The 57,124-nt window shown below is 70.1% G+C and carries 47 protein-coding genes and 2 pseudogenes (2 of these 49 only partly in view); 15 read left to right on the plus strand and 34 right to left on the minus strand.

Annotation, left to right across the window (positions count from 1 at the left end; all coding sequences use genetic code 11):
• The 3 genes from ABH935_RS00445 to ABH935_RS00455 all read right to left on the minus strand — a co-directional run.
• Window positions 1-36, minus strand: partial view of a S8 family serine peptidase gene (locus ABH935_RS00445; RefSeq protein WP_370375720.1) — the start only. Its footprint begins 3,267 nt before the window's first position; only the first 36 of its 3,303 coding nucleotides appear in the window; its start codon is at window positions 34-36; the stop codon falls past the left edge of the window.
• 208 nt (window positions 37-244) lie between these two features.
• Window positions 245-1,459: an arylsulfotransferase family protein gene (locus ABH935_RS00450; protein WP_370375721.1), complete on the minus strand. Its 1,215-nt coding sequence runs from the start codon at window positions 1,457-1,459 to the stop codon at window positions 245-247.
• A 110-nt stretch (window positions 1,460-1,569) separates the two neighbouring features.
• The gene (locus tag ABH935_RS00455; protein WP_370375722.1) at window positions 1,570-2,187 is read right to left on the minus strand and encodes a TetR/AcrR family transcriptional regulator; all 618 of its coding nucleotides are present in this window, start codon (window positions 2,185-2,187) and stop codon (window positions 1,570-1,572) included.
• 173 nt (window positions 2,188-2,360) lie between these two features.
• Between ABH935_RS00455 and ABH935_RS00460 the strand changes: the two genes are divergently transcribed.
• Window positions 2,361-3,782, plus strand: a complete 1,422-nt coding sequence (locus tag ABH935_RS00460; RefSeq protein WP_370375723.1) for an APC family permease — start codon at window positions 2,361-2,363, stop codon at window positions 3,780-3,782.
• Between the two features lie 710 nt (window positions 3,783-4,492).
• Here the strand turns inward: ABH935_RS00460 and ABH935_RS00465 are convergent.
• The 3 genes from ABH935_RS00465 to ABH935_RS00475 all read right to left on the minus strand — a co-directional run bounded on the left by ABH935_RS00465 (window position 4,493) and on the right by ABH935_RS00475 (window position 8,553).
• A complete protein-coding gene (locus ABH935_RS00465) occupies window positions 4,493-5,824 on the minus strand; it encodes an NYN domain-containing protein (protein WP_370375724.1) in 1,332 nt (443 codons plus the stop codon).
• A 143-nt stretch (window positions 5,825-5,967) separates the two neighbouring features.
• A complete protein-coding gene (locus ABH935_RS00470; protein WP_370375725.1) occupies window positions 5,968-7,776 on the minus strand; it encodes a ricin-type beta-trefoil lectin domain protein in 1,809 nt (602 codons plus the stop codon).
• 198 nt (window positions 7,777-7,974) lie between these two features.
• Entirely contained in the window at window positions 7,975-8,553 is a 579-nt protein-coding gene (locus ABH935_RS00475) for a DUF6817 domain-containing protein (protein ID WP_370375726.1), read from the minus strand.
• Window positions 8,554-9,203: 650 nt separating this feature from the next.
• Between ABH935_RS00475 and ABH935_RS00480 the strand changes: the two genes are divergently transcribed.
• Window positions 9,204-10,286: a sugar ABC transporter substrate-binding protein gene (locus tag ABH935_RS00480; protein ID WP_370375727.1), complete on the plus strand. Its 1,083-nt coding sequence runs from the start codon at window positions 9,204-9,206 to the stop codon at window positions 10,284-10,286.
• Between the two features lie 118 nt (window positions 10,287-10,404).
• Here ABH935_RS00480 and ABH935_RS00485 read toward each other — a convergent pair whose 3' ends face one another.
• Window positions 10,405-14,970 carry a glycoside hydrolase family 3 C-terminal domain-containing protein gene (locus tag ABH935_RS00485; protein WP_370375728.1) on the minus strand — a complete coding sequence of 1,522 codons (4,566 nt, stop codon included), beginning with the start codon at window positions 14,968-14,970 and terminating at the stop codon, window positions 10,405-10,407.
• 141 nt (window positions 14,971-15,111) lie between these two features.
• On the opposite strand from ABH935_RS00485, the gene ABH935_RS00490 reads away from it, so the two are divergent.
• Window positions 15,112-16,341 (plus strand): ROK family transcriptional regulator, encoded by a 1,230-nt coding sequence (locus ABH935_RS00490; RefSeq protein WP_370375729.1) that lies wholly within the window; start codon window positions 15,112-15,114, stop codon window positions 16,339-16,341.
• A 31-nt stretch (window positions 16,342-16,372) separates the two neighbouring features.
• The gene (locus ABH935_RS00495) at window positions 16,373-16,612 is read left to right on the plus strand and encodes a DUF664 domain-containing protein (protein ID WP_370375730.1); all 240 of its coding nucleotides are present in this window, start codon (window positions 16,373-16,375) and stop codon (window positions 16,610-16,612) included.
• Window positions 16,613-16,692: 80 nt separating this feature from the next.
• Here the strand turns inward: ABH935_RS00495 and ABH935_RS00500 are convergent, their stop codons facing one another.
• Window positions 16,693-17,208 carry a pyridoxamine 5'-phosphate oxidase family protein gene (locus tag ABH935_RS00500; RefSeq protein ID WP_370375731.1) on the minus strand — a complete coding sequence of 172 codons (516 nt, stop codon included), beginning with the start codon at window positions 17,206-17,208 and terminating at the stop codon, window positions 16,693-16,695.
• A gap of 42 nt (window positions 17,209-17,250) precedes the next feature.
• Here ABH935_RS00500 and ABH935_RS00505 point away from each other — a divergent pair, with 42 nt between their 5' ends.
• Window positions 17,251-18,120 carry a hypothetical protein gene (locus ABH935_RS00505; protein ID WP_370375732.1) on the plus strand — a complete coding sequence of 290 codons (870 nt, stop codon included), beginning with the start codon at window positions 17,251-17,253 and terminating at the stop codon, window positions 18,118-18,120.
• On the opposite strand, the gene ABH935_RS00510 is transcribed toward ABH935_RS00505, so the two are convergent.
• From ABH935_RS00510 to ABH935_RS00535, 6 genes are all read right to left on the minus strand, one after another.
• A complete protein-coding gene (locus tag ABH935_RS00510; RefSeq protein WP_370375733.1) occupies window positions 18,083-19,540 on the minus strand; it encodes an MFS transporter in 1,458 nt (485 codons plus the stop codon). The genes ABH935_RS00505 and ABH935_RS00510 overlap by 38 nt on opposite strands.
• 119 nt (window positions 19,541-19,659) lie before the next feature.
• Window positions 19,660-20,307, minus strand: coding sequence for a TetR/AcrR family transcriptional regulator (locus ABH935_RS00515; protein WP_370375734.1), 648 nt, complete (start codon window positions 20,305-20,307; stop codon window positions 19,660-19,662).
• Window positions 20,308-20,424: 117 nt separating this feature from the next.
• Window positions 20,425-21,288, minus strand: a complete 864-nt coding sequence (locus ABH935_RS00520) for a helix-turn-helix domain-containing protein (protein ID WP_370375735.1) — start codon at window positions 21,286-21,288, stop codon at window positions 20,425-20,427.
• A gap of 89 nt (window positions 21,289-21,377) precedes the next feature.
• Window positions 21,378-22,079 (minus strand): hypothetical protein, encoded by a 702-nt coding sequence (locus ABH935_RS00525; RefSeq protein WP_370375736.1) that lies wholly within the window; start codon window positions 22,077-22,079, stop codon window positions 21,378-21,380.
• Window positions 22,080-22,162: 83 nt separating this feature from the next.
• Window positions 22,163-22,873 (minus strand): SDR family oxidoreductase, encoded by a 711-nt coding sequence (locus ABH935_RS00530; RefSeq protein ID WP_370375737.1) that lies wholly within the window; start codon window positions 22,871-22,873, stop codon window positions 22,163-22,165.
• Between the two features lie 73 nt (window positions 22,874-22,946).
• On the minus strand, window positions 22,947-23,261 hold the full coding sequence (locus tag ABH935_RS00535; RefSeq protein ID WP_370375738.1) for a hypothetical protein: 315 nt from the start codon (window positions 23,259-23,261) through the stop codon (window positions 22,947-22,949).
• A gap of 190 nt (window positions 23,262-23,451) precedes the next feature.
• Between ABH935_RS00535 and ABH935_RS00540 the strand changes: the two are divergent.
• Window positions 23,452-23,712: pseudogene (locus tag ABH935_RS00540) on the plus strand (hypothetical protein); the annotation flags it as partial.
• Between the two features lie 21 nt (window positions 23,713-23,733).
• On the opposite strand, the pseudogene kstD reads toward ABH935_RS00540, so the two are convergent.
• The 11 genes and pseudogenes from kstD to ABH935_RS00595 all read right to left on the minus strand — a co-directional run bounded on the left by kstD (window position 23,734) and on the right by ABH935_RS00595 (window position 39,296).
• A pseudogene (gene kstD / locus ABH935_RS00545) lies at window positions 23,734-25,324 on the minus strand (3-oxosteroid 1-dehydrogenase).
• A 271-nt stretch (window positions 25,325-25,595) separates the two neighbouring features.
• Window positions 25,596-27,428, minus strand: a complete 1,833-nt coding sequence (locus ABH935_RS00550; protein WP_370375739.1) for a serine/threonine-protein kinase — start codon at window positions 27,426-27,428, stop codon at window positions 25,596-25,598.
• 153 nt (window positions 27,429-27,581) lie between these two features.
• Entirely contained in the window at window positions 27,582-28,520 is a 939-nt protein-coding gene (locus tag ABH935_RS00555) for an aldo/keto reductase (RefSeq protein ID WP_370375740.1), read from the minus strand.
• Window positions 28,517-29,428 carry a carbohydrate ABC transporter permease gene (locus ABH935_RS00560; RefSeq protein WP_370375741.1) on the minus strand — a complete coding sequence of 304 codons (912 nt, stop codon included), beginning with the start codon at window positions 29,426-29,428 and terminating at the stop codon, window positions 28,517-28,519. Before ABH935_RS00560 ends, ABH935_RS00555 begins: the two co-directional genes overlap by 4 nt.
• Window positions 29,425-30,315, minus strand: a complete 891-nt coding sequence (locus tag ABH935_RS00565; protein WP_370375742.1) for a carbohydrate ABC transporter permease — start codon at window positions 30,313-30,315, stop codon at window positions 29,425-29,427. The genes ABH935_RS00560 and ABH935_RS00565 overlap by 4 nt, the downstream gene beginning before the upstream one ends.
• Before the next feature lie 46 nt (window positions 30,316-30,361).
• Entirely contained in the window at window positions 30,362-31,684 is a 1,323-nt protein-coding gene (locus ABH935_RS00570; protein ID WP_370375743.1) for an ABC transporter substrate-binding protein, read from the minus strand.
• 40 nt (window positions 31,685-31,724) lie between these two features.
• Window positions 31,725-33,176 carry an aldehyde dehydrogenase family protein gene (locus tag ABH935_RS00575; RefSeq protein ID WP_370375744.1) on the minus strand — a complete coding sequence of 484 codons (1,452 nt, stop codon included), beginning with the start codon at window positions 33,174-33,176 and terminating at the stop codon, window positions 31,725-31,727.
• A 166-nt stretch (window positions 33,177-33,342) separates the two neighbouring features.
• Complete coding sequence (locus tag ABH935_RS00580; RefSeq protein ID WP_370375745.1) at window positions 33,343-34,026, minus strand: ThuA domain-containing protein; 684 nt, start codon at window positions 34,024-34,026, stop codon at window positions 33,343-33,345.
• A 158-nt stretch (window positions 34,027-34,184) separates the two neighbouring features.
• Window positions 34,185-35,399 carry an ROK family protein gene (locus ABH935_RS00585; RefSeq protein WP_370375746.1) on the minus strand — a complete coding sequence of 405 codons (1,215 nt, stop codon included), beginning with the start codon at window positions 35,397-35,399 and terminating at the stop codon, window positions 34,185-34,187.
• Window positions 35,400-35,629: 230 nt separating this feature from the next.
• Complete coding sequence (locus tag ABH935_RS00590; protein WP_370375747.1) at window positions 35,630-37,009, minus strand: S8 family serine peptidase; 1,380 nt, start codon at window positions 37,007-37,009, stop codon at window positions 35,630-35,632.
• Window positions 37,010-37,235: 226 nt separating this feature from the next.
• A complete protein-coding gene (locus ABH935_RS00595) occupies window positions 37,236-39,296 on the minus strand; it encodes a phosphocholine-specific phospholipase C (protein ID WP_370375748.1) in 2,061 nt (686 codons plus the stop codon).
• A gap of 273 nt (window positions 39,297-39,569) precedes the next feature.
• On the opposite strand from ABH935_RS00595, the gene ABH935_RS00600 reads away from it, so the two are divergent.
• Complete coding sequence (locus tag ABH935_RS00600) at window positions 39,570-40,262, plus strand: B3/4 domain-containing protein (protein WP_370375749.1); 693 nt, start codon at window positions 39,570-39,572, stop codon at window positions 40,260-40,262.
• An 879-nt stretch (window positions 40,263-41,141) separates the two neighbouring features.
• Here ABH935_RS00600 and ABH935_RS00605 read toward each other — a convergent pair.
• Window positions 41,142-41,981, minus strand: a complete 840-nt coding sequence (locus tag ABH935_RS00605; protein ID WP_370375750.1) for an SAM-dependent methyltransferase — start codon at window positions 41,979-41,981, stop codon at window positions 41,142-41,144.
• A 251-nt stretch (window positions 41,982-42,232) separates the two neighbouring features.
• Here ABH935_RS00605 and ABH935_RS00610 point away from each other — a divergent pair, with 251 nt between their 5' ends.
• From ABH935_RS00610 to ABH935_RS00620, 3 genes are all read left to right on the plus strand, one after another.
• Complete coding sequence (locus ABH935_RS00610; RefSeq protein ID WP_370375751.1) at window positions 42,233-43,285, plus strand: phosphatidylinositol-specific phospholipase C domain-containing protein; 1,053 nt, start codon at window positions 42,233-42,235, stop codon at window positions 43,283-43,285.
• A gap of 101 nt (window positions 43,286-43,386) precedes the next feature.
• The gene (locus ABH935_RS00615; protein WP_370375752.1) at window positions 43,387-44,157 is read left to right on the plus strand and encodes an ArsR/SmtB family transcription factor; all 771 of its coding nucleotides are present in this window, start codon (window positions 43,387-43,389) and stop codon (window positions 44,155-44,157) included.
• 54 nt (window positions 44,158-44,211) lie between these two features.
• Window positions 44,212-44,601, plus strand: a complete 390-nt coding sequence (locus ABH935_RS00620) for a VOC family protein (RefSeq protein WP_370375753.1) — start codon at window positions 44,212-44,214, stop codon at window positions 44,599-44,601.
• Here ABH935_RS00620 and ABH935_RS00625 read toward each other — a convergent pair.
• Complete coding sequence (locus ABH935_RS00625) at window positions 44,598-44,882, minus strand: DUF427 domain-containing protein (protein ID WP_370376102.1); 285 nt, start codon at window positions 44,880-44,882, stop codon at window positions 44,598-44,600. The genes ABH935_RS00620 and ABH935_RS00625 overlap by 4 nt on opposite strands.
• Before the next feature lie 183 nt (window positions 44,883-45,065).
• Between ABH935_RS00625 and ABH935_RS00630 the strand changes: the two genes are divergently transcribed.
• Window positions 45,066-45,593, plus strand: coding sequence for a hypothetical protein (locus ABH935_RS00630; RefSeq protein ID WP_370375754.1), 528 nt, complete (start codon window positions 45,066-45,068; stop codon window positions 45,591-45,593).
• A 33-nt stretch (window positions 45,594-45,626) separates the two neighbouring features.
• Here ABH935_RS00630 and ABH935_RS00635 read toward each other — a convergent pair whose 3' ends face one another.
• From ABH935_RS00635 to ABH935_RS00645, 3 genes are read right to left on the minus strand one after another with little or no spacing between them, the layout of a single operon-like run.
• Window positions 45,627-46,355, minus strand: coding sequence for a hypothetical protein (locus ABH935_RS00635; RefSeq protein ID WP_370375755.1), 729 nt, complete (start codon window positions 46,353-46,355; stop codon window positions 45,627-45,629).
• Window positions 46,352-46,768 (minus strand): hypothetical protein, encoded by a 417-nt coding sequence (locus ABH935_RS00640; protein WP_370375756.1) that lies wholly within the window; start codon window positions 46,766-46,768, stop codon window positions 46,352-46,354. The genes ABH935_RS00635 and ABH935_RS00640 overlap by 4 nt, the downstream gene beginning before the upstream one ends.
• Window positions 46,769-46,824: 56 nt before the next feature.
• Window positions 46,825-47,793 (minus strand): aldo/keto reductase, encoded by a 969-nt coding sequence (locus ABH935_RS00645; RefSeq protein ID WP_370375757.1) that lies wholly within the window; start codon window positions 47,791-47,793, stop codon window positions 46,825-46,827.
• Window positions 47,794-47,888: 95 nt separating this feature from the next.
• On the opposite strand from ABH935_RS00645, the gene ABH935_RS00650 reads away from it, so the two are divergent.
• The gene (locus tag ABH935_RS00650) at window positions 47,889-48,458 is read left to right on the plus strand and encodes a TetR/AcrR family transcriptional regulator (protein ID WP_370375758.1); all 570 of its coding nucleotides are present in this window, start codon (window positions 47,889-47,891) and stop codon (window positions 48,456-48,458) included.
• 464 nt (window positions 48,459-48,922) lie between these two features.
• Here ABH935_RS00650 and ABH935_RS00655 read toward each other — a convergent pair whose 3' ends face one another.
• Window positions 48,923-49,507, minus strand: coding sequence for a DoxX family protein (locus ABH935_RS00655; RefSeq protein WP_370375759.1), 585 nt, complete (start codon window positions 49,505-49,507; stop codon window positions 48,923-48,925).
• 208 nt (window positions 49,508-49,715) lie between these two features.
• Here ABH935_RS00655 and ABH935_RS00660 point away from each other — a divergent pair, with 208 nt between their 5' ends.
• A complete protein-coding gene (locus tag ABH935_RS00660) occupies window positions 49,716-50,456 on the plus strand; it encodes a MerR family transcriptional regulator (RefSeq protein WP_370375760.1) in 741 nt (246 codons plus the stop codon).
• An 80-nt stretch (window positions 50,457-50,536) separates the two neighbouring features.
• Here ABH935_RS00660 and glpD read toward each other — a convergent pair whose 3' ends face one another.
• The 3 genes from glpD to ABH935_RS00675 all read right to left on the minus strand — a co-directional run bounded on the left by glpD (window position 50,537) and on the right by ABH935_RS00675 (window position 54,927).
• A complete protein-coding gene (glpD, locus tag ABH935_RS00665) occupies window positions 50,537-52,276 on the minus strand; it encodes a glycerol-3-phosphate dehydrogenase (protein WP_370376103.1) in 1,740 nt (579 codons plus the stop codon).
• A 167-nt stretch (window positions 52,277-52,443) separates the two neighbouring features.
• Entirely contained in the window at window positions 52,444-53,964 is a 1,521-nt protein-coding gene (gene glpK, locus ABH935_RS00670) for a glycerol kinase GlpK (protein WP_370375761.1), read from the minus strand.
• A 105-nt stretch (window positions 53,965-54,069) separates the two neighbouring features.
• The gene (locus tag ABH935_RS00675) at window positions 54,070-54,927 is read right to left on the minus strand and encodes an MIP/aquaporin family protein (RefSeq protein WP_370375762.1); all 858 of its coding nucleotides are present in this window, start codon (window positions 54,925-54,927) and stop codon (window positions 54,070-54,072) included.
• Window positions 54,928-55,263: 336 nt separating this feature from the next.
• Between ABH935_RS00675 and ABH935_RS00680 the strand changes: the two genes are divergently transcribed.
• Together ABH935_RS00680 and glpK (ABH935_RS00685) are read left to right on the plus strand one after the other, a co-directional pair.
• Complete coding sequence (locus ABH935_RS00680) at window positions 55,264-56,031, plus strand: IclR family transcriptional regulator (protein ID WP_370375763.1); 768 nt, start codon at window positions 55,264-55,266, stop codon at window positions 56,029-56,031.
• A gap of 222 nt (window positions 56,032-56,253) precedes the next feature.
• Window positions 56,254-57,124, plus strand: partial view of a glycerol kinase GlpK gene (gene glpK / locus ABH935_RS00685; protein ID WP_370375764.1) — the 5' portion only. It continues 650 nt past the right edge of the window; the window shows 871 of its 1,521 coding nt (coding positions 1-871); the start codon lies at window positions 56,254-56,256; the stop codon falls past the right edge of the window.

Raw genomic sequence — 57,124 nt, forward strand, 5'->3', positions numbered from 1 at the left:
GGTGGACGGTGCGGCGGAGGCGGACGCGGCGCCCACGGGTACCCCCGTGACAGTGAGCGCCGCCGCGCACAAGCAGGTCAGCACGGCGCTCCGGCGCCGACGAAGGAGGGGCATGTACTCTCCGATTCGGTATCAGGGCACTGTGGCTGGTGGTGCCCGGCCACCGATTCTGGCCCCGGTTCCGACGATCGCGCTAGAACCCCAGGGTGCTGATACTCCTTACTCCGAGCCGAATGACTTCCCGTTACTTCCAGTCGAAGCGGTAGGCCCGGTAGGTGTTCACCCCGGCCGGGAACTCGGCGCTGAAGACCACCGCACCGGTCCGGTCGAACTCCGAGACGTACGGCAGCGAGCCCCAGCCCACGAACACCCGGCCGCCGCGCTCGGGCTGCGCGTCGCCCTGCGAGGACGCGGTGAGCCCGGCGGGCTGGGCTTCGGAGCGGATCAGGGTCGCGACATGCTTACCGGGGTCGAGCTGCACCGTGACGACCCGGCTGTAGGGGTAGTCGGAGACGGCGCCGCCGCCGGTGTTGGCGACGCCGGCGGACTCGTTGTCGAAGAAGCTGTAGCGGCCGCCGCCCAGCGGCTCCGGGTCGTGCTGCCAGGCGAAGAAGGCCCCTGCGGTGTTCAGCTCCTGGCCGGCGGCGGTCCGGAGCTTGAAAGAGCAGGCCTTGCCCCCCAGCTGCCACAGCACCTTGCCGGTCGCGTGCGAGATCTCGTAGGCAGTCCAGGTGTTACGCGCGTCCACGAGCAGGTTGCCGCCGTCCACCTTGACGGCGTTGATGTGGAACCAGTCCCAGGGGGTGTCCGGCGACGCCGGCAGCGGCTGCTCGCTCTGCGCGTAGGGCACGTGGTCGGCGCTGTTCCACTGGAAGAGCACCTTGCCGGTCGCGATGTCGATCTCCTGCACGACGCCGTCGATCACCTTCTGGTGCGCCGAGCCGCCGATCGAGGTGAGGTCGGCGGTCCTCTCCGTGTAGGCGAGGATCAGCGCGGTGTTGCGCGGGGTGATGACGAACTCGTGGCCGTCGGCGGTGTAGCCGTTGCCGGCGTGGACTTCGGCGATCTGGTGGTAGCTCGCGTCGTAGATCACGTCGGTGCCGGACGCGAGCCCGCCGAGTCCGGTCCCCTGCCACCAGGTCAGCACCGGCTTGCCGTGGTAGGTCTGCGCACGGAAGTCAGCCGCGGACAGGCCGGCCGGCACGCGGTGCGACCAGACGGTCTTCCTGCCGTCCGGGCTCAGGATCTCCACGCCGTTGGCGTACTTGGCGTCGGAGGAGGACGGCGCGACGAAGATGTCGCCGCGTCCGGCACCGGACGCGTCGGTCAGGACGGTCCAGGCGGGCAGTTGCGGCGCGGCCGAGGCGGCGGCGGTGGCCGGGACGACGCCGGCGATCAGGGCCGCGGCAGCCGCCGTGGCGAGAGCGGCGGCCCGGACGTTCGTTCGAGGAGTGCGCATTCGGCGACGGTAACGAGCTGACCAGCGGCGCAGACAACGGCAGCCGCAGCGTGAGACGCTCTTTGCCGGAATATGAGAAAGCCCCGGTCAACCCGGGCTGATCAGCCGCATCAGGATCCTTCCACCGCGGTCAGGTCGCAGCCGGCGGCGTCGGCGGCGTAGGCCAGCAGGATCGCCTCGGCGGCGCGCGCGTCCAGCGGCGGCACGGCCTGCGTCAGGTGCAGCCCGAGGCCGTCTTCGAGCAGGACCAGGCTCCGGGCGACGGTGTTCGGGGGGCGGGACAGGGTGAACACTCCGACCGCCGCGCCGGCCTCCAGGATCGCGGCGTATACCGCGACCTGCCGCTCGTAGAGCCGAACGTGCTGCGCCGAATACGCGGGATCGCGGCGGGCGAAGGTACCCAGCTCCAGTAGCAGCCGGACCAACTCGTCGTCGCTCGCGGCCGGCACGCCCGATCGGATCATGCCGATCAGGCGCCGCCGGGGGTCCGGTTCAGCCCGGGCGGCCGTCTCCCGGTCCGCGCAGAACCTTTCGACGGCCTCCCGTTGCACCTCGCGCAGAACGTCGGTCAGCGTCGGGAAGTAGTACTGGACCGCGCCGGGGGTCATCTCGGCCCGGTCGGCGACGTCGCGCAGGCGCAGTCCGGCGACGCCGCGGTCCAGGATCGCCTGACGCGCCACCTCGACGAGTTCGGCACGCTTCTCATGGGCCCTGCTCGGTCTTCCCATGGTCCGGAATTCTCTTGGAGACTCTCAAAGAACGCAAGCCATGATCCTCGATCACCGAGCCACACCCCGCACAGAATAAGGGTTAATCACTCATCACCACCGAAAACATTGACGGAGTCCAGGGCCGACTTCTTTGATAACTCTTCAAAGAAGTCCGCTCGGAAGGACGCTCCATGACTGTCTCGGGCACGTCCCCGTCCCGTTCCACCGACACCGCCGGGCACGACCGTCCCCGTCTACACCGCGGCCTGAAGATGCTCGGGACCCTGTTCATCACGCTGTCGGCCATCACCCCGGCCTCGTCCGTGTTCATCATCAGCCCCGGCGTCATCGGCCAGGCCGGGACCGGCGCCTTCTGGGCGTTCGGCGTGGCCGGGATCGTCGGAGTGTTCATGGCGCTGGTCTACGCCGAGCTCTCCTCCGCGTTCCCACTGGCCGGCGGCGAGTACGCGATCACCGCCCGCGTGCTCGGACGACTGCCGGGATTCGTGGTGCTGGGGCTGATCCTGGTCACACAGCTGCTGGTGGTCGCCGTCATCGCGCTCGGCGTGGGCACGTACCTGGCCGTGCTGTTCCCGCACCTGGACGCGGCGGTCGCGGCAGCGGTGACGACCCTACTGGCCACCGCCCTGGCGGTGTTCGACCTGAAGCTGAACGCCTGGGTGACGGGCATCTTCCTGGCCATCGAGATGACAGCACTCATCGTCGTCAGCGCCCTGGGCTTCTTCCACCCCAAGCGCTCACTCGGCAACCTGATAGCGCACCCGGTGTCCGCAGCGGCCTCCGGCTCAACGGTCACCGCGGTCAGCGTCGGCACCATAGGCGCAGCCACCGCGGTCGCAATCTTCGCCTACAGCGGCTACGGCTCAGCGGTCTACTTCGGCGAGGAGACGAAGGACGCCCCCCGCAACATCGCCAGAACCATCCTGTGGGCCCTGGCCATCACAGTCCTGGCCGAACTGATCCCGACCACCGCAGTCCTGATCGGCGCCCCGAACCTGCCAGCCCTGTTCAGCGCGGACAACATGATGAAGTACTTCATCACCGCCACATCGAACTCGACCGTCAACGACGCAATCAGCCTCGCCATCGCCGTCGCCATCTTCAACGCAGTCCTAGCCATCATCCTGGTGACCGCCCGCATGGTCTTCTCCACCGGCCGCGACACCGCCTGGCCCTCCCCGCTGAGCAAGGCACTGGCCACCATCCACCCCAAGTTCGGCAGCCCCTGGATAGCCACCATCGCCACCGGCATGGTCAGCGCCGCCTTCTGCTTCGCAAACAACACCTTCCTCCTGGTGGTAACCTCCACAACCCTCATCGCGGTCTACGCCACCCTCGCCCTGTCCTCCATAGCCGGCCGCCGCAACGGCACCACCACCCACGCCGCCTACCGAATGCCCGCCTGGCCAGCAGCCCCACTACTGGCACTAGCCGCCATCGCCTACGTGGTCTACGAGAACTTCCAGGACCCAAAGGTCGGCCGCCCAAGCCTATGGACCACCCTCGGCATCGGCGCCGCCTCGGCCGCGTACTACCTGGCGGCGGTCCGCCGCCGCGGCGCCTGGGAGCTGAAGGGCGCTGAGGACGCGTAGAGGCGCTCGCCGCCGTCGGCAGGCGGCTCAGCCGGCCACGGTCGGTGACGGGGCAGCGCTGGCCGACCACGTGGTTCTGGGGTCCGACCGGACCATGCGGGGTGTTGGTTCTGGGTCCCTCGCCGCGTCGGCGGGCGAAGCCAACCTGGCCGGTTTGGTGGTGTCCAGCCGGACGGAGCCGGACCACAGCAGGTGTGATGCGGCTTGACGCCACCGGACCGGGCTGGTTCCGTAAGGCGACGACGTGGCGAGGGGCCCAGAACCTCGGTGACCACAAGCAGCGACCGCCGGCAAGCAGCGCGGCGCACCACGAGCGGACAGAAAGCCGAGCAGTCGCGGGCCGCCGCCGAAGCGCCGGACGCACGGGTCGCCCCCTCGCTGTAGAGCGCCCGCCGGAGGCCTCAAGGTGCCCACCACGCACGACGATTGCCGCCTACGCAACGTGTGCGCAGTGACTCGGACCTGTGCGCGGTCGTGAACACGAAAACCGCCAGCCGCCAGCGCACTGCCGCAGAAGCCTGAACCGCCGCGTGGTCGTGTCAGCGAAAACCGGCGGCCGCCAGTGCGACCGGCGAGGCTCAACCGAACTGCGTCCCCCTGCGAGGTCATCAAACCGTGCGCGAAGCCGTAAAAATGCTTGTAAACCCACAAACCAACCGCGCGACGGAAACCTACCGGACGCCCCACCCGCCACCACCACCCCGCACCCCCTACCCCTCAACCAGCCACCGATCAAGCAAAGCCAAGTTCTCATCAGTCCCCGGAATCCCCATCTGCACGCACCGCGCCAAAGCGCTGTCCCGACTGGCACTAGCAAGCTCCGCCGCCGACGCCCCCTGCGGCCCGCCGCGCCAGTAGCCCGACAGCTCGTAGCCGCGCAGCACGAACTTCACCTGGCTCACCGTGACCGGGATCCCCGCCTCGTAGCAGCGCTGCGCGACTGCTCCCGCCACAGACTCCACCACATACGGCTGCCCCGCCGCGAGCAGGTCCCGGACCTCCGCGTGGATCTGCTCGAACAGTCCCCGGTACGTCGCCGGCGCCAGCTTCGGCATGCCGGTGGTGGAGTGCACCGCCGTGATGAACGCGGCCAGATCCGGATCCAGGCCCTCGGTGGCGTCCGGCGTCGGGACCGGCCGGCTGTGCCGTGCGGGGTCCAACACGTACCCGGGCGTCGCGAAGTCGACCACCAACGGCTGCCCCTCCAGCGTCAGCGTCAACGACCCCAGCACGTCCCCGAACGCCCCGTACCCGAACCACTGCCCCCCGACGGTCTGCCCGCGCCCGAACTTCTTCATGAGCTGGCTGGCAATACTCGCGTGCGACACCGCCTTCGGCGACTTCCGCACCAGGTCCTCGATGAACTCCCCGATCCCCTCCGGCAGCCCGCTGGACTGCGAGAGCTGCGACAGCCCACCGTCGGCAGCCACCCCCACCGTGCTCGCCGAACGCTGCAGCCCCAACAGCTGCCGGGTGAACTCCTCATCGGAAACAACCAGGTCGCACGCCGCACGGTAAGCATGCGCGACCGGACTACTGGACACGCTCACCGTCCGCCGATCATGACTCCTCAGACGCAGCATCACCGCCGTGAAGTCAGCATCCGCACTCATGACGATCACCTCGTCATAGCGAACCGGATGCGCCAAAATATCCAGAATATCCATCACCATATGGATGTCCGCGCTGCTCTTGCCGTGCTGCGTCAGCGAAGGACAGTCCACAACCCGGAACCCGGCACGCGTGAAGAACGCCCGGAAGCCCTTGGTGTCCTGAACCGGGTTCAGGTAGCAGTTGCGAGTCAACAACAAACGCCGGACCGCGCCCTGCGATTCGGGCTCAGAGCCCTCCGTGCCCTCGCCGCCGGGGGCTTGGGCCACCTCGGGAACACGGGTCAACCAGCTCAGCCACGCCTCCGGCGACCGGCTGAACACCTCCGCCGCCCGCGGACTGGAGTCCCGCAGCCCAATAAACACGTTGTCGAAGTCGACGAACAACGCCGACCGCAGAACCCTGCCGTTCGCTTCCCCACCTGTCAGCACGCTTCCCCCTCGGCCGGAAATCCCCATCAGGATTCTGACGGACCGACGGCCTCGCCGGGAACAGGAGAAGTGGGTGCGCTACCCCCTATTCGGGAAAGCGCACCCACCCCAATGGGGCTTAGCCAGAGCTCAACTGGCGCTTGCTACTTGGCGTTCAACGCCGTGTCATCGAGCACGAAGCTGGTCGTACCACCGTTCTTGTCGGTCTCAGTCCCAGTGAACCGCAGCGTGACGCTCTGCCCCGCATACGCCGACACATCACTGCTGTGCTGCACGTACCCACTCGCCTGGTCCAGGTTGCTGAAGCTCGCAAGCGTCGTGAGCACAGTGCCCGACGAGTTCAGCACCTGAACGGTGAACGTGTCCGGCTTAGCACTGGACGTGTTCTCCGTCGTGTCAACGTGCAACCAGTACGACAACGTCGCAGTACACCCAGCCGGAATCGTCACCTTCTGCGAAACGGTGTCAGTGTCACTGCTGCCGTTGCCGTTCAGCCACGCCTCCCACGACCCCGAGTGCGGCGGCTCGCCGCTCGTGCTGTTGGTGATCGGGTTGAAACCGAGCGTAGAGCTGCCGGTCCACCCACTGCTGGTACCGCTCTCGAAGCCCGGGTTGACCACCAACTGAGCCGCAGTACAGCCACCACCCGAAGACGAGGTCACGGTCAGCGTGTACGTAGCAGTGTGCGTGCCAGACGCCGCCGTACCGGTAACCGTGATCGGGTAGGTCCCGGCAGCAGTCGTGGAACTCGTCGCCACGCTCAGTGTCGAGCTCCCGCCGGAGGTTACCGACGTCGGGCTGAACGTGACCGTCGAGCCGGCCGGGCCGCCGCTGGCGCTCAGCGCCACGGACTCAGCGCTGCCAGCCGTGACCGCAGTAGACACGGTCGCGCTCGCGGTGCCACCGGCGGCGACGGAGCCCGAGGACGGCGCAGCCGACACCGAGAAGTCGCTCGACCCAGTCTGCGCCGGAAGGAACGTCCACGTCTTCGTCGTGCTGGAGCTGCTCCCCGCCTTGACCTTGCCCGAAGAGTCGTTGATGTACTTCTTACCGGACTGGATGTCGGTGAACGTCAGGTCGGTGTTGTACGACCACTGCTGACTCGGCCCCGCCGTACACTTCTGCATCGAGATCTGCGATGTCGAGTAGTCCGCGCAGAGGTTGTTGATCTGCAGGAACGTGCCGTCGAACGTGAACTGCTGGCTCGCCGCCGAGCTGTCGCACGCCGAGGTCACCAGCAGCACCCCGGACGAGGAACTGTCGTTCGGGTCGGTCATGCACTTGCCGGTCGAGACGTTCTTGTACTGCCCGACGGTGATCGTCGGCCTCGCGCCGCCGTAGCACGCGCCGGTGCCGGTGTTGAAGATCGGCTCAGAGGTCACCGTCTCGTTCGACGGCGGGTTGACGATCACCGGCTCCATGGACGGCGTACCGTCGGAGTTGTAGTCGGTCAGCGCGTCCTCGCACTCGATCGCCTTGAACGCGTTGCCGCCCTGCCCACCGAGCCACAGGTCGAGGTGCCGCAGGTTGGGGCCGCCGTTGGGCCCGTGGCCGGTCCAGTCCGCGCTGCACTCCTCGCAGCTGTCCTCCATGATGAAGTACTTGCCGACGCGCGGGACGTAGACGATCGTGCCCGGCGGCTGCTCGCTGGAGTCGGTGGCGAAGGTGATCGGGTCGGAGTAGGTGCCGGTGCCGCCGGCGGTCTGGTGGATCTGCGGGTAGGAGATGACGCCGCCCGGAGGCGTGTTGTCCCACCAGCCGTAGAAGGTGAGGAACGTCTGCTCGGTGGTGCCCGAGGCCGCCGCCCGAACCGGGGCGGCCGCCTGGGCCTGGATCGTCGCCTGAGCGTGAGCCGTCGCCTGAGCCGGAGCGGCGATCAGGCCGAGGGCCGCGCCGATGCCCAGGCAGAGGGCTGCGAGCGCCGTGAGCAGGCGCCGTGGGGGTGTCTTCATCGCTGGTTCCCCTTTCGTCGGAAGAGCTGGGGACGCGGCCGCGGTGGGGCGAGAAGGGGGCCGCGGTGGAGCGTGGCGGTGGCGCCGGACGGCGTGACCAGCGGTGATACCGGCACGCCGTTTTCGTTAGTAACCTTTCCTAACCAGAAAGGAGAGTAAGCAGCATCCTGCGGAGCGTCAAGACGCTGGCGTCACCGCTTACCGCCCGGCGCCGTCTCCGAGTTCACGCCGCACCGCGTCCCAAGCGGCGGCAGAAAGCAGGGTGCCGACAGGCTCCAGGAGTCGGTACATCGCCGAGCCGTAGCGAGCGGCCAGATCGGCGTTGTGCGCGAAGACGTCGAGTTCGTTCGCTGCGGTGATCTCCAAGAAGGCGCCGAGATCCTCGGCAGCCGGCTGGAGGTCGGCTTGTGCGAAGCGGTCACGGAAGACCGGACGCTCGCCGCCGCGCAGACGCGGGTAAGTCACCGCGCGGTCGCAGCTGGCATAGAGGTGAACCAAAGCCTCGGGACGCTCGCCGATCAGGTCGACGAGGACGCGTCGCTCGGCCAGGTTAAGCAGAGATGGCGCGAAGCCATCGGTGCCATACGTCGCGTGACATAGGCCTGCCGTCTGAACCTCAGGCGGCGCGCCCCATTCCGCGAGCCGACGGCTGACACGGTTCAAGTGCTGCAGAAGGGTGCCGCCGGGGTGCGGCATGTCCGCGGCGCCGTGTGCACGCAGGAACTCGTCGATGGCCGGGCGGTCGGCGGATGCGGGTTCGTTCAGAATCTCGCTCACGTCACGCGTTCTACTCGCGAGTACAACCGAGCGCAACCAAACATGACCGAGATTGTTAAAGCACGCACCAAATTCCGGGCGGCTCACGGGTGTAAGTCTCGCACCACGCGACTACAGCCCGACAGCACCATCAACCAGTTCACGGCAATCCAGTTCCCCGACAGTCCACGACCAACGCGTTGGCCTGCCTGCGCACTGTCATGAATCCGACAACCGCACCCGACGCCCGTCCGGCCCCGCCGGATCCCGCCGGAATCCCGCCGCGCAAAGCGACATCCCAGGTACTCAGCGTACGAATCCGACCCGCGCGCCCGCCCGCACGCCCCGCACCCGTGCGAGCACAAACCGCACCGAAACGCCGCGCCCCAGGTCATCCAGTCGCCGAATCCCACGTTTCCGAATCGTTACGGCCCGGTGGCGAGATTTGGACCTCACACCCCTGGCGCTCACCGGCTCGCGCCCCATACTTTTTCAATCCTCCAAAAGAGCAATTCGTTGGCCGCCCTGACAAAGACGCGTGAGGGCTGTCCCGCGTCAAAGCCTGTCCGCACCGCCACCTGCCGCCAGGATGCCGCGCGAGAACCGCGGATCCGCCACAGAACAAGCAGACGACGGTGTGCGCCTTCGGCACCCTTTAAGGAAAGCTAACGATGAGAAGCCTGATCATCCGGACCATGACGGCCGGCACCGTCGCGGCACTCGCTCTGGGGGCTTGCAGCAGCAACTCTGGCGGATCGGCGAAGGGGCGCTCGCCCTTCGTCGGAGTGATCCTTCCGGACACCACGTCCTCCGCGCGCTGGGAGACCGAGGACCGGCCGGCGCTCACGGCCGCGTTCAAGGCCAAGGGCGTGCGCTACGACATCCAGAACGCGCAGGGTGACAAGGGCCAGTTCCAGGCGATCGCCGACCGGATGCTCAAAGAGGGCGTCAACGTGCTGGTCATCGTCGACCTGGACGCCACCTCCGGCTCGGCGGTGCTGGCCCAGGCCCGGGCCCAGGGCGTGGCCACCGTCGACTACGACCGCCTCACGCTCGGCGGCGGCGCCGACTACTACGTCAGCTTCGACAACGTCGACGTCGGTGAGCAGCAGGGTCAGGGCCTCACGCAGTGCCTGGCCGGGGAGACCAAGCCGGTCGTGGCCGAGGTGAACGGCGCTCCGACGGACAACAACGCGACGCTGTTCGCGCAGGGCTACAACTCCATCCTGACCCCGCGCTACGCCGACGGCAGCTACATCAAGGGCCCGAACCAGTCCATCGCCGGCTGGGACAACACCCTCGCGGGCAAGACCTTCTCGCAGATGCTCGCCGCGAACCCGAACATCAGCGGCGTCCTGGTCGCCAACGACGGCATGGCCCAGGCGGTCATCGCGGTCCTGAAGGCGCACCACCTCAACGGCAAGATCCCGGTCACCGGCCAGGACGCGACCGTCGCCGGCCTGCAGTCGGTGCTGAACGGCGACCAGTGCATGACGGTCTTCAAGGACCCCTCGAAGGAAGCCGCGGCCGGCGCCGAGCTGGCCATCGACCTGGCCACCGGCGCCCCGGCGAACACGGCCACCGCGATGGTCCCCGACACCGTCACCGGCAAGCTCGTCAAGTCCGTGATGCTGACGCCGGAGGCCATCGTCAAGGCGAACGTGAACGATGTCATCGACGCCGGCGCGGCCACCAAGGCCGAGGTGTGCACCCCGCAGTTCGCGGCGGAGTGCACGGCGGCCGGGGTCCACTGACGGTCATCGGCTGACCGGGGCCTGGTGCACGACCGCGCACCAGGCCCCCAAGGACCCAGACCCACTAAGCACTCAGCCCCACTAAGCACCCAGACCCGCTAAGCGCCTTCCGGCCAGGTCAGCCGATCGCCGCCGCGAACACGTGCAGCGGCGAGGACGTCCCGCCCGGCAACGTCACCGACTGCACCGTCTTGCCGGCCTGAAGCGCCACACTGTCGTAGAACACCGAGGCCTTCCACGGCGACTTGCCGCTGGAGGTGTTGCCGTACGCGGAGGTCACCGCGACCTGGGAACCGGGGAACGGCGAGGTCGAGGCCCAGTCCCCGAACCCGAGCGTGAACTGCTGCGTGCTCCCGTCGGTGTAGGTGATCGTCGCGGTGCCCGAGGACTGCCCGTTGGCCGCGGCGCCCAGGAACCCCAGCGTCGTGCCGCTGCCGGTGATGCTGAACGAGCGTCCGTCGGCCTCGACGTTGTCCGAGGTCCCCGCCGCCGAGCTCGGCCAGGTGAAGGTCAGCCCACTGAAGGTGAACTGTCCCCCGGGGTTCAGCCCCGCAGCGGCCAGCGCCTGCGCGGAGAAGCTGTTCCCGCCGCCGTCGATGTTGCCGGGCCCGTGGTTCGCGTCGTCCGTGATGGACACGTTGTTGAACCCGGCGGTCAGCGACGGATAGGCCACGGTGGTCTGCGTGCCCGAGATCCCGGCCTGCGCGCCGCCGACGGTCTCGGTCACCCCGATCACGTGCGGCCCCGGCTGCTGCGACGCCGGCACCGTCACCGACCACGTGGTCGAGACCGTGGCTCCGGCCGCGACCGTGGCGAAGGTGTCCGGCGTGCTGTTGGCGGCCGTCCAGCCGGCCGGCAGCGTCAGCCCGAGAGCCACGGTGCTCAGCGCCGCCAACGACGGGTTCGCCAGCGTCGTGGTCACGGTGCCCGACGCGCCGGGCTCCAGCGCCGGCGGAGCCGTGATCGCCAGGTGGTCGGACTTGATGGACAGGGCGAACACGTGCATCGCCGGGATCCCGCCGTGCGGCTGCGCGCTGCCGGACGGCAGCGTGATCGACTGCACAGTCTTGCTCGGGTCGAGCGTCACCGGGAAGTAGTCGATCGTCGCCGCCCACCCGGTCTGGTTCCCCGGCTGGTTGCCGTACGGCGCGCGGATCGCGACGTCGCCGCCGGTCGGCGGGGTGCCGTTGGCCCAGTCGCCGAAGGCGATCGTGTAGGGCTGCGTGCTGCCGTCGGTGTAGGTGATGGTGCCGCTGCCGCTGCTGGGTCCCCAGGTGCTGGTCCCCAGCAGGCCCAGCGTGGAGCCGGAGCCGGTGATGTCGATGGTCTGCCCGGCGGCGACCACGTTGTCACTCTGTCCGACCTGCCGGTCCGGCCAGGTGAACGTGAGGCCGTCGTGCACCAGCGGCGCACCGGGCGTCACGCCGACCGAGGCCAGCGCCTGCGCCGAGAAGCTCGCGCCGGCGCCGTCCAGATCGGCGCCGCCCCGGTTGCTGTCGTTGGTGATCGCGTCGTTGTTGAAGGCGGCCGGCAGCGACGTGTACGGCACCGCCAGCTGCTGGAAGCCGGTGCTGTCGTGCTTGCCCCGGACCGTGGCGTCGGCGTTCAGCGTGTAGGTGCCGCCGGCGCCGCTCGGCACCGTCACCGACCAGGTGGTGGTCACCTTCTGGCCGGCCGCGACGTGTGCGAAGCTCGACGGGCTGGTCGCCGTCGCGCTCCAGCCGGCGGGCAGGTCGAGGTTCATCGCGACGTCGCTCACCGCGCCGGACCTACCGGAAGCGGCCGAGGCGGTGTTAGTGAACGTCGTGCTGACCGTCGAGGCCTGACCCGGCTGCGCGAGCGCCGGGGTGGTGACCGACACCGCGTGGCCCACCACGATCGGCGTGGCACCGCTGACACCGTCGACCGTGACGGTGATGTCCGCGGCTCCCGTGCCGACCGCGGTGACCAGTCCCTTGGCGTCGACGGTGGCCACGCGCGGGTCGCTGCTGTGGTAGCTCACGTGCGCCTTGGACAGGTCGGCGAAGCTGCCGTCGGCGTCCGCGGCCTCGACGACGTTGTCGGCGGTGACGCTCATGTTCCGGCCCTGCGGAACGGAGCCGACGCCGGTGGTGTCGTCAGCGATCCACGGGTTCTTGCCGGTGAGGTCCAGCGTCTGGCCGACCTGGAAGTCGACCTGGTCCGGCTGCACGGAAACGGTGCGGACGCGCTGCGTCAGCGTCCCGGTCACCGCGACGTCCACGCTGCCGCGCAGGTCGGTGGCGTCGGCTCCGACCTGGAAGGCGTAGGTCCCGTCGTAGACCACGGAGTTCATGGTGGTCGGGTTCCAGATGCCCAGATCGGGGATCTGCGCGGTGATGGTGAGCCGCTGGCTCTCCCCCGGCTTGAGGACCTTGCTCTTCTGGAATCCGACCAGCTGTTCCTTCGGGAAGGTCTGGCCGGCGACGGTGAACTTCGGTGCGGCGTAGAGCTGCGCGACGGTGCTGCCGGCCGTGGTGCCGGTGTTCTTCACCGTGACGGTGACGCTCTGGCTGCCGTTGGCGTCCGCGCTGTGGTGCTCGGCGTGGATGCCGGAGAAGGCGAACGTCGAGTAGCTCAGGCCATAGCCGAACGGGTAGGTCGGGGCGCCGGTGAAGTACATGTACGTGCGGCCCAGGCCGCCGGTCTCCGCCGGGGTGAGGCCGTAGTTCGACATCGCGGGGAGCTGCGAGTCGTCGGCGTACCAGGTGAAGTCGAGGTGCCCGTCCGGGTTCTGCTTGCCGAAGAGCACGTCGGCCAGCGCGGTGCCCTGGCTCTCGCCGTTGAAGCCGCTGAACACGACCGAGGCGAAGTCCTTCTGGACGTCGTCGATCCGCACCGGGCCGCCGGACTGGATCGCCAGCACCATGCGGGAGTTGCCGACCGCCGCGATCTGGTTGATCAGCGAGTCGTAGTTGCCGGGCATGGCGATGGTCGTGCGGTCCTTGCCCTCGTCGGCGATCTTCTGGTTGGTGCCGACGAAGACGACGACCGCGTCGGCGCCCGCCACATCGCTGAGCGTCTGCGCCGAGCAGGTCGCCGCGGTGGTGGCGTCGGTGGAGGTGCCGCAGGCGTCGAAGGTCACGGTCGCGCCGGGGTTGGCCTTCTGCACCGCGGCGGTGATGCCCTGCACGGCGCTGACCTGGAGCGTGGGATCGCTGGAGTAGTTGCCCAGGGTCACCGCGTTCGCCATGTCGCCGACGATCACGATCTTGTTCGTGGTGGCCGCGGACAGCGGGAGCAGCGGCTTGGTGGCGCCGGCCGCGGGCTGGTTCTTCAGCAGCACCAGCGAGTTGTCGGCGACCTCTGTCGCCAGCGCCTGGTGCGCCGGGCTCTGGATCTGCGCCTTGGTGATGGCCGTGTAAGGGTTCGAACCCGCGGGGTCGAACTCGCCGGTCCTCATGCGCACGGTGAAGATCTTTACCAGCGCGTTGTCGATGACGCCCTCGCTGAGCACCCCGGCGTTGATCGCGGCCGTCATGTCGGCGTAGGTGTTCTCGCCGCCGGCACAGTTCAGGTCGGTGCCGGCGCGCAGCGCGTACGCCTGGCCGCCGGCCTGGGCCGGGACGGTGGTGCCGGTGGCGGTGTCGGTCCAGGTGCCGGTGGAGCTCTTGCCGTCGGTGGTCCAGCCGGGCGGCGCCCAGTTGTGGCCGCTCGGGAACGTTTGGTAGGTGGTGCCGATGGCGCCGCAGTCGGAGGTGATGTAGCCGTTGAAGCCGTACTGGCGCTGCGCGAGCTGGTTCGCGGTGTAGGTGTCGGCGACGCTCGGGGTGCCGTTGATGGCGTTGTAGGACGTCATCAGGCCCGAGACGTGCGCGTTCTCGATCAGGGACGCGAACTGCTTGGTGTAGTAGTCGTGCAGGTCGGTGTCACTGACGTTGGAGGAGACGCCGGTGCGGTCCTGCTCGACGTTGTTCAGCGCGTAGTGCTTCGCGGTGGCCGCGACTTTGAGGTATCCGGTCTCGGATTTGCCGCTCGGAGTGTTGCCCTCGTAGCCGTTGACGAAGGCTCCGGCCATCTGCGAGACGAGGTACGGGTCCTCGCCGAAGGCTTCGTCGGTCCGGCCCCAGCGGGGGTCGCGGTCCATGTTCACGGTCGGGGCCCAGAACGTCAGGCTGCCGTAGTCGCTCGCCGAGGGGCCGAGATTGTTCTGGTTCACGCCGAACAGCGACTTGTCCAGGAACCCGCGGGCCTCATCCGAGATCGCGGTGGTCTCCTGGTAGATCAGGCTCGGGTCCCAGGACATGGTGCTGGCGAAGTTGGTCGGGAAGCTGGTCGAGCGGACGGCGCCGCCGTTGCCGTTGTTGTTCTGGTCGGCTCCCAGGGTGTTGACGCCGTGCTGGCCCTCGCTCCAGTACGTGTACTGCTGCACCCCCAGGCGCGGGATCGCCGGGCCGCTGTTGGTGCTCAGCTGCGCGACCTTCTCCGGGAGCGTCATGCGGGAGACCAGGTCTGCGGCGCGCGCCTCGGCGCTGTAATGCGGGTTGAGATAGATCGGCACTTGGGTTCTGCTGTTCGCCGCATCCCCTGCGTTACCGGCGGTCGCGGCTCCGGCGGACGAGGCCGGAGCCGCGGTCACCGCGATGCCCAGCCCGATCGCGAGGGCGACGGTCGCTTGGGCCGTCCTGCGCAGTCTGGGCCGTTTGGTGCGTCTGTGCTGTTCCATTGCGCCTCCGTACTGGATGCCTGCTGGAGCACTAGCCGCCCCTCACATTCAGCCGACTATGCGCGAAAGTCAAGGACCCTGAAACAACTTCCGCCGCAGTTTTGACTAGGACGAGATTTACTCCGTTGCTATGGTTCTGGCGTGCACCCGACTGCCACCGATGCGGAGACCGCGGCCGAGACCCCGATCAACCTGCACAATCTGGGGCGGGTCCGGGTCCTGCAAGCCCTCGCCGACCACCCCCGGCTGTCCCGGGCCGAGCTGGTGCGGCGGACCGGCCTGGCCCGCGCCACCGTGGCGTCAGTGGTCTTCGACCTGATCGTCGCGGGGGTGGTGCGCGAGACCGCGGAGGCGGCGCCGTCGGGCCAGCGCACCGGCCGGCCGCCGCAGCTGGTCTCGCTGGAACCGGACGCCGCCTACGCGGTCGGGCTGGACGTCGGCCACGATCACGTGCGCGCCATTGTGACCGATGTCGTCGGAACACCGCGCTGGGACCGCTCGGAGGCGATCGCCGTCGACGACGACCCGGAGCGCGCCCTGAAAACCGCGGTCCGGCTGATCGGCGCCGCGCTCGACGACACTGGCGTCCCCCCTCAGAAGATCCTCGGCCTGGGCCTGGGCATCGCCTGTCCCGTCGACAAGGTCACCGGCGGCCTCCGGGCCGAGGGCATCATGCCCGGCTGGGTCGGCACCCGCCCCGCCGACGAACTCGCGGCGCGCACAGGCCTGCCGACGCAGATCATCAACGACGCCAACGCCGGCGTCCTCGCCGAACGCCGCTTCGGCGCCGCCCGCGACTGCACGAACGTGGTCTACGTCCGCCTGGCCGCCGGCATCGGCGCCGGCATGATGAGCGACGGCCGCATGCTCCTGGGCCACCTCGGCCTGGCCGGCGAACTCGGGCACGTGACGGTCGAGCCGAACGGCGCCCTCTGCCGCTGCGGCAGCCGCGGCTGCCTGGAAACCGTCGCCAGCCCCACCGCGATCGCCGCCCTCCTGGCCCGCAGCTGGAACCAACCCGTCACCGCCGCCGACCTCCCAGACCTCCTCCGCCGATCCGACCGCGGCACCCTCCGCGCCCTCGAAGACGCCGGCGAGGCCGTGGGCCGCGCACTGTCAGCAGCGGTCTCCCTGCTGAACCCGCAACTCGTCGTCATCGGCGGCGACCTGGTCGAGGCCGGCGACGCCCTGTTCGAACCGATTCGCCGCACGCTACGACGCGGGACGATGGGCTCGCTCCATCAGCGGCTGCGGATCGTGCCGAGCACGCTCGGCGACAGCGCGGGGGTGCTCGGCGCCGCGGCACTGGTGCTGGAGGGGGTTCCGGAGCGGCTGGGTCTCGATCTGCCGGCCCGGTCGGACCTCCGGTAGCTGCAGATGCCGGGGCCAGGCACGTCTTGCCATGGCAGCAAGATCAGGTGCCGAGTCCCCGCGAGTCCGCCAACGCTGGAGGGGCGCGCTCACCGCCGGCTTCGTTCCCGGTTGCGGCGATCTCGGCGCGCCGGTTCCGAGGCCGCAGCCGGGAACGAAGCCGGCGCCGACCCTGCGTTGGGCGCTGACGCACATGATCGAGGAGACCGCCCGGCACGCAGGCCATGCGGACATTCTGCGGGAGCTCATCGACGGCACGACCGGTCGGTGACACGAGGTACCCGCGGTCGGTCGCTAGCGCGAAGCCCCCTCGGTGTCGTCAGCCCTCAGCGTCGTCAGCTCTCGGTGTCGTCAGCCCTGCGTCGAATCCGAGAAGGTGAAGAGCTTCCGCGCGTCAACGCGCACGCCGAAGGCCCCGGTCAGACCTTCCATCCACTCCTGAAAGCCGGGCTGCTTCGGCAGATAGTGATCCAGCATCGTCTGCCGCAGCTCCGCACACTCCGGCCCATGCAGATCGAACAACTCAGCCCGCCCATGCACCGTCACCGCCAGCTCCTCCCCCGGCAGGTACGTCGCGCTCACCGCCGGCCGCGCCTTCAGATGCCTGATGCGCACCGCCTCCGGACCCGAGCTGAACCACCACGACCCGTGCAGGAAGTACCCGTCGAACGGACCAGTGAGCGGACGTCCATCGGCGGTCACGGTCGCCACGGTGATCAGGCACATGCCCTGCAGGCGCACGGCCAACGCGCCGGCGTCCATCCGACGATCATCTGTGATGATGTCCCGCATATGCGGCCCGGCAGCAGCAGCGCTGTCGTCGAGGAGACGTTGCAAGGCAGCCAGTTCTTCGGTGGTTTCGAGCATGGTGCGAATATTTCACGCCCTACCGACACATGGAGCGCCCATATGGGTTACGACCTGCACATCACGCGGGCGGGGTGGGATCTGTACAGCCGCGAGTACCCGATCTCGCGGGAGGAATGGCGCGCGGTCGCCGAGAGCTGGCCGGGCATGGTCCCCGACGGCGGATTCGTCTCCACGGACACCGGATCGGTCACGGTCTACGCGCTCCACGACGGCGGCGATCATCCGGCCTCGCTCTACTGGCGCAACGGCGGAATCACCGTCCGTGCCGCGTACTCCGACACCGGCGCCGTCGCACGCCTCGCCGAGCAGCTCGGCGCCCGGCTCGTCGGCGACGACGGCGAGGAGTACCTGACGGACGGGACCGTCGTCGACGGCGACGCGAATCAGAGGCCTGCCCTGCTCAGCCGGCCGCTCTACGTCAACGAGGTCGCCGGCGCCTGGTGGTCGCTGCTGAGCCGGGAAGAGTGCGAGGACGACGGCTCGGTCGCCGTGCAGATGCTGCGCTCGTTCACCGCCATGGCGATGCGCGAGGTCGCGACGTGCGACCTGCCCGACGCCGACCTGCTCCTGTACCACTACGGCGAGCAGTGGTACGAGGGCGAGCCGATGTTCACCCTCGCCATGGCCCGGTTGTTCGCGCGCAGCGACGACGTCGGCGGCGACATCGTCCGAGTCTCCTGCCAGGCGCGCTACCGACTGGCCCCCGAGTTGCAGGAGCTCGGCCAGTTCAGCCAGTCGGTGCGAGCCGGAGAGCCGGACGAGCGCCGCGCGTGGCTGACGGAGATCGCCGGCCGCCCGGAGTGGGCGGCCCTCGATCTGTGCGTCCCCGACGCGTTGACGCTCGCCGGCGAACCCTTCTCCAGCGGCCGGATCACACGGCAGCGGGCAGCTCGGCGTCGTCGACGCTGAGCTGCTCGTCGGGCGGCGCCGCTCGGCCCTTCACCGCCGGAATGATCAGCGCGGCCAGTGACGCCAGCACCGCGGCGACGACGAGCAGCCAGAAGACGTTCGTGTAGCCGGAGTCCTTCGGGATCGGGTTGGCGACCGTGACGCCGGAGGCCAGCACGCTGGCCGCCACACCACTGCCGATCGCGCCGCCGATGGTCCGGATGTTGGCGTTCATACCGCTGGCCACGCCGACCTGCGAGGCCGGGACCGACTGGACCACGATCGCGGACATCGACGAGAACGCCAGCCCGATGCCGACGCCGAGCAGGCCGGAGGCCACGTAGATCTGCCAGCCCTGCGAATGTCCGAGGGCGAGTGCCGCGAAGCCGGGGATGCTGACCACACATCCGAGCACCAGCACGGCCTTCAGGCCGATCCGCTTGGCCAGCGGTGCCGCGGCGATGCCGAGCAGGAACATGAAGACCGTCATCGGCAGCAGGTAGACGCCGGACTGGGTGATGCTGGCGCTCAGGCCGTAGCCGGCCACCTTCCTCGGGGTCTGCACGAGCTGCGGCAGGAACGTCATCACCGTGTACATCCCGACGCCGAACAGCATCGCCACGACGTTGGTGGTCCACACCGCCGGCAGCCGCATCATCCGCATGTCGATCAAGGGGGCGCTGGACTTCAGCTCGGTCCAGATCCACAGCGGCAGGCAGACCACGGCGCCGACGAACAGGCCGATCACCTTCGTCGAGCCCCAGCCCCAGGTCGGACCCTCGCTGACGGCCAGCAACAGCATCACGAGCCAGGCCGAGAGCAGCACCGCCGCGCCCCAGCTGATCTTCCCCGGTGTGCGCACCGGGGATTCGGGCACCCACAGCCAGCAGGCGACGGTCGCGACCGCGGTCAGGACCATCGGGATCCAGAACAGCCAGTGGTAGTTCAGGTGCGTGACGATCGGGCCGGCGATCAGCAGCCCGAGACCGCCGCCGACGGCGACGGTGGCCGAGCCCAGGCCGATGGCGGCGTTCACCTTCTCGGCGGGGAACTCGTCGCGGATGATGCCGAAGGACAGCGGCAGCAGGCCGCCGCCGAGGCCCTGGATCGCGCGGGCGAGGATCATCAGGCCGACCGAGTGCGACAGTGCCGCCAGGCCCGAGCCGACGGTCAGCGCGAGCAGCGTGATGACCAGCATCCGCTCCTTGCCGACCTTGTCGCCGACGCGGCCCAGGATCGGGGTGGCCACCGAGGCGGCCAGCAGGTAGGCGGTCATCAGCCACGTCGCAGTGTCCTGCGTCGTGTGCAGGGCCGTGATGAAGGTCGCCAGGACCGGGGCGACGAGCGACTGCAGGACGGCGTACGCGGAGATGCCTATGAGAAGGACCGCGAATATGACGTTGTAGTGGGGACGCGAGGCGTCCGCCGGACGTCTGGGCATGGTGCGACGGCTCCAGATCGGAAAGAGGAATGCGGGTCGTCGGACGATGCCGTCCAGCGACCCGCCCACCCTACCGACTAAATGGCACACTGCGACAGTAAGGTGCCGAGTGGCCCCGATCACACATCCCCGGCCTCCGCCGCGGCCAGCCCGATCCGCGCCGAGGCCCGGATGGTGTCCTCCAGCGACAGCCCGCGCTCCCCCGGCGCGCGGCACACGTAGTGCCGCAGGCCCTGGTGCATCGCGGCCAGCAGCATCGAGGCCTTGACCCGGACCCGCAGGTCGTCGCCCGGCAGGCCGAAGCGCTCGGCCAGCACCTGCGCCAGCGGCGCCACCGCCTCGGAGTAGCAGCGGCTCCACACCGCGTCCAGCAGCGGCTCGGTGTGCGTGAGCCGCAGCAGGTCGATGACCAGCAGCACCCGGGTCGGCGAGGCGGCGTCGCTGAACCAGCGGGTGTCGTCGGCGGCCTCGACGAGCGGACGGTCGGCGGGCAGGTCGCGCACGTAGGAGGTGAACCGGTCCAGGCCGAACGACAGCAGCGGCGCGGCGCAGGCCTCCTTGCTGGGGAAATAGCGCCACAGCGTGCGGGTGGCGATGCCCGCGGCGTCCGCGATCTGCGCGACCGACGTGCCGTCCAGGCCCTGCGCGGTGAACAGGCGCACCGCGGCGATCGCGATCTCCAGCCGGATCTCGTCCTTGCGCGACTCGCTCAGCGGCGGCCTGCCGCCGCGCCGCGCGGGTTCGGTCGCGGGCTGCGTCTGGGCCATGGTGGCGCCTTCCGTGATGGGTCTCCGTACTGGCTGAAAACCCATGTTAATGGCGCGTTACGACAAATGGAAAAGCGCACCTGTCCCTGACACCGGCACCGGCACCGGAGCGACGCGTCAGAACTCGTTGATGAGCTTGGCCAACGCCTCGGTGGTGAGCACCGGAGTCAGCGCGTTGACACTGGTCCGCTCCATCACCTGCAGGTACACGTCCACATCGTCGGGCTTGTCCAGATACAGCGCCCCGGACAGGTGCTCCAGGTAGACGACGTCTGGCAGGTCCTGCTCGGCGAAGCGCAGGATGGTGAAGGCGCCGGCGTCGGCGGCCTGGGCTCCGCACTCGAAGGGCAGCAGCTGCACTGTGACGTTCGGCCGCTCCATCAGCTCCAGCAGGTGCGTGAGCTGCCGGCGCATGATCTCCGGGCTGCCCATCGGGCGCCGGACGGCTGCCTCGTCGAGTACCGCCCAGAAGCGGGGCGGGTTCTCGTCGCGGGACAGGACGTGCTGGCGTTCCTGGCGGATCGCGACGCGGCGCTCGACGTCCGCGTCGAGGGCGGTGTTGCCTCTGGCCACCACCGCGCGGGTGTAGTCCGGGATCTGGAGGAGGCCGGGGATGAACTGGACCTCGTAGGTGCGGATCAGGTCGGCCGCCGCCTCCAGGCCGACGTAGTTGGCGAACCAGCTGGGCAGGACGTCGTGGTAGCCGTGCCACCAGGAGGCCGCGTTCGCGGCGTCGGCCATCGACAGCAGCGGCGCGCGCTCCTGCTCGTCGGTGACGCCGTACAGGGTCAGCAGGTCCGCGACGTCGCGGACCTTGAAGCCGACGCGCCCGAGCTCCAGCCGCGAGATCTTCGATTCCGAGGAGCGGATCTCATAACCCGCCGCCTCCCGCGTGATGTGCGCCGCCTCGCGCAGGCGCCGCAGCTGGGAGCCGAGCATGAGGCGTCGAACAGTGCTGGACGTGCCTTGCGCCTCGCTCACCTGCACAAGGTACAGGCTTCCGGCTCGACAGTCAGCGACACGGCCTATTTCGCAATCTCAGGGATAACCCCGAGGGGTTCACCACGGGTTCACCGAGCCTGGAACACGTCCCCGTAGCGCTCCCAGCGCGGCCACGGCCCGAAGTGCACGGCGTACCACTGCCCGCGCCACGACAGCAGCGAGAAGACGCCGAACGAGTGTGACACGCCGTCGAGCGTGTACCTGACGCGGGAGCCGTAGAGCCGGTAGTAAGGGATCTTGTTCTCCTCGGATCCCGGCGTCATCCACTCCGCGTTGCCGGTCGGCACGTCGATCCCCGCCAGCCGGGCCCGCTGCGCGCCCGCGCCGAGCAGCCGGTGCGCGGCGTGCACGTCCAGGTCGAAGTAGCCGAGCAGGCGGTGGTCGTAGTCGCCGGCGGCGTTCCACAGGGCCTTGAGCTGGACGTACGCGGTCTTCGGGAAGAAGAACGGGTGGGCTTCCCGCGGATCGTCGTCGACGATGCCCTGCCACAGCGCGTGCAACCGGGCCTGGAACTGCTGGTCGGCGCTGCTCGGAAGGGCACGAGTCTGCGGCAGCGTGCCCGGATCGACGGCCGGCGCAGCGAGCGTGGCCGGCGTCGGCTCCGGGGCCAGACGGGAGGGCACGTGAAGGTGCAGCGGCGCGTCCGCCGTCGCCGTCACGGCTCTGGCCTGCGTGGGCTGAGACGCCGCGTGGCGCATGGTCTCCACCCCGGCCCACGCGGCGATCGCCACCGTCGCGGCGAGCGCGGCGACTCTGGTCAGCGGCCTCATGCCAGGGTTCTTCTCCCCCGGGCACGCGCGCCATTCCGCGGTTCGCCCCGATGGCCTAGAACCTGCCGACCCGGTGCGGCAGGTCAGCCGAGCTGGCCGGTGGGCCGCACCACGAGCTGGTTGACGTCCACGCCCTCGGGCTGGTTGACCGCGAACAGGATCGCGGCGGCGATCTGCTCGGGGGTCAGCGCCGGCGCCGCCTGCGGTGCTCCGCCGCGCTCGTCCCAGAACGGGGTGTCCACGACGCCCGGGGCGACCAGGGTGACGCCGACGTGGTCCTTGGCCACCAGCAGCCGGGTGTTCTCGACCAGCGCGTGCACGGCCCACTTGGTGACGGAGTACAGGTTGCCGGGCGTGTACCGGATGCCCGCGACCGAGCCGACGACCACGATCCGGCCCTTCGACTCTCGCAGGTGCGGCAGCGTCTCGCGGACGAGCAGGGCCGGACCGAGGACGTTGGTCAGCACCATGGAACGCATGGCGTCGGGGTCGTGGTCCTCCAGGGTGCCGGGCAGGGAGAAGCCGGCGTTGGCGATGACCGTGTCCAGGCGGCCCCAGGTGTCCACCACCTGACGAACGGTCGCGGCGACGTCGGTCGCGTCGGCGGCGTCGCCGCTGATCGTCAGCAGCCGGTCCCCGGCGCCGGCCTCGGCGTCGGTGGAGGCGGCGAACGCGGCCAGCTTGTCGGCGTCGCGGCCGGTGACCGCCACCCGATGACCCTGTTCGAGCAGGGCACGGGCCGTGGCGGCACCGATCCCGCTGGAACCTCCGGTGATCAACGTGACAGGTTCCATGCGGCGACCTCCGGGGCTTCAGATGTTGATCAACGTCGACCGACGCATGATATCCGACCTCTTCGAGGCCGTATCAGGTCACCTGGTTCCAGCCGTACTGAGCGGTGCCACTGCCGCAGTAGGCGGTCGAGAACCCGCCGGCGCCGTCGGCCGGCGCCAGGCCGCCGATGGCGATATGGCCGTCGGAGCAGTGCGCGTAGGCCTGGAACCAGGTTCCGGCGGCGTAGCCGTAGCAGTGCCCTGTGTAGGTCGAGCCGCCGGGCGCGCCGGAGCAGTAGCCGGTGGCGGGGCTGGCGGTGGAAGCCTCGGCGGAGGCGGCTGAGGCCGCGCCGACCAGGCCGAGTCCGGTCGCGAGGGCGACCGCGGCGAGGCGGTTCCTGAGTGTCATGAGCTCTCCTCTTTCGGTGGCATGACCGCCGTCCGGCGGCCTTCGCAGAACCCTGGCACACGTCGTTCAGGACCGGTCCTGAGACGCGTCTGCGCTCACGAGGGCGCGAGAACCCGGCGCACCGCACTGCGCAACCAGAAGTGCGCGCCATCGGCCGTGTGCCGAGGGTGCCAGGCGATGCCGATGACCAGCGGCGGCAGGGCCACCGGGACGTCGAGCTGCCAACCCGTCGTTCTTCGAGAACCTGCTGGAGGAGGTCGATTCGATCCGGGAGAACGGCGTCTTCCTCGACTGCGTGGACGGCGACCGCAAGACACCCATGGTCGCCGTCGCCGACATCGCTGCCGCCGGCGTGGCCCGCACCCCGGAGACCGCCTCGCCGACCCGCTTCGAGCAGTGGTGCGCCGAGACGCTGAAGCCCGCTTTCTTCGCCGCGGTGGACGCATCCTGACGTTCGCGCCCCCACCCGAGCTCAAATATCGTTCCCCGCAACGTACCCGAACGTCATCGCCGGCCCGATCGTCGAGCCCGCCCCCGCGTAGCTGTGCCCCATCACCGCGGCACTCGCGTTGCCCGCCGCGTAGAGCCCCGGGATCACCGAGCCGTCGGACCGGAGCACGCGTGCCCGCTCGTCGGTGACCATGCCGCCCTTCGTGCCGAGGTCGCCCGGGACGATGCGCAGGGCGTAGAAGGGCGCGAGCCACAGCGGCGCCAGGCACGAGTTCGGGATCACCGCCGGGTCCGTGTAGTAGTGGTCGTAGACGCTCGCTCCTCGGTGGTAGTCCGTGTCGGTGCCGGTGTACGCCAGGCCGTTGAAGTGGGTGACGGTGTTCGTCAGGGCCGACGGGGAGACGCCGATCTGGTTCGCCAGGCCCCACAGGGTCAGGTCCCGGTAGACCGAGCCGTTCTGGTACCAGGAGTCGGGGAAGGGCAGGGTCGGGAGGATGTCGCGGAAGACGTAGCGGTCGCGGAAGTTCTGGTCGATGATCAGCCAGGCCGGGATGTCGGGCGCGGTGGCGTTCTGCCGGTACATCGTGTGCACCACGTCCACGTAGGGCGCCGCCTCGTCGACGAAGCGGTGCCCGGCCTGGTTCACGATCAGACCGCCGGGCAGGGTCCGCTCGGCGAGGCAGAAGTACGGCCCGTCGCCGCTGGGGATCGTCGGGCCCCACCAGGCCTCGTCCATCAGCGCCAGCGCGGCGCCGGCGCGCTGGCCGGCCAGGATGCCGTCGCCGGTGTTCTCCTTCGCGCCGACGCTCCAGGTCGTGCCGATCGGCTGCTGCTGGTACTGCGCGCGCATCGCGGCGTTGTGCTCGAAGCCGCCGGAGCCGACGATGACGCCGCGGCGCGCGTTGATCAGGCCCGGCGTGCCGTTCTGCGTGACGACCACTCCCGCCGCGCTCCCGTTGACGATGTTCAGGTCCGTCAGCGGCGTGTTCAGGAGCACCGGGACGCCGGCTCGCATGAGCCCGGCGCGCAGCCCGGTGGCCAACGACTGCCCCATGGTCAACGGCTTCTGCCCGGCCAACGCGGCGGCGGCCCCGCGCGCGGCGGCCTCGGCGGCGACCGCCGCGCCCTTGGCGTTGACGGCGGCCAGGTTGATCCACTTGTAGTCCTGGCTGAACACCACCAGCCCGGCGGGCACCGGCAGGTAGGCCGGGTTCAGGTGCGCCAGCTCCGATCCCAGGATGCGGCACGCCGATGACGTCCGGCTCGATCGACCGACCGCCGGGCATCCCGCCGGGAAGCTCCGGATAGTAGTCGGAGTAGCCGTCCATCCACTTGAACCGGCACGGGCTGTGCGCCATGACGAACGACAGCATCGCCGGTCCGTTGTTCAGGAACGCGGCCTGCCGCGCCGGGGTCGAACCGTCGCCGACGACCGCCGCGAGGTATTCGGCCGCCAGGGCCGGGGTGTCGGGGACGCCGGCGGCGAGGATCACCGAGTTGTTGGGGATCCAGATCCCGGCGCCCGAACGCGCGGCCGAGCCGCCGAAGGTCGGAGCCTTCTCGACGACCACCGCCGACAGACCGCGCGCCGCGACGGTGAGCGCGGCGGTCATCCCGGCGGCGCCGCAGCCGACCACGACGACGTCGTACGTCCCGAGCACGGGAGCGTCGGCGTAAGCATTGGTACCGCCGAAAGCTCCCGCGCCGAAGACGGCGGCGGTGGTCCCCACGGCGGCGCCCTGCAGGACGCGGCGGCGGGAAAGGTCTGTTCCGTGCTCGGGCATGGGGCCCTCCGAATCCGAGACCTGACGATGCGTCAGAACGCATCAGGAATCTGATCCAGTGTTCTTGGGAAGTCAAGAGGCCTTCCGGCCCGGCCGTGGGTCAGGGGTTCAGCGGCGGCCCGACCACGAACGAGACCGACAACGACCGGTTCCCCAACGAGGCCCGCACGTGGTAGCGCCCGTCCGGCAGCACGATCGAGCCGGCCCCCTGATCCAGCGCGACGTTGAACGTTCCGCTCCCGTCGGCCACGGTCTCGGCCTGCGGCACGGCGGCGTCCAGGAACGTGATCGTGACCGTCTGCCCCGCCGGCCACCCGGCGCCGTCCAGGATGAAGGTGGTCCGGGGGTCGCCGAACGGCGGCCGGACGCCCAGCCGCGTCCCGTCCACCACGGTCACGGCGCCGGGCGGCGGACCCTGCGGCGGCGGCCCTCCGCCCGGTGGCGGGCCCTGCGGCGGCGGACCGCTGCGAGTCGGCGGGGGCGGCGAGGCGGTCGGCGGCGGGGAACCGGAAGGCGAGCCGGTGGGCCGAGCACTGGTCGCCCCGGTAGTCCCAGTCGCCGCCGCACCGGCCGTCGGCCCGGCCCCCGCCTGCGTCGAGTCCGAGGCCTTGCCGCCGAGCGTCACCACACCGGCCAGAAACAGAGCGCTGACCGTCGCCGCGCCGATCGCCAGCACCACACTGCCCGCGACCACCGCCGGCCCCATCGGCGAGCGGCGCTGCCACCGGCCCGGCCCCCACCTTCCGACGCCGGACCCGGCGCGGGCCCGCCGCCGGCTCGACGCCGCCCGGCGCGCCGGCACCCAGTGCGACCCGTCCTGGTCCGGCGGCAGCGACGGGTGGCGGGGCCGCAGGTCGTCGTCCGGGGAGTCGTCGGCGGTCCCGGCCGCGGCGTCGTGGGCCCCGTCGCCGGTGAACACCGTCTCGTCCACGGGTTCTGAGAGATCCCCGAGGCTGTCGGCCGAACGCACCGCGACATGGGTCTCGTCTTCCCCGGCCTCGGCCGCCGCGTCCGGCGTCGAACGCCGCGTCCGCACCAGCTCCATCTGCTCGCTGCGATACCCCTCGATGTACTCCAGCACCGTGTCGGGCAACGCCCGCGCGGCGTCGGCCGCGGCCAGATGCGGCGCCAGGGCGGCGAGCAGCGAGGCGGGCGTCGGGCGGTCCGTCGGCTTCAGCGCCAGACACGCCCCGACCAGCCCGCGCACCTCCCGGGGGACCAGCGCGAGGTCCGGGGGCCGCCGCATCTTCTGCAGCAGGACCCCGACCGCCTTCTCCTCCTGGTAGAGCGCGGCGCCGGTGGCCGCGTGGTACAGCGTCGCGCCGAGCGCGAACACGTCGGCGGCCGGTCCCACGACCGGGTCCCCCGAGGCCTGCTCGGGCGCCATGTACAGCGGCGTCCCGAGCACCATCCCGACGGCCGTGCCCTGGGGCAGGCCGTCCCGGCGGGCCAGCCCGAAGTCGATGACCCGCGGACCGTCGGCGGTGACGAGCACGTTGGCGGGCTTGAAGTCCCGGTGCACGAGCCCGGCCCGGTGCACGCACTCCAGCGCCTCGGCGCAGCCGGCGGCCAGCCAGCGCACCGCCGACACCGCCAGCGGCCCGCAGGTGGCCACCAGCTCCTCCAGCGACGGCGCGGGCACGTACACGGTGGCCAGCCACGGCAGGTCGGCGTGCGGGTCGGCGCCCACCACGGCGGCGGTGAACGCGCCGCTGACCCGCTTGGCCGCGTCCACCTCGTGCGCGAACCGGCGCCGGTACCCGGGGTGTTCGGCCAGCCCGGCCCGGATGGTCTTCACCGCCACCAGCCGCGAGGACGCCGAGCGCGCGAGGTACACCTCGCCCATCGCGCCCGCGCCGAGGCGCCGCACCACCTCGTAGGGCCCGATCCGGGCAGGGTGGAACGCCTGAGGCTGCCCTGACCGCGTCCGCATCGAGATCCGCCCTCCGCAGGGGACTGTGGCGCCGGAGCCTGGGTGCACGCTGCGATTGCAGAGCCCTTATTAATCTAGCTGCTAAGGCGGGATGCGGCGGGTCTTCGGGGAACTCAGTTCGAGTGGTAACCAAGTTGTAGTAATCCGGGCGATCTAGGCGGTCGCCAGGTCCGCGGAAGGCACCGGCGCCTGCTCGGACAGCAAGCCCTCCTCGCGCAGGCGTTCCCAGACGCCCGCGGGTATCGGCCGCGCGGCCCACTCCAGGTTCTGCGCCAGCTGCCCGCGCGAGTCCGGGCCGGTCAGGACGCAGCGAACTGCCGGATGCCCCAGGGGGAACTGCAACGCCACGGCCGCTGTGGGCACGCCGAGCTCGTGGCACACCTTCGCGATGCGCGCGGCCTTCGCGCGGGTCTGCTCGTCGACCGGACGGTAGCGGAACATGGCGTTGGTGACGCCGTCGATGAGCCCGCCGTGCAGCGACTGCGCCGCGACGACGGTGACGCCGCGCCGCTCGGCGTCGGGCAGCAGTTCGTCAAGGGCCTGAGTGTCCAGCAGCGTGTAGACGCCGGCCGCCAGCACCAGGTCCAGGTCGGTCTCGCGGATGAACCGGGCGAGCATCGGCGCCTGCACCATGCCGACGCCGACCGCGCGCACCACCCCCTCGTCGCGCAGCCGCGCCACCGTCGGCCATGCCTGCTCCAGGGCTTCGCGCCAGTGGTCGTCGGGGTCGTGGATGTAGAGCATGTCGACGCTGTCGGTGCCGAGGCGCAGCAGGCTCTCCTCCAGCGAGGTCAGGATCCCCTCCCGGCTGAAGTCGTAGATCCAGTCGGCGCCGGTCTGCTTGGTATCCGGGTGCGAAGGCCGGACCAGGCGGCCGACCTTGGTGCTCAGCACGTACTCCGCACGCGGCCGTCCGCGCAGCGCGAGCCCCAACAGCCGCTCGGAATGCCCGGCGCCGTACATGGGAGCGGTGTCGAAGTAGCGCATCCCGCTGTCCCACGCCGCCTCCACACAGTCCAGCGCCTGCCCGAGGCCGACGCCGTCGTTGGCGATCGCGGCCGCGCCGAAGCCCAGCCGGGGAAGTGTGATCATGCCTTGACCCCTCCGGACACCAGGTCCACTCGCCAATACCGTTGCAACAGCAGGAACACCGCGGCCAGCGGCACGATCGACACCAACACCCCGACGATGACGATCGTGTACTGCGCGGCCTGGCCGCCGGTGATGATCAGCAGCCCGTACAGGCCCTCGGTCAGCGGGAACAACTGGTCCCGGTTGAGCATCACGAAGGGCAGCAGGAAGTTGTTCCAGATGCCGATGAACTGCAACAGGAACACCGTCACCAGCGCCGGCATCATCAGGCGCGCGCCGATCGAGGCGAACATCCGCCACTCCGAGGCCCCGTCCACCCGCGCCGCCTCCAGCAGCTGGTCGCTGACCGACGCCTCGGCGTAGATCTTGCACAGGTAGATCGCGAACGGGCTGACCAGCTGCGGCAGGATCACCGCCGCGTAGTTGTTGGTCATCCCGAGCTTGGCCAGCAGCAGGAACTGCGGGATGGCCAGCATGATCTGCGGGAGCAGGACGGCCGCGACGATCAGCCGGAACAGCCAGACGCTGCCGGAGAAGCGGTACTTGCCCAGCGCGTAGCCGGCGCAGCCACAGATGATCGTGGACAGCGCCGCGCCGCCGACCGCGTAGATCACCGAGTTGACCGCCCAGCGGATGAAGATGCCGTGGTCGTAGGCGAACAGCGCGCGCAGGTTGGAGAAGAAGCCGCCGTGGAAGGACGGCGCGAACGGTGCGGTCGAGAACAGCTCGCTGTTCGTCTTGGTGGAGGCGATCACGATCCACACCACCGGCAGCACGCAGTACACGGCGCCGATCAGCAGGATGACGGTCGCGACCCAGTTCGTCCGGCCCCCGGCCTTCCTCCCGGATCCGGTCGCCTCGGTCCGCGCCCTGCCCGCCTTCACCGTTCCGGTCGTGGCCGCTGTCATCGTTCACTCCTACGCGCTGTCAGACGGAGCACCGTGTTGGCGGCCACGGTGGCGGCGACCGTCAGCACGATGAGCAGGAACGAGGCGGCCGCCCCGCGGTAGATGTCGTTGTCCACGAAGGCGTCGGTGTAGACGCGCATCAGGGGCACCCAGGTCGAGCTGATCGCGTTGGTGACCGGCTTGAGCGTGGTCGGCTCGTTGAACAGCTGGAGCGCGCCGATCAGTGAGAAGACGGTCACCAGCGTCAGCGTCGGGGCCAGCAGCGGCAGCTTGATGCGCAGCGCGATCTGCAGCTCGCTGGCCCCGTCGAGTTCGGCGGCCTGGAACAGCTCGCGGGGCAGGCCGCGCAGCGAGGTGTAGATGACGACCATGTTGAAGCCCAGGACGCCCCACACCGCGACGTTGGCCACGGCGAAGAACACCGTGTGCGAGCCGAAGTAGTTGATCGTGTTGCCGCCGATCGGGCTGGTCGCCGGCAGGTACATGAAGCCCCACAGCAGCGTGGCGACGACCCCGGGCACCGCGTACGGCAGGAAGATCGCCAGCCGTGAGAACCCGACGAGCCGGGTCCGTTTGGCGTCCAGGCACAGCGCGAACAACGTGGAGAAGCCGATCGTGGCCGGCACGCCGATCACCGCGACCAGCAGCATCCGGCCGATGCTGTGCCAGAACTCCGCGTCGCCGAACGCCGCGCGGTAGTTCTCCAGGCCGGCGAAGACCGTGGTCGGGTTGTCGGTCCCGAACAGGCCGCCGCCGGCCTTCTGCTTCATGAAGCTGAGATAGATCGCGTAGGCGCCCGGGGCCACCGTGAACAGCAGGAACAGCACCACGGCCGGGATGAGCAGGACCTGCGGGAGCAGCGTGTGCCTGCGGCGATGAGCCTTCATGGCCTCCTCTTCCTGTCCTTTCCTGTCGTGTCTTGTCCTTCCGGGCTCAGCCGGTGACCGAGAAGCCGCGCTTCTTCAGGTCGGCGACCGTCGCCTGCTGCATCTGCGTCAGCGCCGCGGACAGCGGTGTCTTGTTCTGCAGGGCGGCGGCGAAGTCGTTGGAGTAGGCGTCGAAGGTGACGTTCGCGTTCGGGCCCCAGACCTGGAACGTGCGCACGTTCTTGGCCGCCTGCGCGATCAGCGTGTTGTAGTCCTGCTGGTCGGACATGAACGGCGGCGGCGTCTTCAGCGCGTCCTGGCTCTGGTTCGACAGCGACGCGGGGAACGCCGCGACCTGCTGGATCAGGGTCTTGACGCCCTCGGTGGAGGAGTTGAGCCACTTGACGAACTTCGCGGCCTCGGCCGGGTGCTTGGAGTTCGCGGTCACCGCCTCGGTCTCGCCGCCCCAGATACCCACGGTCGGGTCCCCGGCGGTCCAGGCCGGCAGCGGCGCGGCGACCCACTTGCCGGCGGTGTCCTTGGCCACCGACGGGAACTGGTTCGGCGCCCACTGCGCGCTGACCCAGCCGATGATGTTCCCGCTGTTCATGTCGGTGCTCCATTGCGGGGACCAGTTCGGCTCCGGGGAGACCAGGCCCTTGTCGATCAGGCCGCTCCAGTAGTTCGCGACCTTCTGCGTGGGGGCGTCGTCGATGGCCACGTTCCAGGTGGTCCCGGACGTCGTCCACCAGTTGGCGCCGGCCTGCTGCGCGAGCCCGGCGAACCAGCCGGAGTCCACGGCCGAGAAGTTGCCGATGTACTGCTTGGGGTTCTTGGCGTGGACGGTCGCGGCGTCCGCGGCGTACTCGTCCCAGGTGGTCGGGGGCTTGAGGCCGAGGGAGTCGAAGATGTCCTTGCGGTAGAAGAAGACCATCGGGCAGACGTTCTGCGGGACGCCGTAGGTCTTGCCCTCGAACTGCACCTGCGCCAGGGAGGACTTGTCGAAGTCGGCGGAGATGTCGCCGACGTACTGGTCGATCGGCACGATGACCTTGTTGGCGATCAGGGCCGGGAGCGCCTGGTACTCGACCTCGGTGACGTCCGGGTTGGTGCCGGCGGCGTTGTTGGTGATCAGCTTGTTGTAGAGGGTGTAGCCGGTGCCCGAGGGCTTGCTCAGCTGCACCTGGATGTCGGGGTTCGCCTGGTTCCACTGGTCGACCGCGGCCTGCATGCCGCCGTCCCAGTTGACGAAGGTCAGGGTGACCTTGCCGTGACCGCCGCTCGCGGCGCCGGCCTTGGACGAGGAACTGGAGGAGCCGCATGCGGTCATCGCCAGCGCGGTGGCGGCCAGGGTGAGGGCGGCGGTGCCCCTCATGAGGTTGGTGCGCAATCCATTGCCTCCTTTATGTATTGCATTGTCATGTGGTTTGTCACGCGCCGACAGCCCAGGCCGGATAGGACACCGGCGAGGTCTGCAGGCCGATCCACTGCCGCCGGGTGAACCCGGCCAACTGGCCTTCTCCGCCGTGGCGGGCGTAGCCGTCGTTGACGTGCACTTCGTTGCTGTGCATCCGCTCGGCGAACGCGTAGCCGCGCAGCGGGTCACCGGTGAACACGGAGTTCATCAGCGTCCGGTGGCGGTTGGCCAGCTCCAGCGCCTGGTCCTCGGTGTCCACGACCGTGACCGGCAGGACCGGCCCGAACGTCTCCTCCTGGAAGATCGGCATGTCCGGGGTGACGTCGGTGAGGACGGTGGGCCGGTAGAACAGGCCGTCGTACTCGCCACCGACCGCGACCCGCGCGCCGGCCAGGATCGAGGGCAGGACCAGGCCCTCGTGGAAGCGCGCGAGCTGGCCGGCGGTGATCACAGGGCCGAGGTCCACGTCCTCGCGCAGCGGGTCGCCGACCCGCAGCTTGCGGACCCGCTCCACGATCGCCTCGGTGAAGGCTTCGGCGATCGGGCGCTGCACGATGTGCCGGCCGGCGCTGATGCAGGTCTGGCCCTGGTACCACAGCGCGGTCCAGACCGCGCAGCTGGCGGCCTGGTCGACGTCGGCGTCGTCGAGCACGACGAAGGCGTTGTCGCCGCCGAGCTCGGTGATCACCGGGGTGCCGGTGCGGGCGGCGTGCTCGCGGATCGCAGCGCCGACCTCGTAGGAGCCGGTGAAGTGGATCAGGTCCAGGCCAGGGTGCTGCGAGAGCGCGGCGCCGGTGGTGGGTCCGTCGCCCGGCAGCACGGCGAACACGCCGTCCGGGACGCCGGCCGCGCGCGCCGCCTCGGCGAGCACCCGGCCGCCGGCGATCGGCGTCAGCTCGGCGGGCTTCAGGACCACGGCGTTGCCGTAGGCCAGGCCCGGAGCCAGGGCGCGCATCGCCAGGCTCATCGGGTAGTTCCACGGCACGATCAGGCCGATGACGCCGAGCGGCACGGCCCGGGACAGCGACATCTTGCCCGGCTTGTAGGGCGGCAGGATCGAGCCGGCGTTCTCGGTGAGCTGGGTCGCGGAGTTCAGCAGCTGGTTGATCGACTGGCCGAGTTCCTCCTCGGCCTTCTCCCCGGTGCCGCCGGTCTCCCGGACGATCAGCGTGATCAGCTCGTCATGGCGCTGCTGGAGCTGCGCGGCGAAATCACGCAGGACCTCGCAGCGGGTGTTCGCGTCGGTGTCGGCCCAGGCCGGCTGCGCGCGCCGGACGGCGGTCACGGCCCGGTCGACCTGGGCGGCGGAGGCGTCGCCGTAGCGGGCGAAGGCGCGGCCGGCGGCCTTGTCCAGGACCGGGCGCCAGGGCCCGGCGGGGGCCTCGAAGCGGCCGTCGATGAAGACTTCGGCGGTGTATTCGGCCGCCTCGGTCGCGGTGGTCGCTGCGGTGCTGACAGAACTCATCAGGGATCCTGATTCTCTGCGTGCTGGTGCTTTGCGTGACGGTGCTCTGCGTGCTGGTGCTCTGCGTGTTTCGGCCCGGTGTCCACTCGCTGACGACCGGACTTAATTAACGATGAAAGATAAGGGGGCCGGAAGGGGCTGTCAACGCCCCCGCCGAGAGTCGGAGCTAGCGCGCGGCCCAGAGCAGACCGCGCTCCGTCAGGGTTCTGACGGTGGATTCGCGCAGGTCCTCCACCCGATGCCCGACCGCCGAGACGAACACCTTTCCGGCGCCCCACCGCCGCGTCCACGCCACCGGCATCGGCACCGCATCACCGCCCTGACCACCGTCGCGGGCATCAACACTGGTGGTCGCCAGGACCGTGTTGCGAGCGTCGGTGAGCATCCAGTACTGCTCGCTGTGGACGTCGAAATCGCCGAGCCCGGCGACGATCGGATGCCCGGCATGCTCCGCCGCGATCTCGACGCGGTAGGTCAAGAATTCCGGCGGATGAAAGAGGAACAGCCCGCCGACCATGCGCAGATAGTCCGGATTGCGAAACGCGGCCAGCACTCCGCCGTGCCACCCGGCGAATCCCGTCCCCGCCGCGACCGCCGCCACCAGCCCGGCACTCTGCTTCTCGGTCAGATCCTCCCGCCGCTCCCCCTCCGACCAGCACTGGACGACCAAATCAGTGCCGGCGAGCAACTCGGCGTCGCAATACACATCGAGACTGTCGGCGACCTCCACGACGAACCCGGCGGCCCGCAACGCCGGTATGAACAACTCGGTGGTGGCGACCGGAGCATGGCCCTCCCACCCACCACGAACGACCAGCGCGGACCGAGGAACGGCGGAACTGACTGGCATGCGGCCTCCCGGGCACGTCGAAAAGGCGCCGGAGCCGGCGCCGATCACTTTGTCTCCAACGTAAGCGAAGTGATCGACGGCTGACAATGGCCGGGAGGATCAAGAAAGTGCGATGAGGGAAGCTCAGACTGCGCTCTGAACTGCGATCTGAACAGGCCTCAGGCTGCTACGTGGCCGCCCGCTGCCAGCAGCCGCGCCACCGGAAGCGTTGCCGCTCCAAGCGCGACCGCGCCCGGGCCGAGTTCGCCGACGCCGATGCGGGTTTGGTCGAAGAGGTAGGGCAGGGCGTGGCGTTGGGCGGCGGCGCGGATCGCTGGCATCAGCAGTGGCCCCAGCTGCTCACCGACCCAGCCGGCGAGGATGACCTGGTCGGGGTTGATCAGGTTGATGAGGTTGCCGACGCCGATGCCCAGGTACTCGGCGACCTCGTCGAAGGTCGCGGTGGCGGCTTCGTCGTCGCCGGCCTCGAAGCGCGTGGCGAGTTCGGCCATGCGTGCTTCGGTGCCCTCCTGGGTCAGGGGGCGGCCCTTGGGGTGCGCCAGGTAGGCGTCCAGGATGGCGGTGGCGCCGACGTAGGCCTCCAGGCAGCCGTGGGAGCCGCAGCGGCAGGCACGGCCGCGGGCTTCGATCACCGCGTGGCCCCACTCGCTGGTGGAGCTCGATCCGCTCTCGGCGAGGGTCGAGCCCACCGCGATCGCGGCGCCGACGCCGACGCCCCACAGGGCCACGACCGCCCGGCGTGCCTCGCGGCCGGCGCCGCGCCAGGCCTCGGCCTGGCCGAGGGTGCGCGCGCAGTTGTCGATGAGGATCGGCGCGCTGAGCTCGGCCCGGAGCGCGTCGCCGAGCGGTACGCCGGACCAGCCGAGCGTCGGGGCGTGGACCACGCCGCGTTCGCCCTCCTGGACCGCGCCGGGCACGCCGATACCGATGCCGAGCAGCTGCTCCTGCGCGACCCCGGTGCTGTCCAGCAGCGAGTGGACCCCGGCGACGACCAGGCGCACGACCACGTCCGGGTCCAGCCGCCCGACCCGGATCTCGTGGGTGGAGGTGGCCTGCGTGGACAGCGTCCAGTCGAACAGCACGACGTGGATGTGCGTCTCGCCGATGTCGACGCCGACGACGTACCGGAACCCGGGCCGCGCCGCGAGCACGGTCCGCGGCCGCCCGCCGTTGGAGTCCACCGACCCGGCCTCGGCCACCAGCCCGTCCCCGATGAGGTCGGACACGACATTGCTGACCGCCGCCGAGCTCATCCCGGCCAGCCGCGCCAGCTCCGGCCGGCTCACCGCCTGCCCGAGGTAGACGGCCGACAGCAAGGCGGCGCGGCTGCGGCGGCGAAGATCGCGCGTCGTCTGCGCACCGGCCTGGATCACAGGAGGAATTGTGCCAGATGGCGGGTCCCGGTGAGGCCCGCAGCGGGAGGCAGCGCCGCTGGACGGCCGGGAGACAGGTGGCCGATGTGATCAACGCGGTTGAGGATGCGCGCGGCGGCGGCGATCAAGTGGGGCTCGTGCGGCGACGACGCCGCGCGCCGCCGACAACAAAAGCGCCCCAGGGCTGCGGCCCCGGGGCACCGATGGACCCAAAACTCCCGCAGATCAGCTCACTGCTTCGCCAGCACCTGGATGTGCCCGGCGCGACCCCCGCCGACGTCCACCCGCAGGCTGCTGCTCGGCGTCGAGGCGGCGACCAGCGCAGGCACGAACGCGGCCGCGTCGATCGTGCCCCAGCCGGAGGCGATGTCGAAGCCGGTCCCGGCGCAGAAACCGGTCACCGACGCGGTGGTGTTGCAGCCGCTGGTCACGTCCACGACCCCGGACCCGGTCCCGTTCGGCCCGATCGCATACAGCGCGGGGTTGATCAGCCCCAGGTCGTGACCGGCGGACTGGTCGGCCAGGCCGACGATCGCGGCCATCAGCGGGGAGGACTCCGACGTGCCGGAGGTGCCCTCCATCGTGATGTCCGGCAGCGAGCGCCCGGCGGCGCCGGTCGCCGAGGCCGTGCTCTGCTGCCACGCCGGGATAGCGAACTCGTGCGAGACCCCGCCGCCGGACTGCGGCCAGAGCACGTCGGCCTGGGTCCGGTTGCCGTTGCCGTCCAGCGACAGCTCGGTGCCGCCGACCGCGGTGACGTAGGACTCGTCCGCCGGGAAGGACACCACCGGCTTGCCCCACAGCGTGCTGCCGTCGAGCTGCATGCCGTCGGCCCCGTCGTCGCCGCTGGAGGCCAGCACGGTCACGCCGTGGTCGGTGGCGTTCTTGAAGTGACTGTCCAGGTCGTGCAGCTGCGCGGAGCTGGCGAAGTCGTCCTCGGGCGTGCCCATGCTCATCGAGATCACGTCGGCGAGGTGGTTGGTGACCGTGTAGTCCATCGCGCTCAGCAGCTCCGGGAAGCCGGTGACGCCCTCGGTCTCGCTGACCGGGGTGGCGATGATCAAGATCTTCGCCCCGGGCGCCAGCGTGTGGATCATCGAGATGTCCAGGTCCGTCTCGCCGCCCCAGCTCTGGCAGTCGCTGGTGTTCACGCCCGGGTCGGTGCACGCCGGCACCGCGCCGGACGGCTCGATGGTCTGCACGGTCGCCGCCGGCAGGCCGTTGTCCGCGTCGTACTGGTCGAGGTAGCTCTGGGCGCTCTTGTCGCCGAACGCCACCAGCGTGGCGATCGTCAGGCCGGTGCCGTCGATGCGGTTCGCGTACAGCGGCGCCGTGTCATAGGCCTGCTGCAGTCCGGGCCCCGAGGACTGGAGCGCCTGCTCGACGCGAGCGACGCGGTCCGGGATCGTCCCGGCGGAGCCGACCCGGCTCACCGCGGCGCTGAAGTGGTGGTGCTGCGGGGTCGGGACCTGGTGCGGGACGCTGCCCGGCGCGGCCTGCGCGGCGACGGCGACCGCGAGGGACACCGCGGCCGCGGTCCCGACGGCGGCCAGCCTGGCTCCGGTGCGGAAGACCCGGCGGTCGCCGAGTCCTGATGATGCCCGATGCATGTCTCCTCCTGGAGGTGGCGAGGGAGGTGGCGGTAGTTGGTGCTGGATATGGACATTGGCAAGAAATGGATCAGGGGGCTACCCAAGGGTTTACCAAGAATTCTTCAAAACATGTCGCAAGTGATGAAGAGGTCTAAAAAGGGTCACGGCAAACGGCTCGGCCGCCGCGTCGGAACGCGGCGGCCGAGCCGTGAGGTGAGCAGTCTGAGTCGCGCGGGCCCGGGCCTCAGCCGGTGATGCTCGCCGCCCCGGTCTCGATGTGCCCGGTGGCCCGGCGGCTCCACGCCGAGTCCGAGCTCACCGTGACGGTGAAGTCGTACCACCCGTTGTCATACGCGACCGCGTTGAAGTAGTCGCTGACCGTCGCCCCGGCCGCCACCTGGTACGTCCACGGCCCGTCGGTCCGGTAGTTGGTCGAGGTGATGGTGAACGTGACCGCGCTGCTCCCGGTGTTCGTCATCGAGAACCAGACCGCCTGCTGCCCGGTGTTCGGCGCCGGCGCGTAGTAGGTCTTGGCCTCGGCGGTCGCGCCGCTGCCGTTGGCGTTGCCGGTGAAGCGCCGCAGGAAGCGGTTGGGGCCGACGACCGTCAGGTCGTACTGCCCGTTGCCGTAGTTCGCGCCGACGTTGAAGAAGTCCTTGACGCTGCCGTCGGTGCCGTTGCTGTACGCGTTGACCGTGTACTGCCACGGCCCGCCGGTGCGATAGGCGTTGGCGTACGCCGCGAAGTGCGCGGCCGACGTCGCCTGCGGGCCCTGGTTCGCCATCTGGAGCCACACCAGGATCTTCCCGGCGGCGTCGTACTCGATGTGGTCCACCCACGCGTTCGGCTGGTACGGCAGCGCCCGCGCCGGCCGCGTCCCGCTCTCCTGCGTCGGCATCGCGTTGCTCGCCGGGGCCGGGTTGGTCTGCACGTTGCAGAACGACTGCCCGATCACCGTGCCGGTGGCCGGCAGCGACGGCAGGCCGCTCACCGGGTTGGCGAAGTCGAAGGCGCCGGTAAGGTCCCCGCACACCTGGCGGCGCCAGGCGCTGATGTTCGAGCAGGTCGCCGGGGTGCCCAGGGCCGCGGTCCAGGTCTCCAGGAAGCGGAGCACCGAGGTGTGGTCGTAGACCTGGGAGTCGACCCAGCCGCCGCGGGTCCAGGGCGAGACGACCACCATCGGGACCCGGAAGCCCAGGCCGATCTGCGCGTTCTGGGTGCTCTCGCCGGCCGTGCCGGACGGGGCCACCGGCGGCGGGACGTGGTCGAAGAAGCCGTCGTTCTCGTCGTAGTTCAGGAACAGCACGGTCGAGTCGAACGTCGCCGGGTCGGCGGCCAGCGCCTGGATGACCAGGTTCACGAAGTGCGCGCCGTCGTTCGGCGGGGCGTCGGGGTGCTCGGAGAAGGCCTGGCTGGCCACCACCCACGAGACCTGCGGCAGCGTGCCGCCGAGCACGTCGGCCTTGATCGCCGCGGCGATGTCGTCCGGCGTGGAGCCGGTGGAAGGCACCGAGGACATGCCGCGCTGGTAGAGCGGGCTGGAGGTGGACGCGCCGGTGAACTGCTTGAAGTAGGCCAGCGCGTTGTCGCCGAAGTTGTCGCTCGCGTTCTGGTACACCCGCCACGACACGCCGGCGTTCTGCAGCGCCTCGGCGTAGGTCTGCCAGCTCAGGCCGGACTCCGAGCCGCCGTCGTAGGCCGGGCCGCCCGCGCTGCCGCTCGGGTCGATCATGCCGGACCACAGGTAGGTGCGGTTCGGACCGGTCGCCGACAGGATCGAGCAGTGGTAGGCGTCGCAGACCGTGTAGGCGTCGGCCAGCGCGTAGTGGAACGGGATGTCGGACCGGTTCAGGTAGCCCATGGTGCGGTTGGAGCCCTTGGCCGAGACCCAGTTGTCCATGGCGCCGTTGTTCCACGCCGCGTGCTGAGTTGACCAGCTGTGGTCCAGCGACCCGTCGCACTGCGCGAGGTCTTCCTTGCTGGTCCCCCACCACCAGGTGTTGGTGTCGGACAGCTGCCACGGATACTGCCGCCCGGAGCCGTTCGGCTGGTTGAACACCGAGTAGCCGCCGGCGATCTGCACCGTCGCGCGGTCGGCGAACCCGCGCACCCCCGACAGGCTCCCGAAGTAGTGGTCGAAGCTGCGGTTCTCCTGCATCAGCACCACGACATGCTTCACGTCGCGGATCGTCCCGGTACCGGCGGCCGAGGCCTGCGAGAGGGAGCCGGGCAGGCTCTCCAGGCCGAGGGTCGCGCCGAGGGCGGCGGCGGAGCCGAGGAAGGTGCGGCGGGAAACGGGCGCCACGATGGGGCCTCCTGATGGTGGGGAGTGAGGGAAGTCGAGCTTGTGTGGGGTGGAACCCGGCGTGCGGGCCCAGGGGAATATCGGGCCGCCGGATGTCCGGCGTCCCGTGGCTGGATGGCGCAAACATGAAGCATTCTCAACGACTCCTGCTGAACTGACCAGAGCATTGGTCCTGAGCATTGGTCCTGAGCATTGGTCCTGAGCATTGGTCCTGACTTCCGGGCCGGGATTGGTCCTGTCCGCCGCGATCGCGAGTCCGGTAAAGCTGTGCCCATGTACTTCCAGCACGCCGAGGCCATCCGGTCCGAGTTCCCCGGCCTGGTCGCCGCGGCGATCACCACCACCGGCATCACCGCCACGTCCGACGTCGAGGAGCAGGTCGCGCGCTTCACGGCGATCGCGCAGGCCCGGCTCTCCGGCGGCACGGAGTCCGACCTGCCCGAGATCAAGGCCTGGCGCCAGGCGTTCGCCAAGATGGGGCTCAAGCCCACGCAATACCGCTGCGCCTCCGAGGCGCTGCTGCGCCGGCTGCGCAAGGAGGGTGAGCTGCCGCGCATCCATCCCCTGATCGACCTGTGCAACGCGGTCTCCGTCGCCTTCGCGATCCCGGTCGCGGCCCTGGACCTGGACCGGATCTCCGGCGACCTCGAAGTCCGGCACGCCACCGGCGACGAGGAGTACGTGACCTTCGCCGACACGATCGAGCACCCGGAGCCCGGTGAGGTGATCTTCGCCGACGCCGGCGGCAACTCGCACGCCCGCCGCTGGACCAACCGGCAGAGCGGCAGCTCGGCGGTGCGGCCGGCCACCTCGCGGGTCCTGATCGTCGCCGAGGCGCTGCACGAGTCGGCGGCCGAGGATGTCGCGGCGCTGATGAAGACGCTGGTCGAGGGGGTGGCCGGGGCTTGGGGGGTGGCGCCGGGGTCGGCGGTGCTGAGCGGGGTGGCGCGGCGGTTCGAGGTCTGAGCCGAGGGGCAGCAACCTGGGCTGGTCCTCGATGGTTCGAGGTCGGCCGGCGTAGCCGATCAGCTGCACCTCGATCGCGGCGGCTGTGGCTGTGGCTGTGGCTGCGACTGCGGCTGCGACTGCGACTGCGACTGCGGTCGTGGTCGCGGCTGTGGTCGTGGTCGTGGTCGTGGTCGTGAGTCTGGCTGCGGTCGCGGTCGCGGTCGCGGCTGCGGTCGTGGTCGTGAGTCTGGCTGCGGCTGCGGTTGTGGTCGTGGTCGTGGTCGTGAGTCTGGTCGCGGTCGCGGCTGCGGTTGGTCTGGGGTCTACAGGCGATTTTTACGGCTTCGCCAAAGGTTTGATGACCTCGCAGGGGGACGCAGTTCGGTCGAGCGAGGTGAGTTGCGCTGGCGGCCGCCGGTGTTCGCGTGCAAGATCGCGCGCCGGTTCAGGTCTCTGCGGCAGTGCGCTTGCGGCTGGCGGTTTTCGTGGGCAAGACCGCGCGCCGGTCCGAGTCACTGCGCATGTCGTAGGCGGCAATCGTTGGGCGTGGTGGGCACCTTGAGGCCTCCGGCGGGCGCTCTACAGCGAGGGGGCGACCCGCGCGTCCGGCGGTTCAGCGCCGGTCCGCGACTGGTCGGCTCCCTTTACGCTGTTGCCTGCGTTGCGCTGTTTGCTGGCGGTGTTGCTTGTGGTCGCCGGGTTCTGGGTCCCTCGCCGCGTCGTCGCCGTAAACGGAACCAGCCCGGTTTGGCGGAATCAAGCCGCACCCCACCTGCTGTGGTCCAGCCTCGTCCGGCTTGACACCGCCAAACCGGCCAGGTTGGCAGAGCCCGCCGACGCGGCGAGGGACCCAGAACCAACACCCCGCATGGTCCGGTCGGACACGACGGGCGGTCCTCAGTGCTTAAGTGCCACGCCCGCGTACATCGCGATGTCCTGGTCCCGGACCGGCTCCGCGTCGGCGTCGGGGCGCCAGTGGTGTACGAGGGCGACGCCGGGGTCGAGCAGTTCGTAGCCGTCGAAGAATGCCTCGGTCTCGGTTTTGTCGCGCGCCTGGAGGGGGATGCCGCGCTTGTTGTACTCGCGGCTGACGCCGCCGACGCCGACTGGGTCGGTGTCGCCGGTGAAGACCGTCAGTGCCAGGTAGCTGCCGGGGGCTAGGGCGTCCATGAAGCGGCGCACTGTGCCTTGCGGGTCGTCGGCGTCTAGGACGAAGTGCACGATCGCGATCAGGGACAGCGCGACCGGCTCGGAGAAGTCCAGTACCTCGCGGAGGCGTGGGTTGTCGATGATCGACTGCGGGTTGCGGAAGTCCGCGTCCACGTAGCAGGTGCGGCCCTGGGTCGTGCTCGACATCAGGGCGCGGGCGTGGGTCAGCACGATCGGGTCGTTGTCGACGTAGCCGACGCGGGTTTCGGGGGCGATCGCCTGGGCGATTTCGTGCACGTTCGGGGATTTGGGGATGCCGGTGCCGATGTCGAGGAACTGGCGGACGCCGTAGTCCTTCGTGAGGTGGCGGACGGCGCGCTCCATGAAGCTGCGCGTGGTGCGCATCGAGATCGGGAGCGCCGGCCAGGCCTGTACCGAGGCCTCGGCCGCGATGCGGTCCGGTTCGAAGTTGGTCTTGCCGCCGATGAGGTAGTCGTAGACGCGCGCCGAGTGCGGCACGTCCATCCGCAGGTCCACCGCGGGGTAGTCGTCGTTCGGCGCCTGCCCGGGCCGGACCTCGTTCGTCATCGTTCGCCTTCCCGTCCCTGTTGTGCGTCCGTGCGGTCGGGCCGCCTTGATCGCGGTCCTCATCGCGCATATTAGCGATCGCGTCAGGACTATGCCGCAGAGCCCTTCTGTCAGCGTCCTTGCATCGCGGTATTCCGGACGGCCACAAATGGTTCATCTGAGGACTCTGTCTTCGTCCTGACATCACCGCTAACCTCCACCGCAGGTGAGTAATCCTCAGCTCTCTGTAGCCACCCCCGGAGGTACCCCACATGCCCGCTCCCTGGCTCCGTCGGCTCTCGGTCGGCGCCGCGACGCTCGGCGCCGTCGTGCTCGCGATGGCCGCGGCCATCGCGCCCGCCGCCGCGGACACCGGCTCGGCCCCGCTGTCCCACAGCACCGTGGTCGGCCTGCACAACACGTATGACGAAGGCGCGGAGTTCCCGCATCTGGCCAACGCGCTGGATGCCGGGACCGGAATGATCGAGCTCGACACGTGGACCGACGTGTTCACCAACGAGTGGAAGGTCAGCCACAGCAACCCGACCGGGAACAACAACAACTGCGTCGACGCCTCTAAGCCTTCTGACATATACACCGGCTCGGCGAACAAGGACCTCGGGTCCTGCCTGGACGACGTCAAGTACTGGCTGGCCTCGCACCCGACGTCGGGGCCGCTGTACATCAAGCTGGAGATGAAGATCGGCTTCGAGGCCAACTTCGGCATGGGTCCGGCGCAGCTGGACGCGCTGATCAGCCAGCACCTCGGCAACCTGGTCTACCGGCCGGCCGACCTGCTGAACGGCACCTACCCGAACCTGGACGCCGCGGCGAAGGCCGACGCCTGGCCGTCGCGCTCGGCGCTGGCCGGGAAGGTGATCCTGTACGCGATCCCGGGGACCGTCGAGCTGGGCAACCCGTTCGACACCCTGCACACGGACGTCGAGTACGGCACGTACCTGAAGAACCTCGCGGCGGCCGGCAACGTGGGCCAGGCGCAGGTCTTCCCGTGCGTGCTCGGAGCTCAGGCGGGCGACCCCCGCAGCCAGTACTCCGACTCCTCGATCAAGCCGTGGTTCGTGGTCTTCGACGGTGACGCGAACACGTACGTCACCAGCGTCGACACGTCCTGGTACGACACCAACCACTACATCCTGATCATGACCGACGCGCAGAACGTCGCGCCTGCGCTCAGCGACACCGCGCCGAGCCAGTCCGACGCCGCCGCCCGAGTTGCGTTGCTGGCGAGCAAGCACGCGAGTGTGGTGTCGACGGACTGGACCGGGTTGCCGTCGGTGCTGTCCGAAGTGCTGTCGCGCGGGTAAAGCTTGAGGTGTTGTGACTGCCCGGCCGTGATCTCGCGGCCGGGCAGTCGGCGTTTCCGTCCCGTTGACAGGAAACCAAATGGTTTCCTATTGTGGAAGTCATGGACCCCGTGTTCAAGGCCCTGGCCGATCCGACGCGGCGGGCACTCCTGGACGAGCTGTTCGCCGACGACGGCCAGACCCTCGCGGCCCTCACGGCGCGGCACGCCATGACCCGCATCGCCGTGGCGAAGCACCTGAAGATCCTGGAGGAGGCGGGGCTGGTCGTGACCCGCCGCCGGGGCCGGGAGAAGCTGCACTTCCTCAACCCGGTCCCGATCCGCCTGGTCCACGACCGCTGGGTCGGCAAGTACACCGAGCAGTGGGCGGCCGGGTTGGTCGGCCTGAAGCGTGACCTGGAGGCACTGATGGAGCGCGTCTTCGAGATCTACATCCGCACCACGCCCGAGCGGCTGTGGGAGGCGATCACCGATCCGGCGATCCGGGCCAAGTACCACTTCGGGATGGCGGTGGAGTCGGACTGGACCGAGGGGTCGGCGTACCGGCTGGCGCATCCGGCGGCCGGGCGGTCGATCGTCGAGGGCGAGAACCTGGAGGTCGATCCGCCGCGCAGGCTCGTGCAGAGCATGCGCGCACTGTGGGGGCCCGACGCGGAGGCGGCCGGGACCAGCCGGGTGACGTGGGAGATCGAGCCGGTCGGGGACTCGTGCCGGCTGACGGTGGTCCACGACCAGCTGCCGCCGGACGTCCCGTCCGAGGTCTACGGCGGTTGGCCGATGGTGCTGTCCGGGCTGAAGACGTGGCTGGAGACGGGAGAAACGCTCACCACGCCCGGGTCGCTGATGTACAGCCCGCCTGACGACAAGAAGTAGGTAGCCAGACAAGACGTAGTCAGCCAAGCAGGAATCACGAGACAGGAGTTCGCCATGTCCGCATCCCGTTCACACACCACGATCACCGACATCGGAACCGTGGGGATCCCGGTCAGCGACCAGGACAAGGCCCTGGAGTTCTTCACCGGGACCCTCGGCTTCGACAAGCGGCTGGACCTGCGCACCGGCGAGAACTTCCGGTGGGTCACGGTCGCCGCGCCCGGGGCCGCGGTGTCGGTCGCGCTGATTGGTAATGGCGGCCAGGGCGTCGGGCAGGACACCGGCATCCGGTTCATGGTCCCCGACGCCGAGGCCGAGCACACCGCCATGCGGGAGCGCGGCATCGAGGTCGGGGAGCTGCTGCGGTGGCCGGGGGTGCCGCCGATGTACGAGTTCAAGGACCCGGACGGCAACCGGTTCGAGATCGTCGAGGGTTCCGCCTAGACGGTCTCCACCTTCACGCCGCGCCAGAACGCCACGCGGTCGCGCACGTGCTCGGCCTCGGTCTTCGGCTCGGGGTAGAACCACGCCGCGTCCGCGTTGGCCTCGCCGTCCACGGTGACGGTGTAGTAGCTCGCCAGGCCCTTCCACGGGCAGACGGTGTGGGTCTCGCTGGAGGAGAAGAACTCCTTGTTCAACGACTCCGGCGGGAAGTAGTGGTTGCCCTCGACGACGACGGTGTCGTCGCTCTCGGCCAGGACCTGGCCGTTCCACACTGCTCGCATCGCCATTTGTGTCCTCCTGAAGTCGGCTCACCGAGCATAACCAGGCAAGACCACGATCCCTTCCCGTGAGCTCCGCACCGGCGGCACCTCCGTGCGGCGGGGGCAGGACCATCCCCTATTGTTTGGCGGACATCGCAGGGCAATGCTGTTCCTGCCCTCCCCCGTGAACCGACCCTTGAAAGGGTGATGATGGCCGCCGCTTCCATATCGACCACCACGATCGCACGCGCCGCACAGCTGGTCGGGTTCGCCGTCGTCGCGGTGGCGCTGGCCGTGGTCTCGTGGCGCAGCACGAGCCTGAACCTGCCGAACGTCGGGCAGTTCGCCGGGATCATCGGCTCGGGGTTCCTGGGCGGAATCATCAACCCGCTGATGACGACGCTGAACGGCCGGCACACCGGCGTCGTTCTCGGGGTCGCGGCCGGGGCCGTCGCGCAGCCGGACAACGCCGTGCAGGTGGCGCAGGTCGCGCAGCAGGTCGAGGCGGTTCAGGGCGAAGCCGCGGCGGTGCTCAAGCAGAAGAGCGACATGATGTGGGACGTGGCCGTGGTGATCGGCGCCGCGGCGATCGTGGCGACCGCGCTGGCCCTGGCGATCAACGGCACGCAGCACGTGAACGCCGCCGCCGCGCTGACGGCGCTGGCGACGGGGTTCGGGGCGTTGTTCATCGACACCTCCAACATCACGCACGCCGCCTCGACGCCGAGCTGAGGCTACGGCTGGGGCCGGGCTACGCGTTGCCGGCTAAGGGTAGGCCTCGACGGCGAGGTCGATGTAGGTGCCGCTGGTGTCGCTGGAGCCCTCGGCGGTCACCTTGCCGACGGCGGTGCGTCCGTCCAGGGCCGCGATGCAGACCTGATCGCCGACCTGGACGGTCACCTGGTTGGTGGCGTGGGCTTGGAGCGCGGCCAGGCAGCCCGGCGCGGTAGGGGTGCCGTCCTGGGTCCACTGCACGAGGTTGCCGGGGCCGTTGAGCGTGGTCTGGTTGGTCGCCGCCAGGCCGAAGAGCAGACCGGCGACCGGCGACGGACCGGCGGTGACCTGCTCGCCTCTGACGTTGACGCGGATGGTGCCCTGCCAGAGCTGGGCCTTGGACGGGCTGGTGGTGGACGGCGTCGACGACGCGCTGGTGGACGGCGTCGGGCTCGGCGGCGTCGAGCCGTTGCTCGGTCCGGGGTTGGGACCGCCGTTGCCGGGCGAGGATCCGCCGCCAAGCTGCGTCACGGAGACGACGACCACCGCGAGCACGGCCGCGCCGCCGAGGACCGCCGACTGGTAGCGGAACAGGTGCGGGGCGCGGGCTGTCTTAACTGTGCGCTGAGTGCCCTGGCCAGGTGGCTGCGGGAGGACGAAGAACGAGGCGACGTAACGCCGCCAGAACGATTGCCCGCGCCAGTTTCGCTGCGCGGTCGGGCCGTGGCCGACGCCGGTGAGTGAGGACCAGTAGCGGCGGGCGAGGGGGCCGCGGTTCACGCTTGTTCCTGCGGCGCTGCCGGCTCTGTTAGGTGCGGCTCTGTTGCGTGGGGTTCTGCAGTGGGTTCTGCTGGACCGGCTTCGAGCTCGAACGCCGCACCGAGACGCGCGGATCCCAGCTGCCGCAACACCGTCGGCGCCGAACACCCCACAGCGATCGCCGCGTAGGCGCCGGTCACCTGCGAGTGGAACAGGAGGCCGGCGACCGCGCCGAGCAGGATCCGGGTCAGGCCGGCCGCGATGTCGGAGAGCGGGTCGACGTACAAGGTCAGTGCCGGGACCGGCGTGGCCGGCTGGTGGCCGAGGGCTTGGTGCCGTGCGGCGTTCCAGGCCAGGACTCGGTCCGAGCTCACCACCGCTTCGACGACCGCGCCGCCGATCGCGCCGTAGGCCATGGCCAGCAGCCAGTCCACCGTTCACTCCCCCAAGGTCCGATGGCAGCACGCCGCGGTTGTCGGCGAACAGCATTTCAGACCACTGCGCCGCTGTCGATCGCGTCGATGGCACCGATGGCACCGATGGCGTCAATGGCGGCGAGTGTCTCGGCGTCGAGGCGTACCTCGCCGGCGGCGATGTTCTCGGCCAGGTGCGCGGGGTCGGCCGTGCCCGCGATGAGCAGCGTGTCGGCGTAGTGCGCCAGGTGCCAGGCGATGCCGACCTGGACCGGCGTGACGCCGAGCGCGGCGGCCGCGGTGCGCACGGCGGGCAGGTCGGCGACCTTCGGCCACTGCGGGAACGCCGAGCCGAGCGGGCAGAAGGGGACCCATGCGATGTCGTGCTCACGGCACAGGTCGAGTACCGGTTCGCTCGCGCGGTCGACCGGGCTGTGGGAGTTCTGGACGCAGGCGATGCCGGCGGGCAGGGCGTGCCGGAGCTGGGCGGCGCTGACGTTGCTCAGGCCGATGCCGTCGATCTTGCCGGCGTCGCGCAACGCCACGAGCTCGGCCAGCTGGCTGTCGAGGTCGACGCGCTGGTCCCCCTCGGCGATGATGCCCGGCGCGGCGTCGAGGCGTCGGAGGTTGACGACGGCGAGGCGTTCGACGCCGAGGCGTGCGAGGTTCGCCTCGACGCTGGCGCGCAGCTGCTCCGGACGCTGCGCGGGCAGCAGCGCGTTGGCGGCGTCGCGCTCGGCGCCGACCTTGGTGGCCAGCACGAGGTCGTCGGGGTAGGGATGCAGCGCGGCGCGGATGAGGTCGTTGGCGTTGGCGGCGCGGGTTCCGTAGAACTCGGCGGTGTCGAGGTGGTTGATGCCGCTGTCGACGGCCGCGCGCAGGATCGCGGTGGCGGCTTCGGCGGTGACGGCCGGGCGGCCCGGGCGGTGCTCGGCGAGCTGCATCACGCCGAAGCCGATGCGGGCGACGCGGTGTCCGGCCAGGGTGCTCGCACCGCCGGGCTGCCTGCGCCCGGCTGTGGTGTCTGCTGTCTCGGTGGCGCTCATGTCCCGTTCCCGTCTGCGAGGTGGGATAGTGGAAGAACAACCGGAGGCACCTCCGGTTAACCTCACGATAGCAGAAACGGAGGCACCTCCGCTTTATGGCCGCCACCGACCGACCCCGCGGACGCGCGGACGCCCAACGCAACCGCCAACGCCTCATCGACGTCGCCCACCGCGCCTTCACCACCGGCGACACCAAGGTCTCCCTGGAGGCGGTGGCGAAGGAGGCCGGCGTCGGCATCGGCACCCTCTACCGCCACTTCCCCACCCGAGAAGCCCTGGTCGAGGCCGTCTACCTGGCCGAACGCGGCCGCCTCTGCGACGCCGCCGACGAACTCCTGGCCCAGCAACCGCCGGACCAGGCCCTCCGCACCTGGATGGACCGCTTCGCCGACTACATCGCCACGAAGCGCGAGATGGCCGACGCCCTCCGCGCCCTCATCGCCGACGGCACCGTGACCCGCTCCCGGGCACGGGAGGAACTGTCCACGGCGGTGCGCCACCTGCTCGACGCAGGAGCCGCCGCCGGCACGCTCCGCGCAGACGTACAGGCCGAGGACATCGTCGCGGCGCTGGTGGGAGTGGTCTCGGTGTGCACGCTGCCGGAGCAGCGGGAGCAGGCGGGGCGGCTGATGGACCTGCTGATGGACGGGCTGCGGCGCGGGTAGGGCGGCGCGAGTGAGCCAGCAACCGGTTGGCTGCCGCGCGCCGGAGCCCGTGTTCCAGCGGCCAAGCGCTCGAAGCCGAGCCAAGACCAGCCGCCCCGCCGACCGCATGCCACCCGGCAACGCCACACGCCTCCCTGCACTTGGTCGCGGCCCGGTCGAGCACCGCACTGCTTAGCCCGCACTACCGCCTACCTGCACTCACTCGCGGCCCCGCTGAGCACCACGCTGCCTGGCCCGCACTACCGCCTACCTGCACTCACTCGCGGCCCCGCTGAGCACCGCACTGCCTGGCCCGCACTACCGCCTACCTGCACTTGATCGCGGCCCGGCTGAGCACCGCACTGCCTGGCCACCGCCGACGGCATGCCGCTCGGCCATGCCGCGCGCCAGCCTGCACTCGCTCGCGCCCCGCACCAGGCGCAGGCAGTTCGCGTTGCCCGGCGCCGTACTGCCAGGCCGCCGCATCACGGCAACTCAGCCGCCGCCTCCTCCGGGCTCACCTCTTCCTCCTTCGGCGCGGCCTGTGCCTTGGCCGCGGCCTGCGCCGCCATCACCTTCGCGCGGCGGCGGAGCACTGCCAGCGCCGCGGCGGCGCTTAGTGCGTAGGCGCCGGCGAGTACTTTCGGGGAGTTCAGGCGGTTGCCGGTGGCGTGGTCGATCGAGATGCGTCCCGGGCCGGTGATCGCCAGGCCTGTGGCGGTCAGTGCGAGGAATGCCGGGTACTCGTAGCCGCCGCCGCTGTTGAAGAAGCCGGAGGGCTTGTGGACGGCCACCGCGGCTGACATGGCGCCGACTGCTGCGGCGCCGGCGGCGGGGGTGGCGGCGCCGAGGGCGAGGAGGAGGCCGCCGCCGGACTCGCTGAGACCGGCCATGGCGGCGTTCGGGAGGCCGGGGCGGAAGCCCATGGCGTGCATCGCGCCGGCCGCACCCTTCAGGCCGCGGCCGCCGAACCAGCCGAAGAGCTTCTGCGTGCCGTGGGCGATCAGGATGCCGCCGGTGCCCAGGCGCAGTGCCAGCAGGCCCAGGTCGGTGCGTTCTCGGCAGGCCATGGGGGCTCCTTCCGGCGGGCGGTCGTGTCCTCCCACTATCTGCCCGGGTCGTCGGTACGCGCCGCTCGGAGGCGGCCAGTCGGACCAGGCGCCGGGCCCACGCCAGTCCCCCCACCGGCGCCGCCGTCACCCATCGCAGTCATCGGTGATCGCGATGTTATTCTCGATCGCACAGGAGTCCACAGGAGTCCATCGGGAGGCGCACGGGGTGAGCGACGAGGAATACCGCGTCGACGACCTCGCGCGCCTGTCGGGCATGACGGTCCGCAACATCCGCGAGCACCAGTCCCGCGGGCTGCTCCCGGCCCCGACCGTGCGCGGCCGCGTCGGCTTCTACGGCCCCGAGCACCTGGCCCGGCTGGAACAGATCAAGCGCCTGCAGGCCGAGGGCTTCACGCTGGAGTCTATCCGCCGCATGCTCGGCGGCGGCGCCGAGTTCGCCTCCTTCGCCGCCGCGGTCCACCAGGCCTTCGACGACGGCGACAAGCGCGTCGTCCGCCTGGACGACATCCACACCCTGTTCCCCGGCCTGGACGAGGCGAAGGAAGGCGAAGACAACGCCGACAACGCCGCCCTCCTGGAATCCGCCGTCGACCTCGGCCTGCTGCGCCCCCTGGGCAACGGCCGCTTCGAGGAGCGCTCCCCGCAGCTGACGCGCATCGGCGCCGAGCTCATGGCCCTGGGCATCCCCCCGGCCAGCGCGCTGAAGGCGGCAGCCGAGGCGCGCACCCACGTTCAGGCCGTGGCGAAGGGCTTCGTGCAGCTGTACATGGACCAGATCTGGGCCCCCTTCGAGACCGCGGGCTACCCCGCCGACCAGTGGCCGGACATCCTCAGCGGCCTGGACCGGCTGCGGCCGCTGGCGCTGGACTCGATGCTGGCGCTGATGCGGATGGCGCTGGACGAGGCGGCGACGCGGTTGATCGAAGAGCGGGCCGGGCTGCGGTAAGCAAGAACTCTGACAATGAGTGGGGGTGGCAGTTCGAGAACTGCCACCCCACACGCGGAACTACAGCTACGCCAACGCGCTCAGCGCTTACTCTTCTCCGACGCAGCCGCCCCGCAAGTCTCCGCATCGATCGGCCCGGTCGGCCCGCCCTGCCCCGGCACGACGTTCACATCCGCCAGATCCGGCGCAGCCCGCCGCACCGCGTCAGCCTCCATGTCGTCCTCCCGAGCCTGCGAAGCCCGCTCGGCCTCGACCCGCGACAGGTACCGCTCCACTTCCTCCCGCACCGTCGCCTCGCTCCAGCCGAGCACCGGCGCCATCAGCGCCGCGACCTCCGGGGCGGCCGTGACGCCGCGGTCCCAGGTCTCGATCGAGATGCGAGTACGGCGGGTCAGCACGTCCTCCAGGTGCAACGCGCCCTCGTGCGACGCCGCGTACACCGCCTCCACCCGGAGGTAGTCGTCGGCGCCGGCGATCGGCTCGCCCAACGACGAGTCGGCCGCGACCAGTTCCAGCAGCTCGTCGACGCAGGACCCGTACCTGCGCAGCAGGTGCTCCACGCGCACCTGGTGCAGCCCGGTCCGGCGGGCGATCCGGCCGCGCTCGTTCCAGCGCGCCGCGAAACCCTCCGCGCCCAGCACCGGGACCTTGTCCGTCACCGACTCCGGGACCTTCGCGCCGTCGGTGGTGTCCAGGTCCTCGACTGCCGCGTCGATGACGTCCTTGGCCATCACCCGGTAGGTGGTGTACTTGCCGCCGGCCACGACCGTCAGGCCCGGCGCCGGGGAGGAGACGATGTGCTCGCGCGAGAGCTTCGTGGTCTGATCCGCGTTGCCCGACAGCAGCGGCCGCAGTCCGACGTACACGCCCTCGATGTCCTGCTCCGTCAGCGGCTTGGCCAGGACGGCGTTGGCGTGCTCCAGCAGGTACTCGATGTCCGCGCGGCTGGCCGCCGGGTGCTCGCGGTCCAGATCCCAGTCGGTGTCGGTGGTGCCGACCAGCCAGTGCCGGCCCCACGGGATGATGAACAGCACGCTCTTCTCGGTCCGGGATATCAGCCCGGTGCGCAGGTCGATCCGGTCGCGCGGCACGACCAGGTGGACGCCCTTGGACGCGCGCACCGAGATCGCCGCGCGCAGGTCCGCCAGCTCGTGGATGTCGTCGGTCCACACCCCGGTCGCGCCCACGACCTGCCGAGCCCGGACCTCGATACTGCGTCCGCTCTCCAGGTCCTGCACCACCGCGCCGGTGACCCGGCCGCCCTCGCGCAGCAGCCCGGTGACCCGGGTGCGGGTGGCGACTCGGGCCCCGTACTGCGCCGCCGTGCGGGCCAGAGCCATCACGAAGCGCGCGTCGTCGACCTGCGCGTCGTAGTACTGGATCGCACCGACCAGCGAGTCGTGGCGCAGGGCCGGGGCGCGCCGCAGGGCCGCGGTCTTGGTCAGGTGGCGGTGCCGGGGCAGGGCGCGGGCGCCGCCCATGGTGTCGTAGAGCATCACGCCGGCGCCTATGTAAAAGCGCTCCCAGACCCGGTGCTTCAGCGGCAGCAGGAACGGGACCGGACGGACCAGGTGCGGCGCGATCCGGTTCAGCAGCAGGCCGCGCTCAGTCAGCGCCTCGCGGACCAGGCCGAAGTCGCGCTGCTCCAGGTAGCGCAGGCCGCCGTGGATCAGCTTGCTGGAACGGCTCGACGTCCCGGCGGCCCAGTCGCGGGCCTCGACCAGGGCGACGGACAGGCCGCGGGTGGCGGCGTCCAGCGCGGCCCCGGCGCCGACCACGCCGCCGCCGATGACCAGGACGTCGAACTCCTCCTCGGCCATCTGCTGGAGCGCGCCGAGCCGGTACTGAGCGCCCAGGGGTGTGGATTGCACGGTGTTTCCTCCGTTGATACGACGAGTGGGCGCTCTGAGCGCTTCCAGCCTTCTTGCTTCTTCTTCTTGCTTTTGGCCACGGCCGGGCCCGGATCCCCGGGCCCGGCGGATACGGATCAGTCCTCGAACTCGACCCAGTCCAGCGTCCGCGCCACCGCCTTCTTCCAGTTGCGGTAGCCCTTGGCGCGCGAGGCCTCGTCGGCCTCGGGCAGCCAGCGCTTGTCCTCGTTCCAGTTGCTGACCAGCTCCTCGGTCGACTTCCAGAAGCCGACCGCGAGCCCCGCGGCGTAGGCGGCACCCAGCGCGGTGGTCTCGGCGACGACCGGCTTGGACACCGGCACGCCGAGCACGTCGGCCTGGATCTGCATGGCCAGCTCGTTGGCGGTCACGCCGCCGTCCACGCGCAGCACGTCCAGCCGCACGCCCGAGTCCTGCTCCATCGCCTCCACGACGTCGCGCGTCTGGTACGCGATCGACTCCAGCGTGGCGCGCGCCAGGTGGGCGTTGGTGTTGTAGCGCGACAGGCCGACGATCGCTCCGCGCGCGTCGGAGCGCCAGTAGGGGGCGAACAGGCCGGAGAACGCGGGCACGAAGTACACGCCGCCGTTGTCCTCGACCTGCCGGGCCAGCGACTCGCTCTGCGCGGCGCCGGAGATGATGCCGAGCTGGTCGCGCAGCCACTGCACCGCCGAGCCGGTCACCGCGATGGAGCCCTCCAGCGCGTAGACGGCCGGCTCGTCGCCGAACTTGTACGCCACGGTGGTCAGCAGCCCGTTCTCCGAGCGGACGATCTCCGTGCCGGTGTTCAGCAGCAGGAAGTTGCCGGTCCCGTAGGTGTTCTTCGCGGTGCCGGGGGTGAAGCAGACCTGGCCGACGGTCGCGGCCTGCTGGTCGCCGAGGTTGCCGGTGATCCGCACCTCGCCGCGCAGCGGTCCGTCGGCGCGGGTGACGCCGTAGCCCTGCGGGTCGGAGGAGGGGCGGATGGCCGGGAGCATGGCGCGCGGGACGTTGAAGAACCCGAGGAGCTCCTCGTCCCAGTCCAGCGTCTCCAGGTTCATCAGCATCGTGCGGCTGGCGTTGGTGACGTCGGTGACGTGTACGCCGCCGTCCACGCCGCCGGTCAGGTTCCAGATGATCCAGCTGTCCATGGTGCCGAAGATCGCGTCCCCGGCCTCGGCGTCGGCGCGCAGGCCGTCGACGTTCTCCAGCAGCCACTGGATCTTGCCGCCGGCGAAGTACGTCGCCGGCGGCAGGCCGGCCTTGCGTCGGATGACCTGGCCGCGCTCGTCGGCGTCCAGGGCGGCGGCGATGCGGTCGGTGCGGGTGTCCTGCCAGACGATGGCGTTGTAGTAGGGGCGTCCGGTGTGCCGGTTCCACACCACCGAGGTCTCGCGCTGGTTGGTGATACCGAGCGCGGCGAGGTCGGCGGCGTGCAGGTGCGCGCTGTTCATGGCGGTCTCGATGACCGCCCGGGTCCGTTCCCAGACCTCGGTGGGGTTGTGCTCGACCCAGCCGGCCTGCGGCAGGATCTGCGAGTGTTCCAGCTGGTGCCGGGCCACCTCGTTGCCGCCGTGATCGAAGATCATGAAGCGGGTGCTGGTGGTGCCCTGGTCGACCGCGCCGACGTAGTCAGCCATGAGGATTTGCCTCTCTCGCGATGAGCGCTTCGGGCGCGCTCTGGGCCTTCTGGGGGGATGGGAGGGCCGGCTCGACCGGAGGGGTTCCGGCCGAGCCGGGACCGGCTACGCGGCCTGCTGCGCCGAGGACGCCTCCGGGTTGTCGATCGGCACGGCGGCCGGGTCGTCCGGCGAAGTGTCGTCCGACAGGAAGGTGCCGATCAGGACGCGGTACAGCCAGGCGCCGATGAGGCCGCCGATGATCGGCGCGACGATCGGCACCCAGAAGTACAAGTCGCCGTATTGGTCTCGGAACGCCGTCCCGTATCCGGTGAAGAACGAGGCCAGCCGCGGGCCGAAGTCACGCGCCGGGTTGATGGCGTACCCGGCGTCGGTGCCGAAGGCCATGCCGATGGCCACCACGAGCAGGCCCACCACGACCGGCGCCATGTTGGCCCCCGGGGAGGTGTTGCGCAGGTCGGTGATCGCCAGGATGCAGAACAGCAGGATGGCCGTGCCGATGATCTGGTCGCGGAACCCGCCCCACATGTGGACCGGCAGCGAGCCGTTGCCGGGCAGCGTCGAGAAGATGCCCTGGCTCTTGACGGTGTGGCCGGGGTCGAACTTCGCGATGACCTCGGTGTAGTTCCAGCGCACGACCAGCGCGGCGACGAACGCCCCGAGAGTCTGCGCCAGGGCGTACGGGAGCACCTTGCGCCACGAGAAGCCGCCGAAGGCGGCCAGCGCCACGGTGACGGCGGGGTTCAGGTGCGCGCCGGTGATCTTGCCGGCCACGTAGACGCCCAGCAGGACGCCGAATCCCCAGGCCCAGGCGATGCTGTCGTGGTTGCCGATACCGCCGGCGACCACCTGTGCCACAACGCCGATGCCGAACAGCAGAAGGATGAACGTGCCCGCGAACTCCGCGGCCAGCTCTCCCACGAGCCCTTTGGCTCGAACGCGATCCGCCAAGCGATTCGCCATGTCTCCTCCTGACCCGGTGGGACACCCCGGCCGTCCGGGGCGCCTGATGTCCCACACCGAGCGTGTCGAAGCTCACCATGGGATCGACGCTCAGCGTGCGTTCGCCGAAACCTCCCGTCAACGGATGCCGTACGACAATGTCGAACTCTGGTCAGGATCCCCGACCTGGGGTACCGTCGCGCGACATGGCGGTAATCTTCGCGGACACCCCGGTCCTGGCCGGTCAGGCCGGCCGGCGTGTCGCGCACGCGCCGCCGGCGGCGTCCCCGTCGTGCCCGCCACCGGGTACGGCGTTCGACGACGTCGACCACCGCACGAAGGGCTATCATCACCGCCATGCCGGGACCCGTGCAGTCCATCGAACGCGCGGCTGCGATCCTGCGCCTGCTGGCACGCGGTTCCGGGCGGCTCGGCGTGGGCGAGATAGCGGCCTCGCTGGGCCTGGCGAAGGGGACGACACACGGCATCCTGCGCACCCTGCAGGGCGTCGGCTTCGTCGAGCAGGACAAGAGCAGCGGCAAGTACCAGCTCGGCGCCACCCTGCTGCACCTGGGCACCAGCTATCTGGACGTGAACGAGCTGCGGTCCCGGGCGATCAACTGGGCCGACGCCCTGGCCGCGCGCAGCGGCGAGGCGGTCTGGATCGGGACGCTGCTGGAGGGCAAGGTGCTCATCGTGCACCACGTCTTCCGGCCCGACGACTCGCTCCAGAGCCTGGACGTGGGCGCGCTGCTGCCGCTGCACGCCAGCGCGCTGGGCAAGGTGCTGCTGGCCTACGACACACAGGCCGCGGCGGAGCTGCGCGAGACCGAGCTGGCGCCGTTGACCCGGCGCACCCTGGTCACGCCCGCCGCGCTGCGCCGCGAGCTGACGAAGGTCCGCGAGCACGGCTTCGCCACCGACATCGAGGAGTCGACGCTGGGCCAGGCCTCGATCGCCGCGCCGATCCGCGGCTACGGCGGCCTGGTGGTCGGGGCGATCAGCATCACCGGGGCGGTGGACCGGGTGTGCCCCTCGACCGGCAAAGCGGAACCGGCGCTGGCCGACGCCGTGCAGAACGCCGCGCAGATGATCTCGCGGGACCTCGGCGCGGGGCGCTGGTAGCGCCGGTCGAGCTCGTAGCGCCGGTCGAGCTCGTAGCGCTGGTGGAGCTCGTAGCGCTGGTAGGCGCGGGCGCGGGGCGGGACTCCCGGCGTTTCGAGCACCGCGTCCCCGAGTACCACGCTCCTGAGTACCGCGCTCCCGAGCACCGCCCGCGTCAGCGCCTCGTCCCCCAGCACCGTCCCCCGCCCTCAGCCTGACTCCCCCTCACCGAAAGGCTGCACCATGGTCGCGCACTTCGTGATGTCGATCGACCAGGGCACGACGTCCACGCGCTGCATCCTGTTCGACCGCGGCGGCCGCCTGGTCTCGGTGTCCCAACGCGAGCACAAGCAGTACTTCCCCAGGCCCGGCTGGGTCGAGCACGACGCCGCGGAGATCTGGCGCAACCTGGAGCACCTGGCCCCCGAGGCGCTGGCCAAGGTCGGGGTGGGCGCCGACCAGGTGGCCGCGATCGGCATCGCCAACCAGCGCGAGACCACGGTGCTGTGGGACCGCCGCACCGGCCATCCGCTCGGCCGCGCGATCGTCTGGCAGGACACCCGCACCGACGAGATGGTCTCCGAATACGCGCGGCGGCCGGACGCCGCGACCGTCCTGGAGCACTCCGGCCTGCCGCTGGCCACGTACTTCTCGGCGCCGCGCATCCGCTGGATGCTCGACCACACGCCGGGGCTGCGCGAGCGCGCCGAGCGCGGCGAGGTGCTGTTCGGCACCATGGAGAGCTGGCTGATCTGGAACCTGACCGGCGGCGTGGAGGGCGGCGTACACGTCACCGACGTCACCAACGCCAGCCGCACGATGCTGATGAACGTCAAGACCCTGCAGTGGGACAAGGAGCTGCTGGACTTCTTCGGCATCCCGGCAGCGATGCTCCCGGAGATCCGCTCCTCGTCCGAGGTCTACGGAACGGCGACGCGCGCCCTGCCCGGCGTGCGGATCGCGGCGGCGCTCGGCGACCAGCAGGCGGCGCTGTTCGGGCAGACGTGCTTCGCCCGCGGCGAGGCCAAGTGCACGTACGGCACCGGCAGCTTCCTGCTGCTGAACACCGGCGACACCCCGGTGCGCTCCACGCACGGCCTGCTCACGACGGTCG

Source organism: Catenulispora sp. GAS73, assembly GCF_041262085.1.
In the GTDB taxonomy this organism is placed as follows: domain Bacteria; phylum Actinomycetota; class Actinomycetes; order Streptomycetales; family Catenulisporaceae; genus Catenulispora.

Coding starts and splice junctions, on each gene's coding strand:
- ABH935_RS00450 (WP_370375721.1), bottom strand. CDS start 1,459: ATGCGCACTCCTCGAACGAACGTCCGGGCCGCCGCTCTCGCCACGGCG.
- ABH935_RS00455 (WP_370375722.1), bottom strand. CDS start 2,187: ATGGGAAGACCGAGCAGGGCCCATGAGAAGCGTGCCGAACTCGTCGAG.
- ABH935_RS00460 (WP_370375723.1), top strand. CDS start 2,361: ATGACTGTCTCGGGCACGTCCCCGTCCCGTTCCACCGACACCGCCGGG.
- ABH935_RS00470 (WP_370375725.1), bottom strand. CDS start 7,776: ATGAAGACACCCCCACGGCGCCTGCTCACGGCGCTCGCAGCCCTCTGC.
- ABH935_RS00480 (WP_370375727.1), top strand. CDS start 9,204: ATGAGAAGCCTGATCATCCGGACCATGACGGCCGGCACCGTCGCGGCA.
- ABH935_RS00485 (WP_370375728.1), bottom strand. CDS start 14,970: ATGGAACAGCACAGACGCACCAAACGGCCCAGACTGCGCAGGACGGCC.
- ABH935_RS00495 (WP_370375730.1), top strand. CDS start 16,373: ATGGCAGCAAGATCAGGTGCCGAGTCCCCGCGAGTCCGCCAACGCTGG.
- ABH935_RS00500 (WP_370375731.1), bottom strand. CDS start 17,208: ATGCTCGAAACCACCGAAGAACTGGCTGCCTTGCAACGTCTCCTCGAC.
- ABH935_RS00505 (WP_370375732.1), top strand. CDS start 17,251: ATGGGTTACGACCTGCACATCACGCGGGCGGGGTGGGATCTGTACAGC.
- ABH935_RS00510 (WP_370375733.1), bottom strand. CDS start 19,540: ATGCCCAGACGTCCGGCGGACGCCTCGCGTCCCCACTACAACGTCATA.
- ABH935_RS00515 (WP_370375734.1), bottom strand. CDS start 20,307: ATGGCCCAGACGCAGCCCGCGACCGAACCCGCGCGGCGCGGCGGCAGG.
- ABH935_RS00525 (WP_370375736.1), bottom strand. CDS start 22,079: ATGAGGCCGCTGACCAGAGTCGCCGCGCTCGCCGCGACGGTGGCGATC.
- ABH935_RS00530 (WP_370375737.1), bottom strand. CDS start 22,873: ATGGAACCTGTCACGTTGATCACCGGAGGTTCCAGCGGGATCGGTGCC.
- ABH935_RS00535 (WP_370375738.1), bottom strand. CDS start 23,261: ATGACACTCAGGAACCGCCTCGCCGCGGTCGCCCTCGCGACCGGACTC.
- ABH935_RS00550 (WP_370375739.1), bottom strand. CDS start 27,428: ATGCGGACGCGGTCAGGGCAGCCTCAGGCGTTCCACCCTGCCCGGATC.
- ABH935_RS00555 (WP_370375740.1), bottom strand. CDS start 28,520: ATGATCACACTTCCCCGGCTGGGCTTCGGCGCGGCCGCGATCGCCAAC.
- ABH935_RS00560 (WP_370375741.1), bottom strand. CDS start 29,428: ATGACAGCGGCCACGACCGGAACGGTGAAGGCGGGCAGGGCGCGGACC.
- ABH935_RS00565 (WP_370375742.1), bottom strand. CDS start 30,315: ATGAAGGCTCATCGCCGCAGGCACACGCTGCTCCCGCAGGTCCTGCTC.
- ABH935_RS00575 (WP_370375744.1), bottom strand. CDS start 33,176: ATGAGTTCTGTCAGCACCGCAGCGACCACCGCGACCGAGGCGGCCGAA.
- ABH935_RS00580 (WP_370375745.1), bottom strand. CDS start 34,026: ATGCCAGTCAGTTCCGCCGTTCCTCGGTCCGCGCTGGTCGTTCGTGGT.
- ABH935_RS00590 (WP_370375747.1), bottom strand. CDS start 37,009: ATGCATCGGGCATCATCAGGACTCGGCGACCGCCGGGTCTTCCGCACC.
- ABH935_RS00600 (WP_370375749.1), top strand. CDS start 39,570: ATGTACTTCCAGCACGCCGAGGCCATCCGGTCCGAGTTCCCCGGCCTG.
- ABH935_RS00605 (WP_370375750.1), bottom strand. CDS start 41,981: ATGACGAACGAGGTCCGGCCCGGGCAGGCGCCGAACGACGACTACCCC.
- ABH935_RS00610 (WP_370375751.1), top strand. CDS start 42,233: ATGCCCGCTCCCTGGCTCCGTCGGCTCTCGGTCGGCGCCGCGACGCTC.
- ABH935_RS00615 (WP_370375752.1), top strand. CDS start 43,387: ATGGACCCCGTGTTCAAGGCCCTGGCCGATCCGACGCGGCGGGCACTC.
- ABH935_RS00620 (WP_370375753.1), top strand. CDS start 44,212: ATGTCCGCATCCCGTTCACACACCACGATCACCGACATCGGAACCGTG.
- ABH935_RS00625 (WP_370376102.1), bottom strand. CDS start 44,882: ATGCGAGCAGTGTGGAACGGCCAGGTCCTGGCCGAGAGCGACGACACC.
- ABH935_RS00645 (WP_370375757.1), bottom strand. CDS start 47,793: ATGAGCGCCACCGAGACAGCAGACACCACAGCCGGGCGCAGGCAGCCC.
- ABH935_RS00650 (WP_370375758.1), top strand. CDS start 47,889: ATGGCCGCCACCGACCGACCCCGCGGACGCGCGGACGCCCAACGCAAC.
- ABH935_RS00655 (WP_370375759.1), bottom strand. CDS start 49,507: ATGGCCTGCCGAGAACGCACCGACCTGGGCCTGCTGGCACTGCGCCTG.
- glpD (WP_370376103.1), bottom strand. CDS start 52,276: ATGGCCGAGGAGGAGTTCGACGTCCTGGTCATCGGCGGCGGCGTGGTC.
- glpK (WP_370375761.1), bottom strand. CDS start 53,964: ATGGCTGACTACGTCGGCGCGGTCGACCAGGGCACCACCAGCACCCGC.
- ABH935_RS00675 (WP_370375762.1), bottom strand. CDS start 54,927: ATGGCGAATCGCTTGGCGGATCGCGTTCGAGCCAAAGGGCTCGTGGGA.
- ABH935_RS00680 (WP_370375763.1), top strand. CDS start 55,264: ATGCCGGGACCCGTGCAGTCCATCGAACGCGCGGCTGCGATCCTGCGC.